The following is a 57,671-nucleotide window of genomic DNA, read 5'->3' as shown; positions in this document are numbered from 1 at the left end:
TTGAGGGGCTGACGACGACGATGTTCGGACAGCCAGGTCAGCAGGTGCAGCCAGAGCCGCTCGTGCTTGCGCGCCAGGGGATCCAGCTCGGGTTCGGACTGGGACAAGAGCTCGCCGGCGGGATCCAGCATCACCGCCTGCTCCCCCAGCCAGCAGTCCACCAGCTGATCCTGCGCCACGTCACGCAGATCGGTGTCTAGCCTGGGATTGAGCTTGTTGGCCGGGTTGGCGCGGTGAATGAGGCTGCTCTTGCCGCTGCCGGGCAGCCCCAGCACCAGGTACCAGGGCATGGCGTAGAGCGCCCCCTTGCCCAGATGGGAATTCAACGCCTGCAGCCAGCGATCCAGGAACAGCGCCTGCCGGTCGAGCAGCCCCTTGACCGGATCCTGCTCCAGCACCACCTCGTGCTGGCGCTCGGCCTTGAGCTGCTGCATCTTGCGCCACACCCGCCAGGAGAGAACCCCCAGCAGCAGCCAGAGCCAGAGCAGGGTGAACACCACCCGCCCCCACAGCGGCGCCAACGGCTTGGCGTCACGGATCTCGAGGCGAGGGCCCAGCCACCACACCAGGATCAGGGCAAGCCCCCAGAGCACCACACCGAGCAGAGGCCAGGAGGGTTTCAATTTCGGCAGCTGTTGCCGCAGAAAGGTAAAGATGGTTTTGAACATAAAATGTGATCCAACTCCGACTCAATGACTCATTTCGGCACTTATTTCGACAACGGGGTCGCCTGGCTCTCCAGGCGGCTGACCAACCCGGGCTCCCAGTGCGACAGCCCGAGGCGACTCGCCTCTTGCCACAAGTGTTGATAGTGCTGGCGCGCAAGCGCCTCCATGCCTTCCTGTGCCAACAGCTCCGCCTGCACCAGCTGGGCGTGAAAGCGATCTCTTGGCTCCTTCATCTGCGCCATGCGTTCATCGAGCAGGGCCAGGGCCGCGGCCACCCCCTGCTCCCCATGGCGCTGGGCTATCTCTTCGGCCAGGCAAGACTCCCCCTCGCCTCCTCCACCGCCCCTGACGGGTTGCAGCCAGCGGCCGCATTCGGGGGAGAGAAAGGGGCTGCCGTCACTGAAGGCGAGGTCCCGCAAGGCCGGCAGACGCTGCAAGAAACCATCGAGCTCCTCTGCGATGGCCCGGGCCACGGCGGCAAATCCCAGCCTCTGCGCCACCTCGGCCGAGAGGCGATGCCCCTCGAACCAGTAGGGAGCCAGGGTCAGGCTCTGCTCGATGCGCTGCCAGAGCCCCTGGTCGGGGCTGCTCATGGCGGCGCGGTACTCGTCCACCATGTCCGCCGACATGGGGGCCAGCTGGGTTTTGTTATCCCGGGCCACCATGGGTGGGGTCGTGATACCGGCCCAGATGGCGTGACGGCGCAGGCGATAGCCCACCGCCGCCTCCGGCTGACGCTCGATGAGCAGATCCGCCACCTTGAGCTGGGTCTGGCGCCAGGCCCTGTCATTGGAGCTGTCAATCTCGACGCCGGACCCCTTGGTGCTGCCACTGAGCACCATGGAGCCCGCCATGCCGGTGGCGGCGGCCGTCGCCACGACGGCGCTGCTCCCGGGTTGCACACTGGCATCTGCCTGGGCCTGGGCCACCTGCTGGCGCTGGGCCCGCTTCAGCCCCATCAGCAGGGGATCGAGCAATTCGCCCTTGTCCGGGCACCGGGCCAGCCAGACCCGCTCCAGCTGCTCGGCCTGGGCCAGCAACTGGGCCAGCTCGGCCGCCGAGGCGCTCTCGCTCACTCGCGGCAGAGCCCCCTCGAAGCGCTTGACGATTTGCACCATCAGCCGCTGTTTCTGGCTGGCATTGCCGGGCCAGGCCAGCAACCAATAAGCCTGGATCCAGGCTTCCAGCAGGCTGAGCGCGGCCCCCATGGGGGTCGCCTTGGCCGGATGCTGCAAGCAGCGCAGCAACTGGGCCAGTACCCGCATGTCCTTGGTGCGGCTCTCCAGCAACCCGAGACAGGCCTCGGCCACCGCATTGAGATCCACCTGGCCATGGGCCAGGGATCCCAGCTTGACCAGCTCTGTCTCCACATAATCCCAGCGCGGCTCGTCCGCCAGCACGGCGCCGCTGACTTGTCCATCCGGCAAGGGGGCGAGCAGGCGGGCACACCAGGGGTGTTGATAGCTCATGACGCCCCCTACCAGCGACACTGCTGGCGCAGGGGAAGCAGCGCCTCTTTCAGGCCGCTCAAATCGACCCGCAGCAAAGTGCCGTTGGCCGCCTTGACCTGCAGCTCGCGATGGCCAATCCAGCGCTTGAGCTCCTCGATGGCGGGCAGGCCGCGGCCATACTCCAGCAGCATTCCCTTGTCCCGGATAAACCAGCCCTGGGCGCTGTTGCCGGGCGAGCCGTCGAGCGCTATCTGCACCTCCTCGCCGACCCAGGGCGCATCGAGCCGCAGGCGGATATGGGTGATGCTGTCGACGCACCCGATGGCCAGGGTCGCCCCGCGCAAGGCGGGACGGGTGAGGGTTTCACTGCCACTGCCGGCATCGCTTTGCAGCAGGAAGGGGGGGCTGTCAGGGGTGCGGCTCTGCTCCTGATCCCGGATGGCTTGCCAGGCAGCGGACATGGCCGCGGCGCCGGACTCGGTGTCGGGGCCACTGCCAAGGGCGTCATAGCAGGCGAGCCGCACCAGCGGAGAGGGTTCGCGGCGGCACTGCTGCCAGCCGAGCATATCCAGCTGCGGCGCCGCGCTGCCGGCGGCCAGCAGCAATAGGCCGAGGACGCTCATCAATTCACCTCCAGTTTCTGGCACTTGTGATCCAGGGTGCGCTTGGGAATGTTGAGGCTCTCGGCCACCAGCATGCGGTTGCCCTGGAAGTGGCGCAGACGCGCCTCGATGACGGAGGCTTCGTACTGCTGCATGGCCCGGCGCAGATCCCGGATGTGGTTGTAGTCGTCCATCGAGGACGGCAGCTCCACACAGACCCGCTCCCGCAGCTCAGGCGGCAGCGCCTCCAGCACCACCTCTTCCCCGTGACGGGTGTGGGCGCAGGCGACCTCCAGCAGATTGCGCAGCTCGCGCACGTTGCCGGGGAAGTCATAACTTTGCAGCTGCTTCAAGAACTTGCGCTGCAGCCCCGCCAGGGTCTTGCCATCCTGGACGGCAAACTGGGCCATGAAGTGCTGGCACAAGAGCGGCACGTCGTCCATGTGCTCCCGCAGGGGGGCAATCAGCAGCAGGCACTGGCAGAGCCTGTGGTAGAGGTCGGCCCGAAACTGCCCCTCCTCCACGTGACGGCTGAGGGGCTGATGGGTGGCGGCGATGAGGCGAAAATCGGAGTGGTACTCCTGCTCGGCCCCAAGCGGCCGGTAGCTGCGGGTTTCCAGCACCCGCAGCAGCTTGGCCTGCATGGCGGCGGGCATGTCCCCCACCTCGTCCAGGAACAGGGTGCCGCCATTGGCCTGGGCCACCAGCCCCGCCTTGTTGGTCAGTGCCCCGGAGAAGGCCCCCTTCTGGTAACCGAACAGCTCGCTCTCGATGAGGTTCTCCGGGATGGCGGCGCAGTTGATGGCGACGAACGGCTTGGCCGCCCGATCGGAGCACTGGTGCACCAGGCGGGCCACCACCTCCTTGCCGCTGCCGGTCTCCCCCTGAATGAGCACGGTCAGCTTGTGCTGGCCCGCCAGGCTTATCTGCTCGCGCAGCCCGCGGATCACCGCCGACTGGCCGACCAGCTGATCGCCGAGCAGCTTTTCATGCTGGCGCAGCCGCTCTCCCTCCCCCTTCATCTGGCGCAGGGAGTCCCGCAGCACGCTCTGATCCCGGCGGCTGCGCCCCAGATCGCGAATAAGGGTGAGCTGGTTGCAAAAGACCTGCGACAGCTGTGCCAGCTCGGGACTCTCCGCCCACCCCTGCAACACAGCCCCCTGATCCATCATGGCCAGCACGGCGAACGGCTTGCCGTTGCCGTCCAGCAGCGGGAAGGCATGCAGGCCGCACTGCTGGCCCAGGTTGGAGAGCAGGAGGCGAAACTCCTTGTGCTCGATGCGGGCACCGCCATGGAGGGAGTCCCAGGTGCGGGACTGGGCCTTGTGCAGCACATAGGCGAGCGGGTGGGAAAAATCGTCCACCGCCAGGGCCAGGCTCACCGCCTGTCCCTTGACCCAGCCGGTGCATTCGAGCTGGCGACCGCTTACATCCAGCATGCCGAGCAGTATCCCCTTGGGCTGGAAGCTGGCGTCCAGGGTCGAGCTCCACCAGTGGCACAGGTGCTGCTCGTCGCGCTGTTGCGTCAAGGCGAGGGCAAAGGCGAGGGCTTGTTCCATGATCAGCCCTCCACCTCGGCCACGAACTGGTGATCGGCCACCGAGAAGCGGACGCACTTGATGGGTTCACCGGCCGAGAGGCGCTGCAACAGCTGCAGGGAGACCGGCGGCAGCAGGGCGCCGTCGATGACGGATTCCAGCATGCGGGCACCGTTCTCGCTGCGATTGGCGCGCAGCAGGATCTCCTCGGCCACCTCGCTCTCCAGCACCACCTCGGCGCCGAAGCGCTCCTTGAGCAGCTTGACCAACCGGTTGAGCTTGCCGCCGACAATCTGCACCAGGGTGTCGTGACCCAGCGGCAGATAGGGGATCACCTCCATGCGTGCCAGCAGGGCCGGCTTGAAGAAGGCTGCGAGCTCGGGATAGAGCGCATCCAGCAGATCATCGGGCTGCTCGGCGTGATCGACTATGGTCTGGAAGCCGAGGTTGGAGGTGAGGAAGAAGACCACGTTCTTGCAGTCGATGATGCGTCCTTCCCCGTCCGCCAACTCGCCCTTGTCGAACGCCTGATAGAAGAGGTTGAGCACATCCGGATGGGCCTTCTCCACCTCGTCCAGCAGCACCACGGAATAAGGCTTCTGACGAATGGCCTCGGTCAGCACGCCACCCTCGCCGAAACCGACGTAGCCGGGCGGCGAACCGATAAGACGGGAGACGGTGTGCTTCTCCTGATACTCGGACATGTTGATGGTGGTCAGGTACTGGCGGCCACCGAACATCAGCTCGGCAATCTGCAGCACGGTTTCGGTCTTGCCGACCCCGCTCGGCCCCACCAGCAGGAAAGCGCCGAGCGGTCGGCCGGGACGACGCAGGTCGGCGCGGGCGGTGAGCAGGTGCTTGTGCAGGTGGGCTACCGCCACATCCTGCCCCTTGATAAGCTCGCCGAGGTACTCCGGCAGCCGGGTCACCACGTCCAGCTCCCCTTGGGAGATGCGATTGAGGGGCACCCCGGTCCACTCGGCGATGACGGCGGCAATCTGGGTCTTGTCGACATGGGCGGAGACCAACACTTCTCCCTGCTGCAGGGCGGCCAGCTCGCGCTCGAGGCTGGCAAGCGTCTCGGCGGCGGCTTGGGGATCCAGCGGCGCATCGGCGAGATCCAGCGCCTCCCTGGCCAGCATCTCATCCTGCTGATCGGCGAGCAGGGCGGCGCGCAGCTCGACTATCTGGTGCACCAGCCCCTGCTGCTGCTGCCACCGGGCCTCCTGCTCGGCCAACTCCTCGCGGCAAGCCTGCTGGGCGGCCTGCAACTCGGCCAGACGCTCGGCGTTGTCGCCAAGGCCTATCAGACTCTGGCGCTCCAGCTGGCGGATCTCCAGCTCGCGCTGGCGCAGCGCGTTTTGCAGGTGGCTGACCGCGCGCGGCGGCGTGGTGAGGTTGATGGCCACCCGGGCACAGGCGGTGTCGAGCACGTCGATCGCCTTGTCCGGCAACTGGCGGCCGGAGATGTAGCGGGCGGAGAGCTGGGCGGCCGCCTGCAGCGCCTCCTCGTCGATGAGCACCCCGTGGGCCTTCTCGTAGATGCTGCGCAGGCCGCGCAGGATCACGGTAGCCTCGTCGGCATTGGGCTCACCCACCTTCACCAGCTGGAAGCGGCGCGACAGGGCGGCGTCTTTTTCCACGTACTTCTTGTATTCGCCCCAGGTGGTGGCGGCTATGGTGCGCAGCTCGCCCCGGGCCAGGGCCGGTTTGATGAGATTGGAGACATCCAGGCCGCCGGCCTGGTTGCCAGCCCCGATCAGGGTGTGGGCCTCGTCGATGAAGAGGATGACGGGACGCACCGAATCCTTGACCTCCTGCATCACCCCCTTGAAGCGCTTCTCGAACTCCCCCTTGACCGAGGCACCGGCCTGCATGGCGCCGAGATCCAGGGTCATCAGCTCGACGCCGTGCAGCTTCTCGGGCACCTGGCCCGCCACCATGCGCAGGGCCAGCCCCTCGATGAGGGCGCTTTTACCGACCCCCGCCTCCCCCACGACGATGGGGTTGTTTTTGCGGCGGCGGGAGAGGATGTCGATCATCAGGTCGATTTCATGATCCCGGCAGAGCACGGGATCCAGCGTCCCCTGGCGGGCCTGCTCGGTGACGTTGACGGTGAAGCGGGCCAGCAGGCTGGCATCGGCCGGCAGGGCGGCCTGGGTCGCAGCGCCGCTGGCAGAGACTGTCACCTGGGTCTCGGCAGAATCCTTGACCCACTCGTCGAACTGCTGGCGCAGCAGCTCCCGATTGACGTTGGCAAGCAAACGGGTCACCGACCCCGGCAAATAGCGCTGGGGAGTCATCAAGAGCACCAGCAGCATGACGCCGCTGCGCAGCTGGGCGTGTTGCAGCTCGGCGGAGGCGAGCAGCCAGCTGTCTTGCAGCCACTCCACCAGGAGCGGCGAGAAGGAGGGATATCCCTGACCATAACCGCTGTCGGCGTTCGAGGGTTGCAGCAGGGTCTTGAGTTCCTCTACCTCCACCCCGGCCACTTTCAGGATCTGGCGCACGTCGCTCAGCGGGGTCTCCAGCATTTTCAGCAGCAGATGCTCGATGCGGATCTCGGCCCCTTGATGGTTGACGCAGAGGGCCGCGGCCTCCTCCAGCATGTGACGGCAGATGGGGTTGAGTCTTTCCACCAGTACGGGTAGCTCTATACGGATCAAGGCGTGCTCTCCTTAGTATTTTATTTTAATAATTCGCCCAGTTGACGCAGCACGTCCTGGGTCTGGTTATTGAGTTGGTGGTGATAGAGGCCAAAGATGATGGCCAGGATCAGGGCGCCGCCCATGAACAGGCTGCGCAGGGAAACCTGCTTGCGCAGCTGGTAGCGGGAGGCCTGGCGACCGAGGTCGAGGTGAAAGACGCTGGGGGCCTCACCACCGACCTCGGGGGCGAGCTGCTTGTGCAGCTGCCTGACGATGCGCTCGAATTCGTCCCGTCCCTGGCTCATCACCTTGTAGCGCCCCTCGAAACCGAGGCAGAGGCACAGATAGATGAACTCCAGGATGTCGCGATAGCGCACCGGATCTTCCTGCAGGCGGGCCAGCAGCACGAACACCTTCTCGCCGCCCCAGGTCTCGTTGTGAAAACGGGTCAGCAAGGAGTGCTCGGACCATTCGCTCTGGCTGCCCCAGTCGCGGCCCATCACGGCCTCGTCGATGAAGGTGCAGAGGATATAGCGAAACGACAGCACCACCCCGTTCTCGTAGCCCTGGGCCATCAGCTCCTGTTCAATGGCCTGGATCTCTGTCACCACCCGCTGATAGAGCTCGGGCACCCGGTCGTGGCGCGACAGCAGGCGCACCCGCTGCACCAGCCCCAGCAAGGGGGTCACCGCATCTATCATGGGGTTGATGCTCTGGCCACGCAGGCGGAACCAGTGGTCCGAATCCATGTCCAGCTGCTCGGCATGATCGAACAGCAGGTCGCTCAGTTGCTCGTTCTTGATAATGTCCGTGGTCATCTTTGCTTGTTTCCTTGGTGCTATCACTGGCTACGGATGGCCCAGAGCTGCATGTCGAGCTCCGGGAAATCGCCGGCGATGTGGAAGGCGAGGGTGTTGCCCACCGCCAGCATCTGCCAGGCCGGACTCTGCCGGTCGAGCTGGAAATAGCTGTAACCGGCGTGATAGGGCAGCTGACGGGGCGCCACCGGCAACGGCAGCAGCGGAATGCCGGGCAGTTGCAGGCTGATGAGCTCGCGGATCTTGTCGCTGGAGGCCACCTTGGTCTGTTGCAGCAACTGCTTGCGCAGCTGCTCCTGGGGCATGCGGGCGCGCACCGCCAGCACGAAGTCGGCGCTTTGCATCAGCTCGCTCTCCCCCACCACGGCCACCATGACGCCGTACTGGTGCTTGCGCAGCTGGATGGAGACGGCGCGGGGCGAGAGCACTGTGCTCAGCGCCTGACGCAGGGCCAGCATCACCGGCTCGAAGCTCACCTGCTGATCGTCGTGGCGATAGGCGGGGAACTCGGGGGGAAGGCGGGACTCGTCGGTGAAGGTCATCAGCTCGCCGCACAGCTGCACCAGCGCCTCGTGCAGCCGCTCCGGGTGCAGGGTGCCAAGACGCGCGAGGTGCGACAGCTGGGGCTGGGCCCGGTTGAGCAGTTGCAGCATCATGAACTCGGCCACATCGGCGACCCCCTGCTGCCCCGGCGCCGCGATGCGCTGGGAGAGGCTGCGGGCCCGCTCTGCCACGAGGCCGGCCGACTCGCCGAGGAAGCGCTTGAGGGTCGGGATGGCGGAGACGCTGATGCTGCAGGGCATGAAGTTGGGATCCAGCACCAGGCCGCCGTCCGGGCGCTTGTCCAGGATCCGGGCGATGGCGAGCGAGGCATAGGCGCTGCGATCGTCCCGCTCCAGCATCAGCCGCAGACTGACCCTTCCCACCTCGAGGGAGACCACGTCCCCCCCTTCGCTGTGCAGATCCCGCACGTCGTGGCGATGGGCCTGCAACCGGCTGGAGACCAGCCCCCCCTGCCCCACCTCGTTGACGCCGCTCACCGAAAGCGGCAGCGCCAGATAGACCTTCTGGTTTGCCACCGAGGCGTCGGTAACCTCCAGGGGCGATGGCAGCACATCGTCATTGGGAATATTGAAAACGGTGCCGTCCGGCAGTATGCCGGTGGCCCCCACCAGGGCGATGCGACCAAAGCCGAGGTAATCCTCGTTGATGGCGAGCGACTGCAAGCCGTAGAAATAGTCGGAGAGCGCGCTCAGGCGAGCGTGCAGCGCGTAGTCCGAATGCCTTTGTTGTTGCTGGAAGTGCTGGGGCTTGATGAAGAGCCCCTCACGCCAGATAACCCGATTTCGACTCGACATGGTTATTCTTCTTCTTGTTGCAGTTCCACTTCATCCAGACGCAGATGAACCAGGATTTGATAGGCCGTGCCCTTGCTCTTGACCTTGATGACCTTGCGCCACTCGGCGCTGTCCGGATCGGCGTAGCGTGCGATCACCCCGATGTAGCGAGTCTTCTCGTCAAGCTTGATGGGAGGCAGATACTTGAACTGGCCCGGCAGCAAGGTGTAGTCCTGATGATCCAGGTAGTTCTTGCCGAGGGCCTTCTCCACGTCCTCGGTCACCTGGTCGTAGTCGGTGGCGAGCAGCTTGGAATCTTCCGCCAGCAGCAGCACCTGAAACTCGATCGGCGCCGCCTCCCCGCTCTCGTTGGGGTTGACGTCGGGCTCGGCCACCAGGCTCAGCCCCAGGGTGGAGGGCTGGCTGTCATTGCTGCCCACCTGGATGTCCGGGTTCATGGCCACGTCGGCCATCTTGCCCATGGTGGTACAAGCTGCCAGGGTCAGCACACAGGCCCCCAGCATCAACGCACGTATCATCAAATCAGTCCCTGTTGCTGACGCACTGCCTGGTCATAGGCCTGGGCATACACCTGGTGGAACAGCTTGTCGAACCCTTGCTGCCGGGCCGAGGTGAGCTCGCGGTAGTAGTGCTGATACATGTTCCAGGCCCAGCCCTCGTCGGCCATGCCGGGAGTGCCGGTGCGGCGGTAGTGCTCGAAGCGACCGAGCAGCGCCTCGGGCGAGAAGGCTTGAAGGATGCTGTCCAGCGCCGCGCCTATGGCCTGCTGGTTCGCCACGTGGTGAATGCGCACATTGCGCAGACTCTCGGCCACCGCCGCCGGGGCGGTCAGGTGCACCGGGCTCTTCTGCTCGGCAAACATCACCGCCAGGGTCTCGTCATAGTCGAGCCCGAGCCGCAGCGGGTTGTCCTCGATGGGACGCAGGTGCTTGTCCGCCAGGGCGGCCTGATCGCTTTGCAGTTGCAGCAGCCCCTCCACCATGGCCCGCACCGTCTTGCCCATCTCTTCGAGCATGTCGTGGGCCTGCTGGGTATCCTGCAGCTGCAGCGGCTGACCCAGGCCGCGCATCAGCGGGGTCAGGGCCACGTGATCGACCCCCTCCAGCGGATGGGCATAATCGGGATGGTTCTCTATGGTGGGCATATCCAGAAATTCTTGGTTCATGGTGTTCTCGGCGGCAGAAAAGGGGGAAAGGGACGGATGTTCCATATCCGGTTGTAAAGAGAAGTCGGCCTGGCGACGAGGATCCACCAGGGGAGTCAGCGAGGAGCGCTCATGCTGCAGCGCCAGCAGGGGGTCGACGGCCAGGGCGCGCGACGCCTCCATGGGCTGGCTGATCCGCTCATCGCCGCTCAGCCACTCGTCAAGCTGTTCGGCCGGGCGTGTGCCCAGCACCTGCTGCAGGCTCTGCTCGGCCGAGATGGCCCCCAGATAGGCGCGCAGCCGGAACGGGCCGACGACGAGCTCGTCCCCCTGCTCCAGATACACCTTGCGGGCCCGCCCTATGGGCGAGGTCGCGCCGTTGATGTAAGTCTGGCCGCTCAGATCGCACAGGCAGAAGCGGCCATCCTGGCGCTCGACCCGGGCGTGGGCCGGCATCACGGCCCCCAACCTGTCTCGCAGTTGCCAGTCATCCTGCTCGGAGGCCCCCAGGGTCCCCCCCATCTCGTCGAAGCGGTATTGCCCCTGCTGGTTGCCGTCGAGCTGCTCGCTGTTGAGCACCACCAGGGAAAGTTGCTGGTTAAAGTCGTCCACATTCACTCCTGCACACAAATGGTCACGAAGGGATCACTCGGCGGCTGGCCAAGAAAGGTACTCCACCCGAGGCGCGCACTCTGCTCCTCCCCCAGCCGCAGCCCCCTGGCCTGCTCCTGGCCGAAACCAAGTCGCAGATCCCAGGCCAATTGGTCGCGCAGGATGAAGGAGACAAAGGTCACCAGGGCGGGGAAGTGCTCCCCGTTCGGCAGAAACCCGAGAAACTGCCCAAAACTCAGGTTATTGATCTTCAATAGAAACTTGCCCGCACAGTCGTTCACCTTGTCGCCGATGACAAAATCGTCCCCCAGGGTGGCGCAGGCGCTGCCCAGCCGGTTTTGCTGATCCTGATGAATGGGCACCCTGCGCCATTGCCAGGCACTCACCTCCACCTGCGCCAGATCGAAACAGTGCGCCACCAGACCGGCCACCACCTCGGGGGAGCGGCTGGGGCTGGCCAGCAGTCCCGCATAGGAGAGCATCTTGGCGCGGTTGACCGGCAGGCTCTGGCAGACTGCCTCGTTGCCCAGCCCCACCAGGGCGAACATCAGGCGGGAGAAACCATCCTCGCCGTTGTCCTGGAAGCGCACGTGATAGCGATACTTGCGCCAGATCCGGTGCAGCAGGGTCAGCAGACGGTGATGGAAGAAGTCCAGAAACAGACCCAGCTTCTGCTCCCCCTGGGCGTACTCCCACGCCAGGGAGTCCAGGTAGTACCCGGGCATGGGGGACTGGCTGCCATGCAGGCCGAGGAACGCCACCTCCAGCTCGTGGCGACCCTTGCCATCGCGGCCGATCTGCAGCACATCGCTGGTAGGAAACCCTAAGGAGGCGGTCGCCTTGAAGCGGATCCCCTCATCCCCGGGCAGGTGATCGAGCCTGCGTTCCTGATCGGTGCCGTCCAGCCGGTTGAGCAGCTCAACCAGCTGGAAGAAACTGAAGCGGGGCGCGTCCTTCGCGGACGTCACATCAGGGAGTGCTGACCGATCTGGACTGGCCACAGGTAACGCTCCTTGTTGTCGAGATTGACCACCTCAAGGAGGTGGAAGGCATTGACGCTGGCATACAGCGAGAAGAAGTGGGCAAGCACAGTGCTGAACAGGTAGAGCTCCCCTTCGCTGCCAAAGGCGGACTGGCGGATGGAGAGCACCGACTTGAGCCCGCGCACCGGCATGCCCCGCACCAGCCTGTCTACCGGGCTGGTTTCGATCTGCTCTATCCCCGCCAGCCGCTTGCGCGACGCCTGCTCCGCCTGCTTGTCGTGCAGTGCCGGAAAATCGTAGGTGCGCAGCACCTGTACCAGGGCATCCCGGCGCAGCAGGGAGACATAGTTGAGGGACAGGTTGGAGATGAGGGTCCAGTGCAGGCTGCCATCGAGGGCCGGTCGCAATGGCCGGGTCGGCCGGATCAGGTTGCGGAAGGTGGCAAACGAGGGGGAGCTGCCGGTGGGCACGCAGATGCTGCCCACCTTGAGGCGGGCGGCACGGGAGCGGTTGGTGCAGGTCAGGGTGACTGAGATGGACTCATCCAGATTGACTGTGGTGGTTTCATCTCCCCGCACGAAGGAGAGGCTGTGCTCGAAACCGTCGCCGCTCACCGACTCTCTGACCCGCACCCGGTAATAGAGCGCCAGCCGCTGCTTGGCCCGCTCTATCTGGTGCTGGAAACTCTCGAATGGCTGATAGATGCGCGGCGTACCGCGGGAGCGGCCGAGGTTGCCCTCGACCCAGCCCTCGACCTCATCGACCGAGAAGATCTCGAAGCTGTCCGCATGGCGATAGCTCGCCTTGAGGGGGTACTCCGTCTGGCGGCCGTTGAGATTGACCGGCTCGCTATCGTGCTGGAACAGGTTGATGGCCGGCACGCAGTTGAGCATGAAGGAGTCGGGCCGGATCTTGAGCTCAGCCGGCAGGGGCCGGTCGAAACAGAAGTGGATCTTGAATTCGCTCACCGGCAGCGGCTGTTTTGGCCAGTCGCCACCGCTGAGTTCGAAGAAGAGGAAGCTCTCCGGGAAGCAGAAATACTCCTGCAGGATCCGGTAGCCGGAATAGACGTTGTTCGGATAGGGCAGGAGCGCATCGTCGCGCTCGAAGCCGACGGGCTTGAGCGCCTTGGCCTCCTGGCGAAAGCGCTTGCCGTCTATCTCCAGCTCGATATGGGAGAGTTGGTTGGAGAGCCAGAAGTAGAGCTCATAGGCGGTATAACTGTCGCCACCGAGGAAGAAACGCAGCTTGTCCAGCTGCAGTTCGCTCAATGGCAAAGGGGCATGCAGGGCGATATCCAGCGAGATGGTGGAGAGATCGTTGCCGCTTTGGGCCGCGATGTGGCGGATATCGGCCGGATAGACCCAGGCATCGTGACTGGTCTGGAAGTGACAGGTCACCTCGTCCATGGGCAGGCTGTCGAGCTGGCAGCCTTGCTTGACCAACGCCGGCTGGGTGATGGCTCCCGGAATGACCGAGAACTGCATGATGGTCATGCTGGGCACGGGGCGCAGATAGTTCGGCCAGAGCATATTGAGCAGACCGTGGGTCAGCTCGGGGAACTCATCCTCTATCTTGGCGCGTAGATTGCCGGTGAGAAACGCGAAGCCTTCCAGCAGGCGTTCCACGTCCGGATCGGTATTTTGCTCCGACAGGAAACGGGTGAGTTCGGGATGCGCATCGGCAAATTCGCGCCCTTGCAGGCGCAAAAATGCCAATTCATCCCTGAAGTAATGTTCCAGCGACATTGAGATCAGACCATGCGGTAGTGACGGTGGCTGTCCATATGGACGTTGAACGAGGTAACCTGCTCGATATGCTCCAGTCTCACGTGGGCCGTCACCTGAAACGACATCTCGAGCGGACTCGACTGATGATCGGGTGAACGCACATCCACATGCACGATCCGCGGCTCATAGCGGCGGATGCATTGCCGGATCGCCTCACGGATCCGCCCACGGATGTCGGCGCTGCCCTGGGTGGCATCATTGAGATCGATGACACCGAGCTCGGGCGCGCTGCGACAATTGCCGGGGCGAGTGTTGAGGATCTGATCGAGCTGGCGTTTGACCGAGTCGATCAGCTCCTCAACGTCCGATTGGGGGGAGGAGACAAGCCCCTCCCCCCGGATCCGGTCAAACAGACTGGCCGCATTTCCTCTATCCCAGGAAGAGAGATACGGCATCGGGCATTATTCCTTGTCCAGACGACCCACCAGGGACAGCTCGAAGCTGGCACCCATGTATTTGAAGTGCGGGCGCACGGCCATGGCGACCTGATACCAGCCCGGCTCCCCTTCCACGTCCAGCACCTTGATCTGAGCGGCACGCAGCGGGCGACGGCTGCGCACGTCTGCCGGCGGGTTCTCCTGATCGGCCACGTACTGCTTGATCCAGCCGTTCAGTTCACGCTCCAGATCCTGACGCTCCTTCCAGGAGCCGATCTGCTCGCGCTGCAGCACCTTGATGTAGTGTGCCAGGCGATTGATGATGAACATGTAGGGCAGCTGGGTACCGAGCTTGTAGTTGGTCTCGGCTTCCTTCCCTTCCTTGGTGTTCGGGAACACCTTGGGTTTTTGCACCGAGTTGGCGGAGAAGAAGGCCGCGTTGTCGCTGTCCTTGCGCATGGTCAGGGTGATGAAGCCCTCTTCCGACAGCTCGTATTCACGGCGATCCGTGATCAGCACCTCGGTCGGGATCTTCGCCTGCAGCTGACCCATGGCCTCGTAGACATGCACCGGCAAATCATGGATGGCACCGCCGCTCTGGGGACCGATGATGTTCGGGCACCAGCGATACTTGGCGAAACTGTCGGTCAGGGAGGTGCCCATCAGATAGGCGGTGTTGCCCCACAGGTAGTGATCGTGATCCGAGCTGATGTCTTCCTGATAGTTAAAGCCCTTGATGGGGTTTTCAGTCGGATCATAGGGCAGACGAGCCAGGAAACGCGGTGCGGTCAGCCCCAGATAGCGGGCATCTTCCGATTCACGCAGCAAGCGCCACTTGGTGTAAGCCGGGCCTTCGAAGACCGACTTGAGATCCTTGATGGAGGGCAGATCGGTGAAGCTGTCCACGCCAAAGAAGGCCGGTGCGACGGAGGAGATGAAAGGCGCGTGGGCCATGGCTCCCACCGCACTGACATATTGCATCAGCTTGATGTCGGGTGCGCTATGGGTGAAGGCATAGTCGCCGATCACGGCACCGACAGGCTGACCACCAAACTGGCCGTAACCGGTCGAATAGACATGCTTGTAGAGGCCGGACTGGGTGATCTCGGGCGAGAACTCGAAATCTTCCAGCAGCTCTTCCTTGGTCGCATGAAGCACCTGGATCTTGATGTTTTCACGAAAATCGGTGCGATCCACCAAGAGCTTGAGGGAACGCCAGGAGGACTCCAGTTCCTGCACCTCTTTGGCGTGCAGGATGACGTCCATCTGCTTGCTCAGCTTCTTGTCGAGCTCGACAATCATGCTGTCCACCAGAGCCTTGTTGACCGGCTCCGAGGTGGTACCACTGTCCAGAATGTTGGCGATCAGGGCGGCAACCCCCTGCTTGGCGACACTGTATCCCTCATCCACCGGGGTGATGCGGGCCTGCGCCATGATTTCGTCCAGCAAGGACGAGGAGGCCGCACTCGCCCCCGCTTGAACCTGTTCTTCGACCAGAGACATATTTTTTCCTTATCAGTCAGTCAATTAATCTGCGGATCACTGCGCAGGCTTAATCAGATCCAGCTCCTTGAGCAGTTGCTCGCGAGCTTCGTCACTGGACAGCAGATCCTGCAAACGATTGCGGAAGGACGGGATATTTCCGAGCGGTCCTTTCAGGGCAACCAGGGCCTCACGCAGTTCCAAGAGCTTGCGCAGCTCGGGAACCTGCTGGGCCACGCTGTCGGGGGTGAAGTCTTCCAGAGACTGGATCTTGATCGACACTGGCAACTCGTCCTGGCTGTTTTCTTCCAGGCGGTTGGGAACGGAGAACTTCAGCTCCAATGCAGATTCTTTCATGACAGAGGAAAAATTATTCTTGTCGATGGAGACGGTTTGACGCTCCTCAATGGGGGTCTCTTCCGTGCGTCCTTTCATATTGCCCACCACCATCATGGTCAACGGAAGTTCTATTTCCGCCTGTTGACCACCGGTTGCCGGCACATATTTGATATTGATACGCTCTTTGGGCGCAACAGTGGCGCCATCAATTCCTTTTCCCATGCTCTAAATACCAAGTTAAGGATCCATGAAGACCCCAAAGCTTATAGCCAATGCATCTGTCAGCAACTGTAAAAAATGACAGTTGACGGGATCGGCAGGGATCCTGACAAAAAAACATCAGCCGACGGCGCATTCTCGATATATACCAAGGCGAAGCTTGGCAACCGAAAACACAGTATGCATCTTGTTACTTAATACAACCAGATAACGTCTCTACTCTTTGTTAGAGATCATATTGGTTAGAGAGCTATTTGCGATAAATGGTATATTTTAAAATATCAACGAGTCAACAATAAACTATTTAAAATGGATTTATAAAACAACGAATAACAAAATACATCAATTAAAACAAGAGATTACATTCAACTCACAAGTCTTTCAGTGCAAGGTCATAAACAAGGATAAATCAGAAACAACCATTATTGACGTAGGATTAATCTGATATTCAGCCAAGATGTAGAGTGAACTTCACTCTATGAATACAGGTCAATCAACAACCTATTTCAAGACTAATTATGTAACAATAAGTGTCTGTTGACATATAGTAAATCCGCCATGATGGTGTTTCATGACGACTTCATGACTGATTAATGACAAGAAAACAGGAGGCATAGGGGAAACAAGATATCATTCATTCGCTTTGAATATGTGACATCGACACGGCATTCATGGTGCTAAATGTCGTTGTGTGGCTGCACCAGCTGACTGTTTTTTTCCAGTGTCACAAACCAGTGCTGCGCCAGCTTCTGTCCAGCTCCCTTCTCTTGTTCTGTCATGCCTTTTTCCAGCTCACGGCTAGCGGCAGTCGCATCAGTATTGCCATCCGTGGCCGCCAGCAAATACCATGCATAGGCATGCAATCTGTTGCGAGGCGCCCCCCAGCCCTGTTCACGCATGGTACCCATACGATATTGGGCTTGACGGTGGTTGGCATTTGCCGCAAGTCGGTACTGTTTCAATGCCAGGCTGTAGTCCGCCTCACCGCCGAGTCCCAGCCGCAACATCTCACCATAGGCATAGCGGGCATCCACATTGCCTTCACCAGCGGCAAGGGAAAGGCTCTGGCGAGCCGCCTTCAGCTCTCCCCTCTCCTGCTGCAAGACTGCCAGCTCAAGCTGAGCCTGGCTCACCCCACCCACGGCGGCCAGGGTCAGCCAATATTCACGGGCAACCGCATCGGTCTGCTGCAGGCTCAACTGGTATTCGGCCTCATGGAAGCCCTGGCCTGCGGCCAGCTCCAGCCAGTACCGGCCCAGCGCCAGATCCTGGGGCACCTGTTCACCCGCCAGATAGGCCTGCCCCAGCCACAGCTGAGCTGATGGCGAACCCGCATTGGCGGCACGCTGATAAAGGGGAAACGCTTCTGCCGTGTTTGCCTGGCGAGCCAGGGTCAACAAGGCATCCGGCTGTTGCTGGGCGGCGGCCTTTTCGTACCAACGCTGGGCAAGATCGGGGCGCTTGGTCACCCCCTTGCCCTGCTCATAGCGCAGGCCGAGCCGATATTGGGCGTCACGATTCCCCTGCTCGGCGGCCTTTTCCAGCCACTGAACCGCATCGGCATCGGCGCCGGGCTGGCTGGCGTACCACTCACCCAGAACCAACTGAGCACCGGCATGATCCCGTTTGGTAGCCTGCTCGAACCAGTCGAGACACGCGCTCACCAGCTTATCCTGGTGCTGACGCTGGCACTCCTTGCCAAGTTGATAGCTGGCGTCCCGATTGCCCAGCTTGGCCGAACGCTGCCACCAGTCATGGGCCAGCCTGGGGTTCTTGGGCTCACCCAAACCAGCCTGATACCAGCTCCCCACCTGCAACGCCGCCTTACCGCGCATATCGGCGTCCGCCGCCATGGGGCCCGTCTGCTCGACCGCCAGTTTCATCCAGCGCATGGCCTCGGGATAATCCGGCTTGGCCGCCAGACGATTGGCCAGCTCATATTGCGCCTTGCCCTGGCCCTGCCGGGCGGCTTGAGAGAGTTCGGACTCGGTGAGTGGTGTAGTTGTGGTACAAGCGGTTAACCAGCTGCTCGCCAGTGCCAACCATAATGTGCGGTATGTCATTATCTATATCTGCGAATAATTAAGATGGGAGGGGTGGCTGCGTGCGTAGCACTTTTTGACCACCTGATGTATTTGCTATTTCTCTTCAGCTCTCTTTAAAATTGACCGTGTTCTAGAGACCCTCATGCCGATACAAAGCACTATTGCTCATTCACATGGTCCAGCTTGACCAGGTCCAGACCCAGCTTGCGCCCCTCGTTTAACAGCTTATCGAGAATATCAGCGCGACAAATAAAACCCATATATTGATCAGCCTCGATATCCCAAAGCACAACTTCATATCCTCGCGCTTGCAGCCATAAGTCATAAAGCACCAACATGCTCCAAACTGATGCATCCTCATCCGGCTCAGAGCAAATGAAGTGCTCCTTCAAACCATGCACATCCGCCAATGCGTTGCCCTGTAACTCAACTTCCTCGACGTCTCGCCAGTCGATATTGAGACATCCCCAATGCTCATCAGAATTCAGCGCAACAAGTGTTGACACTATACCGTCCTGTAGCGCATCGGCATTCGTATTCATCAGAGAGTTCAACCTGCCGACCCTGATCTCTTCAGGCAGAGGGGATAGTAAAATTGATAGAACCCATTTCTTTCTTCGTCTTTCGACATAAACCATGGGAATCAACAGAGGAGACAAGATGATGACAGAGAGGAGCAGGAATACTTTTTTTATCACCTTCACTTGTTTTCCTCGATTTCTTTTCATACAGAACCACGGGACCAAGCAATGTCACAATAGCAGCAAAATGTCACTTGGTTCGAGATATATCGATCATGTAGGCTATGCATGATCGATAAACGCGGACTACTCCTGTACCCAGAACAACATGTCATCCTTGTTGATATGGGTCTGCGAAGGCAGCCTCTGCCCTTTGCGCAGTTGCCACTGCTCATCGGTCAGGTTGCACCGCCAGTTGCCATCTTGCTCCACCACTGAGCCCGGCATGGCAATGTGATGTTGAGCCACTCGCAGTGCCTGCCATTTTTCTGCAATACCATTGTCTCTGGCATAATCGACCAGGTCCTTGGGGTAATAGCGCATATCCCGGTAGCTGCTGTCATCCAACTCATAGAGCAGGGTGACAAGCGCCGTTTCAAAAGCCCAATAGCCAAAATAGATGGCATGCTTTGCCTTGTGCCAGTCATACCAGAAACACTCTTTACATCCTTTGTACCATCCCTTGAGATACTGCTTGATACTCGCCTCTCGCTCGGTTTTAGTTGGGGTCACCCCATCCCCCTTGATGGCATCAAATAGAGTGCGATAAACCTCGGGAATATAGGATTCGGGACCACGGGGAAAACCAGGATAGCCGAGACGGGCCAGCAGCACGCTCCAGAGCGGGTCGTCGTCCCCTTCCGGATTTTTACTGATATAGCGCACCATATCTGGCAGCACCTCATCCTGCCCATAGAGGATATTCAGTGAAAACATCCAGAGCAGATATTGATATGCATCATGTTCCCAGTAATAAAACAGGTCATCTGGAAACTCTTCTTTATGGCGCAAAAACTCTTTATTGGCAACTTGTAATTGAGCAATAACCTCTTTATGAGACAGCCCCCCGGAATATATAAGAATGGTATGTTTGAAATTGTCCCGAAACATCCCTTCACTGGCACCAGAGCGAGTAGGCAACCCTGCTGGGTCACTCCAGCGCTCATGTTGAGGATCATTTATCCAGCTCCACCACTCTTGGTCAAAATAGAGCGATTCTTTGTAGTCTTCTAGCTGTACCAAGAAGAAATCCTCAGATAGCAGTGGATCTCGGCGCTGCTCAATAAACGAACTCATTCTCTGCTCCTACTGGACCGGAATAGTACCGATAGCATCGGCATTCTTATTCAACTTGGTTATCTGAATCACTTTACCAGATTCATCGACGATCATTAGCCAAGATTCATACCTTTGCTTTCTGATGTCTGCGAGTACCTTTTTATCGGCTATCTCGGATGGCAAACGATCTTCAATCCACTTGTTACTCATCTGCTTGCCTGACCCCTTGGTCATCGACAACAACTGGGTACTCTTGGTGCCATCCCCGTCGATATACTCGCCCCCCGCCGTCCGAAACTTGGTCTCGGTCACCACATAGGGAGGCGGAGGATTGGTGTTCTTGTAGATACCATCGATGCCACGCCCTCTGGGCTTGTCGTTCAGGCTACGTACCCGGCGATGCTCTGGCAGCAGGTTCTCGAACTTGTGATTTGCCATCCAGTTATCGCTGATGATCTCGCCATAAATCCCTTTCTTGGTACGGCTCAGAATCTTGAGATCCACTTTGGCGACATCATCCGGCAGCGGGTGGATAACGGTACCACCAGGCACGGCCTTGTAACCAGGGGCGTGCTTGACCGCCTCTTTCTCCAATCCAGCGGCAATCTCGTCGAGGGATTTGAGTACGGACCCCATGGCCGCAGGCAACATCCGATCGGCCTGTGACTGCATCTGCAGCACCATACGCTGGGATTGCTCAAGCCAGATCCTGACCGACGCGGGTGCCAACCCTTTTATCTTGCCGATCAGGCTGGTCAGTGACCCGACGGCATCATCCAGATAACCCAGCAGCACGCTGACTGCAACCTGCCCTCGCAGCCCCCTGATCTGGCTGGCAAATCCTTTCAGCACCTTGTCAAGGCGCGAGATACCCAGCACTTTTTTGACCTTGGGATCGCTGAGAAACGTCAGCACGGGTGCCATTGCGGGTCTGATCGCCTTGGTGGCATCCCCGCCCGCCTTGCGGACAAACAGGAAGATGATCTTCAACACCCCCTTGAGGGCTGAGCCCAACGACGGGATCAGACCTATCAGGGTGAAGCTGAGGAAAACCCATTTCTCCGGCTGCTTGGGGTTACGGGAAATATCTCGGGCATTGGCAATCAGGTCGCGACAATCCAGCACCTGATCGACCACGGGAATAAGACCCAGCACCGCATTGGCGGCAATCTGCCCAGCGCTCTGGTTGGGGTTGAAATCCCCCTGAAGGGCTTCCCAGATCCATTGAAGACTGGAGGCAACCCCCTTCTTTACAGCTTCGGCGCTTTGCCTGACATAAGCAGCCCCGCCGGAAACGGCCTTATCCAGGTGGTCATAAAGCCGCTCAAACAGATCGTTACCGAACATATCAGCCCTCGTCGCTCAGACTGTCGAGATGGCCGGCGAGGGCCGAGATGGGTTCACGGGGCAGGTCGACAAAGTTGTCCTCCAGGTCATAGGTCACAGATGCCGTACCGGCAGGCACCTCTTCGAGCAGCGCCATGCCTTCACCATCCAGGGTTCCTTCCCGCACCGAACCATCGCTCAATACGGCCTTGTAGGGGGTGCCCGCCAGCGGCATCAACTCGGAGTCGAGGTGATAAAACTTCATCCAGCGTTTATGAGGGACATCCAGCATTTCCGTTAAACTCTTGGGAATTTGGCCCGCCCAACCAGAGCCCGAGCCTGGGCTGCCACCTGAGTTCATCTTGATGGTGGGGCCCACCAGGGTGACGCCGCCGCCATCGACCTTGATAAAGCAGCCGCCGACCTTGACGGTAATTTCAGATCCCGCTTCCAGCACCACCTTGGCACCGGCTTTGACATGCACTTCCTGCCCGGCCTGGGTGAGCCAGCTCTGACCGAGTTTCTGGTGCATTGACGCATCCACGCTGAGCGAATAGTCGCCCTTGATCTGGTCCCGCTTCTCCCCCTCCACCGTCAGGTGGTCATTGGTCTTGATGCGGGTCACCCGCTCATTGTCGATGTCCCGGTGCTCGTCGTGCTTGATATGCCAGGCCGCATCATTCTCGATGAGCAGGTTCAGGTCTTTCTGACCGTGGATATAGATCTCTTCCTGGCCCGCCTGGTCTTCGAAGCGCAGCTCGTTGAACCCCTCCCCCTGATGGGTTTCGGTGCGCAGCACGGTACGGGTCTTGTTGGCTGGCAACTCGTAGGGGGGCCTGTTGGTGGCGTGGAAGGTGCGACCGGTAACGATGGGCTGGTCCGGGTCCCCTTCGAGGAAACTCACGATAACCTCGTGGCCGATGCGCGGGATGGCCATCATGCCGTACTGACCGCCGGCCCAGCCCTGACTGACTCGCACCCAGCAGGAGCTCTGGTCGTTGGAACTGCCATAGCGGTCCCAGGGGAATTGCAACTTCACCCGGCCGTGCTCGTCGCAGTAAATCTCCTCCCCCTCTGGGCCCACCACCATGGCGATTTGCGGACCGTCCACCATGGGCCTGGCCGGCATCAGCGCTCGCCAGGTAGTGCTCGCTTTCACCACCCCGAATTCGTTGTGATAGACGGTCGGGCCGCTGCCCCCCTCCTCTTCCAGCGCCTGGGGCTGCGAGCCGGTGTGGCTGATGCGCACCACTTGCCAGTCGGCATTGAGCGCCCCGTTCGGGTGCTCGGTGAGGGCGAAGGTCTGCCCCGGCAGCAGGGCCGCGCAGTTGGACTTGCCGCTGCCGGTCACCGCATCGTTGCGCAGCGCATCCAGCCGATGCTGGGCAAAGGCCTTGCCGCTCGGGTCCAGCTTGTAGCGGCCCGGGTAGTCGAAGTGCTGGTAGGTATCGCGCTGGTGCGCAAGCTCCGCCCCCACCTTCTGGTGGGAGAGACCATAGGCCGGGGTCTTGAAGCTGTAGTCTTTCAGCTCTACGTCAGAAGGCCGCACCGCCTCCCGGTAGTGGAACTGACGCACATAGGGGCCTTGTTCCAGCGAGCGGTTGCCCAGATTGAAGAAAAGCTCGGGGCCGGCGGTCAGGGCGGCCGCGTCGTCGGCAAACACAATACGATGCTTGCTCTGCTCGAACTCGTGGAAGTAGAACAGCCCCTCTTCGGCGGCAAGCCGATTGACGAAGTCGAGGTCGGTTTCGCGATACTGGACACAGTATTCCCGCTTGGCGTGCTCGTTCTTGAGCGCAAAGGCGTAGTCTGTGATGCCGTGCTCTTGCAAGAGGATGGAGAGGATTTCGTCGGGCTTCTGGGCCTGGAAGATGCGGGAGTTCTGACGAAGCCCCAGCCGCCACAGGGCCGGTTGCACCAGCAGCTGATAACGGGTGCGGCGAAAGCCGCTGTCCCCTTGAGCAAAGTCACTCACCACCCCGCACACCCGGCGCTGCAGCTCGCCGTTGTACCACACCAAGAGCTCGCAGGGCTGGTCCAGCACGGCGCCGAAATCCACGTCGGGCTCGGGGCTTGCCAGCTCGAGGCGCAGACGAAATGGCTGGTTGAGCCCCTCTTCCAGCGCAAACTCGGCCACCACGAAGGTGCTCTCGGGCAGGGCCCCCACCTTGACGGTAAATTGTAATCCAGTGCTGTCTGCCATCGGCGCGCCTCTGCTGTGAACCCGGCCCTGCAATACTGCCGGGTGACGTCAAGGGGAGTGAGAGATCCACCCTGGCCGCCACTTTTTCGCCGCCATGGCTACCGCACGCCCAAAGGCGCGCGGTTGGAACTTCAGTCGTGATTTTTCTTGTGCTCGCTCACAGCTGCAAACGAGCAGAAGAAAAACCGACGGGGCGTTATTGAGTGGGAGTCACAAGCAGGCCGGCATTCCGGCCTTCGAGATCACGCCAGATTGGTCTGGATGTATTGCGCCATCTGGAGGCTGCGGGCATCACCGCGTCTTTGCAGCTCGGCAATCACCTCCTGCAGGGTGCCGCGATACACCAAAGAGCCCCGCACCAGGGTTCTATGGCTGTGGCCAATGTCGGTGAAGGTGGCGCCCCCTCTGTGCAGGTGGATGTGCGGTTCATTGGTATCGGGATAGAACGACTCTCTTGGCATGATGCCTCCTTGTCTGATTCAGAAAGGGGAGCACCCGAACGAGTGCTCCCTCATGGCATCAAGCCTCGATGGGGGCACGCCAGTCGTCGGCACCCGAGGTACCGGCCACTGTGTGTTCCCAGTCGATCTTGCGGTAGGCCAGGGAGACCTGGATCAGCTGGGTGAAGTCGGCGTTGGCCGGATCCTGGCAGTGAGGCATCTGGCAGTCGATGTCGACTATGGTGGCGTCGGTCAGCACGGTGGAGAAGAAGTGCTCCTGCTTGCCCTCAACAGAGGTGCGGTACCACTTCAGGGTCACTTTCGGCAGCATCTCGCCGGAGGCCAGGGAGTTGTACATCAGCGGCACGGCCTTGTTCAGGGCCACGGTGAACTTGAACGGCTTGTGAACACGCTGGCCTGCAGGCTGACCGGATTGCGGATCGGTCGGGACTGTGACGACGTGCTGGAACTCTTGCACCAGCATCTCGTCTTCATGACCCTGCACGAAGATGTTGCCGACGGAGTCGGAGGTGAAGGCACCGGCGGTGATGTTGCCCTGGGTTTTACCTTCGATGCTGATATAACATGGAGTTGGCATGAGTTTGCTCCTGATTGGTTGAACGGTAATGACACTCAACCGAAACCGTTAGCAGTGACCATGCCAATCTATTTTTTTGTTATAAAACAAATGGTTGAAATTATTTTTCATCCAAGCTTCCATCGACGCGCCGCAATGCCTTGCGCACCCAGTGTCTATCGCTGGCATTTATTGCAATAACAGCACTTAATCCCACCATTACGGCAAGATATTGCCCGTAACAGCATGTGATACTGCCACCAGCGGTGAACACACGGCTCTTTATACCGTTATCGCAGCACATCCCTTTCTCTGACACGGCACGGCCCTGAGGCAAGGACCATCACGGGAAAGCGGGCGCACTCCAAGGGTTAAATTGTCGTGGGCCGATCACATCACCCGTCCTTGGCAAAGGCTATACCTATAGCCATGGGGCTTGGCTCAAAGGCATTGCGATGGAACCCGCCGCCACGGCAGTCATTTTCCTCTGCAAATCCTGTTACATATGGGGTTTTCAGCCAATACAGAGGCTGAGCTCAGAGGATCCGTCATGGTGCACTCATGACACCAAGCCCGGATCCCGGCCCGCAGCTCCCTCCCCCTCCACCCTGGTGGCAAGGGGAGCCTGTGGCGGCCGGATGGCACATTTGTCGCACAGCAAGGTGGTCCCATCATGTCGCATCACAGGCCTGTCACCCCGCCCGATCCCCTCAGCCCTCCCCTGTCCGATCCGGGCAACTTCTCCCTGATCCTGGGGGGCCCCCTCTATCAGCTCTGGAGTCGGGCGCATCTTGGTGACATAGAGGCGCACATCAGGCGACGGATCCTCATCCTGAGCGGGATCTGCTGGCTGCCCCTGTTGCTGTTGTGCGGGTGGGAAGGCAGCCTGCTGCAAGGGGTGGAGGTGCCTTTTCTGCTGGACATAGAGACCCATGTCCGTTTTCTCATCTGCGTCTCCTTGCTGGTGTTCGCCGAACTCGTCGTCCACCAGCGCATCCGGGGGATCGTCAGCCAGTTCATCGAACGGGAGCTGATCTCGCCGCTCTCCCTGCCACGCTTTCATGACGCCATTCGTAGCGCCATGATCTGGCGAAATTCGATCCCCGGGGAGGTCGGGCTCATCCTGCTGGTCTTCTCGATGGGGTACTTCATCCGGACCCACACCTTCATCCTGGAGTCCTCGACCTGGTACGCCACCATGGAAGGGGGTAACCCAACCCTGACCCTGCCCGGTTTCTGGTTCTTCTGGGTGAGCAACCCCATCATCCAGTTCCTGCTCCTGCGCTGGCTCTACCGGCTACTGATCTGGACCCGCTTCCTCTGGCAGGTCTCCCGGATCCCCCTCTCCCTCATGCCGACCCATCCCGATCGCAACTGCGGCCTCGGCTTTCTCGGGGGGTCGGCCTACGCCTACTCGCCGTTGCTGACTGCTCTGGGGGCCCAGCTGGCCGGCTTTATCGCCAACCGGATCTTCTTTGACGCCGCCGTGCTCACCGCCTACAAGCCGGAGATCATCCTGCTCGCCGGCTTCGGCCTGCTGCTGGTGCTGGCGCCCCTGACGGTCTTTGCCCCCCATATTCTGGCGGCCAAGCGTCTGGGGTTGCGGGAATACGGCGCCCTCGCCGCCGAATACAGCCGCAGCTTCGAACACCGCTGGCTGCGCACGGCGGACAGAGACGGGGAATCCCTGCTCGGCGCCTCGGATATCCAGTCCCTCGCAGATTTCGGCAATGCCTATGCCGTCATCAAGGAGATAAGGCCCATGCCATTTAGTCGGGACATGTTCCTGCAGCTGGTGCTCGCGACTGTGGTGCCCTTCCTGCCCCTGCTCCTCACCCTCTTCTCCTTCGAGACTCTGCTCGACAGGCTGGTGGGGGTGATCTTCTGATGCGGGTGGGGAAGAAAAAAGCGGCATGAGCTGGACGAATTACCGTCTCCGACAAGGAGACACAACCATCCTGTGCTGAAGCCGAGGAGATGACGGCCCCAACAACAAAAAAGCCCAATCATGAGATCGGGCTTTGCATGAGGCGGTGGTCGGGATTGACTCGCACCATCCCTGGCGCTCGCCCTGCGGGCAGCCTGCGGCTATCCAGGCGGGCTGTCCTGCCCCCTTGTCGAACCAGGGCTCGAACCGAGCCGCCCCTCGCTGGGCATCAGGGAATGTGATAACCCGAAATGCAAAAAGCCCGACCATAAGGTCGGGCTTTCAATTTGGCGGTGAGGGAGGGATTCGAACCCTCGATACGTTGCCGTATACACACTTTCCAGGCGTGCTCCTTCAGCCACTCGGACACCTCACCAAATTTTTACTTCTTGAAGTGGCTTTCGGAGCACGCTGCGCGCGCATCTTGCCGACTTCGTCGGTGGGCAGCCTCTCGGACACCGCACCAAAGTTCTGTCTGCTGTTTAACGTGTTCAGCCAACACGGTTCGTTGCGCTGCTGCGCTGGAACGGGGCGTAATGTAAGGGATAGGAGCATGCCGGTCAATCTCATTTTTCATCTTTTGCCATCGTTTGCTCAATTTGCGAACCAACTGACCAAAAAGATGCCGTTTCCTATCCCTTTACATCAATTTTCAACCGCTTCGTGCAAGTGTTCCCCTCTGATGGCTTCCTCCAGCGAGCCGTAGAACTCCAGCTCACCCGGGACAGGACGCACCTTGGCGCGCGCCAGGGTCTTGAGGGGCTGGAACTGCAGCTCGGCCACTTTCAGCTGGACGCCCGACTTGGCCATGCGCCTGGCAAATTGCTGGAAGGCTGAGAGCCCGCCGGCATCCAGGATGGAGACGGCCTCCATCTGCAGGATCAGCGCCTTGTGTTCCCCCACCTGGGCCAGCAACTCGTCGAAGACCCGCTCCGCCGCCGCAAAGAACAGGGGACCGTTGATCTTGTAGAGCAGGGTCTGCGCCGGCACCTCGCTGGCATAGCGCCCATGCTCCGCCAGATTGTGCAGCTTGGTCATCTTGGCAATCTCGCGCATGAACAGCAGGGACGCCAGGATCACCCCGAAGGTGATGGCGATGACCATGTCGAAGATGACGGTCAGCGACAGGCAGACCAGCAGCACCAGCACGTCGGAGCGGGGCGCCCGGCGCACCAGATCCATCACCTTGTGGGCCTCGCTCATGTTCCAGGCCACCAGCAGCAGCAGGGCGGCCATGGCGGAGAGCGGCAGCCAGGAGAGCCAGGGGGCCAGCACCAGAATGGCCGCCAGCACCACCAGCGCATGGACTATGCCTGAGATGGGCGAGGTGGCCCCCGCCCGCACGTTGGCGGCGGAGCGGGCGATGGCGGCCGTCGCCGTGATGCCGCCGAAGAAGGGGGCGAGTATGTTGCCAAGCCCCTGCCCCACCAGCTCGCCGTTGGAGCTGTGCTTGCGCCCCGTCATGCCATCCAGCACCACGGCGCAGAGCAGGGATTCGATGGCTCCCAGCATGGCCATGGAGAAGGCGGCGGGCAGCAAGCGCTCGATGGCGGCGAGGTTCCACTCCACCGGCGCCCCGTCCGGCCCGGGCAGGGCCCAGGGCATCACCAGGGTCGGGGCTATGGGAGGTATCCCCATGCCCTGAGTGCCATCGGCCAGGGTATAGCTGAACTTGCTGCCTATGGTGGCCACGTCCACCCCGAACTGGTGCAGACCGAAAGCCAGACCGACACCCACCAGCACGGCCGGCAGATGACCCGGCACCGGCAGCCGCAATCTGGGCCAGAGCAACAGCACAGCCAGGGTGGCCACCCCCACCAGGGTATCACCCCACTGCCAGCTGGGCAGGGCATGGGCCAGCGCCTGCACCTTGCCGACATAGGTTTCCGGCATCTCGGGGACGTGCAGGCCGAAGAAGTCCTTGATCTGCAAGGTAGCGATCACGATGGCGATACCGCCCGTAAAGCCAAGCGTCACCGAGGGCGGAATGTATTCGATGAGGCGGCCGAGGCGCGCCATCCCCATGGCCACCAGGAAGAAGCCGGAGATGAGGGTCGCCATCAAGAGGCCCCCCACCCCGAATTGCTGGGCCACCGGATAGAGGATCACCACGAAGGCGGCAGTGGGGCCAGAAATCGAGAAGCGCGAGCCCCCCGTCACGGCGATGACGATGCCGGCGATGATGGCGGTGTAGAGGCCGTGCTGGGGCGGCACCCCGCTGGCGATGGCCAGCGCCATGGCGAGCGGAATGGCGATGATGCCGACCGTGATGCCGGCGATGAGGTCGCGGCCGAAGCGCGCCACGCTATAGGGTTCATCGATGCAGGATTGGCGCAATGCGATAGCCAGCTTCACGCCTTGTAAGGAAGCTTGATTGTGCATGTCTAGGGTAATACCAGAAGAGGGAGACAAAGGCCGGAGTGAACCGGCACCCGATCATCATCAAGGGCCGGCAGAGCTGTCGACGCGGCGATGGTATCCAGAGCAACCATACCCGAGCCGGCCCGATAATTCGATGGGCAGGATCAAGAAATGGCCATTACCCCGCATTATTGTCATCGATAGCTCGCATATCGCCGATTTTCCCAGCCATCCCTTCCGCTCTCTGCTCATCGCGAGCCTGCCTCTTCCCCGCCTCCCCCCCATCACCTCAGAGGCAAGCCCATCGACAAGGGGCTTATCGCCGATAGGCATCACCCCCCTCCATGATCGGTTTATCCATTGCCGCGCCCCATCCAGACCGGGGGGCGCCTTCACGGCCAGCTCCACCGTGGCCGCAGGCAGGGCATCTCAAGCTGCTGATTGTGCTGAAAATAGTCCACAGCGCCCAAGTTTTGGGCAAACGGGCCGAAAAGCCCTTTTTCCGTGGCATGGCGGGTTGACACCCGTCCGGGGGATCATTAATATCCGCTCCGTCTCGACGAGACAGGCAATTCCTCCTTAGTTCAGTCGGTAGAACGGCGGACTGTTAATCCGTATGTCACTGGTTCAAGTCCAGTAGGAGGAGCCAATTCCCTCGTAGTTCAGTCGGTAGAACGGCGGACTGTTAATCCGTATGTCACAGGTTCAAGTCCTGTCGAGGGAGCCATCTTCTAAAGCCCAGCCTTTTGGCTGGGCTTTTTCGTTTCTACTGCCCCAGCACGGGGCAAGACGAAGCAGCGTGGCCTCCCTTCCCTGCCCGTTTCCTCTCATTGCGCCTGGGGGCACTGCCACAAGATGGCGCAGGCATACCCTCTCTGGGGTACCAGTCTGGTGCAGCGTCCTTTCTCCCTTGATGACAATGCACTCATCCATTTGATTTATCAGTATAAAATTACTGGCATCGGCCTTCGTAGCGACTCAGTTGACTGGCACAGCCCTTGCAATTCCTGACCTCAGGGACGTCACAAGGAGTTGCCTATGCTACCCATCAAGCCGCCCGGACCCGGTTGCTACGACGAGATGTTGTTCGCCGACAACCAGTTTCGCGATCACTACCACGCCTACCTGGCGTGGCTGCACCAGACCGACGAGAAGAGCATAGAACGCAAGCGTGAGGAGGCCGATCTGCTGTTTCACCGGGTCGGCATCACCTTCAACGTCTATGGGGACGGGGACGGCGCCGAGCGTCTCATCCCGTTCGACAGCATTCCCCGCATCATCCCCGCCCGGGAGTGGCAGCATCTGGACAAGGGGATCCGCCAGCGCGTCACCGCCCTCAACGCCTTCCTGCACGACATCTATCACGATCAGCGCATCCTGAAGGCGGGGGTGATCCCGGCCGCCCAGATCCTCACCAACGCCCAGTACCAGCCCTGTATGCAGGGGGTTGACCTGCACCGCAATACCTATGTCCACATCACAGGGGTCGACATCATCCGCAACAGCGACGGCGACTACTACGTGCTGGAGGACAACCTGCGCACCCCCTCCGGGGTCTCCTACATGCTGGAGAACCGCAAGATGATGATGCGCCTCTTCCCTGAGCTGTTTCACAACCAGCCCATCGCGCCGGTGGAGCGCTACCCGGCGCTCTTGCTGCAGACCCTGCGCGAGAGCAGCCCGGTGGACAACCCCTGCGTGGTGGTGATGACCCCGGGCCGCTTCAACAGCGCCTACTTCGAGCACAGCTTCCTCGCCCAGCAGATGGGGGTGGAGCTGGTGGAGAGCGCGGATCTGGTGGTCAAGGATGGTCAGGTGCTGATGCGCACCACTACTGGGCTGAAAAGGGTGGATGTCATCTATCGCCGTATCGACGACGACTACCTGGATCCCCTGGCCTTCAACCCGGACTCCCTCATCGGTGTGCCCGGCCTGCTCTCTGTCTATCGCGCTGGCGGCGTGGTGCTGGCCAATGCCATCGGCACCGGGGTGGCCGATGACAAGTCCATCTATCCCTATGTGCCGGAGATGATCCGCTTCTACCTGGGAGAGGAGCCCATCCTCAACAACGTCCCCACCTGGCAGTGCCGGGAACCCGAGGCCCTGGCCTATGTGCTGGCGCACCTGGAGGAGCTGGTGGTCAAGGAGGTCCATGGCGCCGGCGGCTACGGCATGCTGATCGGCCCCTGCGCCAGCCGCGAGGAGCTGGCCCGTTTTCGCGAGCTGCTCAAGGCTCGGCCGGACAACTACATCGCCCAGCCGACGCTCTCCCTCTCCACCTGCCCCACCTTCGTCGAGGCGGGCATCGCCCCCCGTCACATCGACCTGCGCCCCTTCGTCCTCACCGGACAGGAGCTGCGCCTGGTGCCGGGCGGCCTGACCCGGGTCGCCCTCACCGAAGGCTCCCTGGTGGTCAACTCCTCCCAGGGCGGCGGCACCAAGGACACCTGGGTCATGGAGGGCAACCCATGCTGAGCCGCACCGCAAGCGAACTCTACTGGATGTCCCGCCACCTGGAACGGGCGGAGAACACGGCCCGCATGCTGGACGTCACCCAGACCATGTCGCTGATGCCCTCCATCGACGCCGATCACAGCGAGCTGGTGGCGCCCCTCACCATCAGCGGCACCCACGAGCCCTTCCTGGCCCGCTACGGCCAGGTGAACATGGAGAACCTGCTGCAATTTTTCTGCTTCGACGAGGAGAACCCGAGCAGCATCTTCAGCTGCCTGCGCATGGCCAGGGACAACGCCCACGGGGTGCGCGGCAAGATCCCGGGAGAGGTGTGGGAGAGCATCAACGCCGCCTGGATAGAGATCCGCAGGCGCCGCAAGGCGGGGCTCTCCAGCGGCCAGGCCCAGGAGTTCTTCGACTGGATCAAGGAGCGATCCCACCAGTTCCGCGGCGCCACCTATGGCACCATGATGCGCGGAGACGTGCTCTGGTTCCTACGCCTTGGCACCTTCATCGAGCGGGCCGACAACACGGCGCGCATCCTGACCGTGAAGTATCAGGTGATCCGGGAGGACGAGGACAGCGTGCGCGAGTTCTACCGCTGGAACGCCCTGCTGCGCTCGGTGGGGGCCTACGAGGCGCACCAGACCCTCTACAAGACCCTCTCCCACGCCTCCATCGCCGAGCTGCTGATCCTGCGCAACGAAGTGCCGCGCTCCCTGCGCGCCTGCCTCGACGAGATGGAGCACATCCTGGCCCAGATCGAGGGGAACGCCGGCCAGGCGCCCCGGCGCCTCACCACCATACTCAACGCCCATCTGACCTATGGCGCCATCGAGGATGTGTTCGCCCTCGGCATGCAGGCGTACCTGAGGGACTTTCTCAGCGACATCGGCGCCATCGGCCAGAGCATCCACGCCGCCTACCTGGAGGTATTATGAGACTCATCATCGATCACCAGACCCGCTACCACTATGCCGACATGGTGCGCCGCAGCACCCAGTACCTGCGCCTAACTCCCCACAGCACGGCCCGCCAGCAGATCCTCTCCTGGCTGCTGGAGTTGCCCGGGGAGGCCACCTGCACCACGGACGGTTACGGCAACATATTGCACGTGCTGAGCCTGGAGTCCCCCCACGAGGGGATCCTCATCCGCGCCCGTGGCGAGGTGGAGATCTGCGACGACGCTCAGGACGATGAGGAGCACTCCCTCATCTCCCCCCTGAGCTACCTGAGGCCCACCGCCCTCACCAGTCCGACCCCGGCCCTGCGGGATCTCGCGAAGGCCTGTCTGCCAGAGGAGCCCACCCTGGCCGATCTGCAGGGGCTGATGGCACGCATCCTGGTGCTGATGCCCTATCAGCCCGGCAGCACGGACGCCACCTTCAGCGCCGACGAGGCCCTCGCCTCGGGCAGTGGCGTCTGTCAGGACCACACCCATGTGTTCCTGGCCTGCTGTCGCCATGCTGGTCTGCCGGCCAGGTACGTGAGCGGTTACCTCTACAGCCAGGACAGCAGCCACGTGGCGATGCACGCCTGGGCCGAGGTGTGGATCGAGGCGCGCTGGCACACCTTCGATGTCACCAACCTCACCTGCTCCGCCAGCGAGCACCTCAAGCTCGCGGTCGGCATGGATTATCTGGATGCCTGCCCGGTGCGCGGGGTGCGCTACGGCGGCGGCTGCGAGCAGTTACAGAGCCAGGCGCGAGTCACCCGCCTGGATGGGCAGCAGCAATGAGGGCCCGAAAAGCGCTGGCGGGAGGGCGGCCATGACCTATTGCGTCGCCATGTGCCTGCAAGATGGCATCGTCTTCGCCTCAGACTCTCGCACCAATGCGGGGGTGGACCACATCGCCACCTTCCGCAAGCTGCACCTCTTCACCCAGGAGGACAGGGTGATAGTGCTGCAAAGCGCCGGCAATCTGGCCACCACCCAGAGTGTCATCAGCCTGCTGACGGAGGGGGCGGGTCTGCTCAGCCTCCCAAGCCTCTACGAGGTCGCGGCCCTCATCGGCCAGACCATACGCACCGTCATCAGCCGGGATGGGGGCCAGCAGCAGGGGCATGTCAACTTCGGCTGCAACATACTGCTGGGGGGGCAGATCCGGGGGGAGCGCCACCGCCTGTTCCACATCTATCCGGAGGGCAACTTCATCGAGGCGAGCGCCGACACCCCCTACTTCCAGATAGGGGAGAGCAAGTACGGCAAGCCCATCATAGATCGCATCATCCAGTACGAGACGCCGCTTCAGACCGCCCTGCAGTGCGCCCTCATCTCCATCGACTCGACCCTGCGCAGCAATCTCTCGGTGGGTTTGCCCCTGGACGCCCTGGTCTATCCCGAGGGGAGCTTCTCGGCGCAGAACCTGCACCGCATCACAGAGCAGAACCCCCACTTCCTGGCCCTGCGCAAGGCCTGGGGCGAGGGGTTGCAGCGGCTGTTTCGAGATCTCCCCCCCTTCCCCCTCTGAACGGGCGGGGAAGCGCCATGGCGCTTTCCCGCCCCCCTCTTTCCAGATATTCTGGCTGCCATTCGCTTCCCTCTCGATGGAGTCCCCATGCGCCGCTTCAACGTCATGCTCAACGGCAGCCGGTTGATGATGTTCCCCTTCTATGTCTGCATCCTTATCTGCGTTGCCCTCTTGATGGTGAAGTTCGCCATGCAGCTCTATGTGCTGTGCCGCGACATCATCGAGATCGACTATCTGGATCTCATCACAGGGGTGCTCACCCTGGTGGACTTCGTGCTGGTGGCCCAGATGCTGATCCTGGTGGCCATCTGCGGTTATGTGCAGTTCATCAAGACCCCGGAGCAGCGGGCGGCCCTGGGGGACAACTGGCTCAGCAAGATCAACTTCGCCTCCCTCAAACTCATCGTCATCAACTCCCTGGTCACCATAGCCGGGATCGAGGTGCTCAAGGCCTTCCTGGAAGATGGCACCGGCAACGAGACAGAGATGAAGTGGTCTGTCATCGTCTTCCTGGCCTTCTCCACCGCCGCCCTCATCTACGCCATCACGGAGCGGCTGGCGGATCACAAGTGACCCGGCCCTGATTTCATTCAGGATCTATTCATCAGCGGCCGAATTGATAACTCTTTTCATTACCCTTACCCCATTGTAAACTTGCTCGCCCCGGGCTGAACTGCCCGGGTGCTGGAGCACCTATGACAAGCCTTTCCCTCTCACCGCGACACCTCTGGCAATGGCTGGCCTATCACCATCAGGCCGCCGAGGGCTCCCTCTACCTGATGTTCTTCTCCGGCCTGCTGTTGTGGGAGCCCCTGACCCCGGTCTGGTCTCTGGCGCGCTGGAACCTGTTTCTCCATGTGATGCTCTCGCTCTCCCTGTTTCCCCTGCTGTTTGGCGCCTTCTGGCTCTCCCATCGCAGCCTGCTGAACAAGAGCCGCAGACCTTTCTTGCGCACCACGGGTCGCATCATCGAAGCCTTGCTGCTGGTCTGTCTGGCAAGCGGATTACTGCTGATACTGCACGGCACCCCGGGGGATAGCCTCGGCAACCTTGCCAGCTGGGCCCACTGGCTGAGCGCACTCGCGTTGACACCCCTGGTGCTGCGCCACGCCTGGCGCTGGACCATCTTGAAATGGCGTGCCTGATCTTATGTTGAAGTGGTTGTTATCCCTGATGCTCGCCGCCCTGCTGCTGGGGACCGCCTCGGCCCAGGAGATGGGCGCGGCCATGATCCCCTATGACGAGGGCGACACTCCTCGCCTGCTGGTGGCCAACCAGGGCGCTGGCTCCGTCACCCTGCTTGAACGCCAGAGCGGAAAGCGACTGAAAGAGGTGCAGCTGGGGGGGGATCTGCGCCAGCTGGCCCGGGCAGACGACGGCACCCTGCTGGTGACCGACTACAGCGGCGATCGCCTGTTGCTGCTGGATGATGATCTCACTTTGGAAAAGGCGATCCCCACCGGCCATAGACCCTACGGGGTCATCTTCGATCCCAAGCGGCAGTGGTTCTGGGTCACGCTGTTCGAATCAGCTCGCCTGCAGGCCTATGACACGGCGGGCAAGCTGCAGCTGGATGTGGCCACTGCCGAGACCCCGCGCGGACTGGCCTTGACCGATGACGATCGCCTGCTGCTCACCCACGCCATGACCGGCCAGCTCGCCATCTATGATCTCGCCAAGCTTGAGAAGGACGCGAAGAGTGCTACCTTGCCCAAGCTCATCACCCTGGCCGAGACCCACAGCGATACCCCAAGCGACTCGCAAGGCTTGCCGCGCCTGCTGGACGGCATAACCCTCTCCCCCGATGGCAGCGAAGCCTGGCTGCCCCACGTGCTGTGGAGCTTCGACCACCCCTTCCAGTTTCAGAGCACCGTCTTCCCGGCGGTCTCCATCATAGATCTCGATGAAGAGAAAGAGCGGGTAGATGAAAGAAAGCAGCTCTTTTTGCAGATCAACCTGCCAAGCATCGGCAACCGCAGCCAGATCGTCTCCAACCCGTTCGCGGCGCGCTTCGCCGCCGACGGCAAGCGGGTCTACCTGACTCTGGCGGGTTCCGAGGACTTGCTGGTATTTGACCTGTCGCGCAGCGGCAAATCCAACAGCAACCGTCACCGCCGCAAGAAGTTTCAGGGGGGGGCCAAGGCGACCCAGCTGCTGCGCCACCTGCCGGGCCAGAATCCGCGCGATCTGCTGATCGATGGCGACCATATCCTGGTGCACAACGTCATGGGGCAGGATCTCACCCGCCTCAGCTCAGGGGGCAATGGCCCCTTTGCCCGGGTGACAGTGGATGTGCCCCACTTCGCCAAACTGGTGGAGACGGATCCCCGCCCCGAAGCGCTCAAGCGCGGCGAGCGGTTGTTCAACCTGAGTAATACCGCCGCCAACAGCCGCTTCCCCATGGCCGGGGACAACTGGATGAGCTGCAACTCCTGCCATCTGGACGGGTTCAACTTCACCAACCGCCATCTGATGGCGGCCCATCGCCAGAAGAGCGGCGACAACGCCATCAACGGCCACGCCAACCTCGCCAACATGGTGGCGGGGGACTTCGTCGGCGAGTACCTGCGCATGACCCAGCAGACCCAGGGCGGCATGGGCCACGACACCCGGGATGGGGCCGAGCCGGTGGATCCCGAGAGGCCTCAGCCGGAAGTGAAGGCCATGATGGAGGATCTGCACGCCTTCGTCACCGCCGATGGCAACCTCCCCTATCTGGCCAACTGGCTCAGGCTCGATGCCCCGCGCAGGGATCCCGCCAAGGCGCCGACCACCCACCCGAAAGAGTGGCTCAACTCCGCCTCCTGCCAAAACTGCCACCAGGAGGCATTCAAGGACTGGAGCGAGAGCAACCACCGGCTGATGGGCAACTCCCACCCCTATTACAAGGTGGTGCAGGCCCTGGCCCGCGAGACAGAAGGCGAGGCATTCGGCCAGTGGTGTCAGGGCTGCCACATGCCCCAGCAGGTGCTGAACGGCCAGATGGAACTGCCCAAGGGCTCCCACATGTTCGAGCAGGGCGGCGCCTCGCTGATTGCCGCCCACCAGGCTGGTGAACCCGTGGTTGAAGAGGGCACCAGCTGCGTGCTCTGCCATCGCATCACCAAAGTGGAAGACGCGGGCGGCAACAGCGCCTTTACGGTGAATTTGAAAGACCGCGAGAGCTATGTGTTCGAGGATGCCCCGGGGGGCAGCCTCAAGCACTGGCTGGCGGAGCGGCAGATCAATGCCCGCCCCGCCATGCACAAGGCCTCCTACCAGAAGGATTTCTACCAGGATGCGGCCCTGTGCAAGTCCTGCCACAACGAGTTTGCCCCGGGCACAGGCGCCAACATCGTCAACACCTGGGACGAGTGGGAGAAATCCAGCTTCGCCAAGGCCGAGGATCCTGCCAAACGGCGCACCTGCATCGACTGCCATATGAACCCGGAGCCGGGCAATGGCGGCGCACCGGTGGCGGGCCAGTCCACCGAGAACGGCACCATGAAGGCACGGCTCTATCGCCACAACTTCACCGGCGCCCAGCACCAGCTGGTGGGGCTGCGCAATCCCGCGCTCGAGCAGGAGAGCCTGGCGCTCTTGCGCTCAAGCGCCACCCTCTCGGCCCGTATCGAACAGGGGGCAGACAGCCCGCAACTGGTGGTGCGGGTCGCCAATACCGGCGCCGGCCACGCCCTGCCCACCGGGGTCGCCGATTTCCGTGAACTCTGGCTGGAGCTGACCGTCACCGACGCCAGCGGCAAGGTGGTGCTCAGAAGCGGCCAGCCGGTGGATGGCGCCGTGCCCGACGATGCGCGGCTATTTAGAAAAGTGTTCGGCGATGCCGAGGGCAAGCCGGCGGGGCTCAAGTTCTGGCGCTACGCCAAGCTCCTGGAAGATACCCGCATTCCGGCCGATGGCTGGCGCGATGAAGCTTGGCCGCTGCCAGCGGATGCCAAAGGCCCCTTCAAGGCCGATATCAGACTCAATTTCCGCACCTACCCCAAGTGGGTCAATGATGCGGTGCGCGCCGCCGAGCCAAGCTTGCCGGCGCCACCCATAGTGCAACTCAATCGGCTGCAACTGACCCTGCAGCCCCTCCCCGTTACGCCCGATACGGAGCCTCAAACCTGATGTTTGCAAGTTTTCTCATTACCCTGCGCGAGGGGCTGGAAGCCTTCCTGCTGGTGGGCATCTGCCTCTCCTACCTCGCCAAGCTGGGGGCGAGCCGCTACAACAAGCTCATCTATCTGGGGGTGGGGCTGGGCCTCGTCGCCTCCCTCGTGGTCGCCTTCCTGTTCCAGGTGGTAGTGAGCCAGTTCGAGAGCGAGCGCTACAACCACCTGCTGATGGCGGGGATCCTCATCTTCGCCACCCTGGTGCTCACCTACATGGCTGTCTGGATGCAGAAGCAGGCCAAATCCCAGGTGGGGGCCATGACGGCGCGCATCGATGCCGCCATCGACGGGGGCAACCTGTTTGGCCTGGTGCTGCTCGCCTTCCTGGCTGTGATGCGCGAAGGCTTTGAAACCGTGCTCTTCTTCTCCGCCCTGGTCTACTCAGGGCAAGGGGTGGATCTGCACCAGGGGCTGATGGGGGCGCTGGCAGGGCTGCTGGTCTCTGTGGTGCTGGTGTGGGGGCTGCTGCGCTCCACCCGCAAGGTGGCGCTGGCCCCCTTCTTCCGCTGGACCGGGCTGCTCATCATCATCATAGCCGCGGGGCTGCTGTCGTCCGCCGTCAACATGTTGCAGGCGGCAGACGTCATCACCTTCTGGACAACACCGGTGTTCAACATCAGCCACATCCTCGACGATCAGGGGGTCTTCGGCACCTTCCTGCGCGCCCTGTTTGGCTACAATGCCTCGCCGGCCGGCTTGCAGTTGCTGACCTGGGCCGCCTATCTGGCCATCTTCGTCACCCTCTGGCATCGCAGCTATCGCCCTCGGGCGTAGGGATAAACCCGCGGTTGCAACCCCATTCGGGAGCCGCGCCCTGGCGCGGCGCCCTTATCTATCAAGCAGTGTCGGAACACTCATGAGCGACAACAACAAGAAGAAGATTGCGGTACTGGGTGCCGGTCCCGCCGGTCTGATGGCCGCCTGGCGCCTCTGCCAGGCCGGTTTTGTGGTCACCCTGTTCGAGCAGGAGCCGGTCGTCGGCGGCATGTGCGCCACCCAGACCTTCAAGGGACGCGATGGAGAGTATCGCTTCGACTACGGCGGTCACCGCTTCATCACCAAGAACCCCGAGCTGCTCGCCTTTATCGACGAGCTGATGGGGGACGATCTGCTCCACGCCGAGCGCAAGAGCGTGATCCGCTTCGGCGGGCGCACCTATGACTACCCCTTGAACCTGCCGAACCTGTTGAAAACCGCCCCCCTGCCGCTGATGGCCGGGGCGGTGAAGGATCTGCTGCTGTTGCCCTTTAGCAAGAAGCCGGATGATTTCGCCAAGGCGAGCTTTGCCGAGTGGATCCAGAGCCACTTCGGTCGCACCCTCTATCGCCAGTTCTTCGAGGGCTACACCGGCAAGCTGTGGGGCATCAACCCTGACCGTCTCTCCGCCGACTGGGCCGGCCAGCGCATCAGTCTCATCGATTTGAAAGACGTGGCGCGCCGCCTGCTGCCAAGGCGCAAGGGCAACCTCTCGGTGCGCACCTATGCCCGCAAGTATCGTTATCCAAAGTACGGCTTCGGCCAGATCTTCACCACCCTGGGGGAGCGGCTGGTGGCAGAGGGAGTCGAACTCAAGACCGGCGCCACCATCACCCGCCTCGAGCAGGCTGATGACCGCATCGAGCGGGTCTATTGGTCACAAGATAACGTTGAGCAGAGCGAGCACTTCGATCAGGTGATCTCCACCCTGCCGCTACCGCTCACCTGCCAGCATCTGGGCTTGCCCTGCGATCTGCACTACCGATCCCTGCGCTTCGTCAATATGCCCCTCAAACAGGAGAATTTGTCGGACAACACCTGGCAGTACCTCTCAGACCCCCATATTCTGGCCACCCGTCTGCAGGAGCCGCGCCGCCGCAGCCCCTTTATGGCGCCAGAAGGCCAGAGCTCGGTGATGCTGGAGATCCCCTGCAACCCGGGGGATGCCACCTGGCAGGCGCCGCTCGCCGATCTGCGCGGTCGGGTGACAGAGGATCTCGCGAGCCTCGGGGTCGATACCGCCAAACTTGGTGACGAGACCTTCGAGGCGCGCAGCGAGTACGCCTATCCGCTGATGGATCTCGGCTATCAGGCGCGCCGCAACGACGCCATCCAGGCGCTGATGCCGATAGCCAACCTCATCATGACCGGCCGTCAGGGGACATTCCGCTACATCTTCACCGACACAGCCATGGAGATGGGGATGATGGCCGCGGACATGGTGATCGACGGGGTGGACAGACGGCACGCCATCTATAACCATCGCAACGAAAATACCGTCATCGAGACCCAGAGCGTGGCGTAGCAACAGGAACACCCCCCTCCCGGCCCCCCCCCTTCGAAAGGGGCAGGGTCGGGGTGGGGTCCAACTCATCAGGACTGGCGCCATGCCGTCAGGACAAATCAACAAGGAGAACAGGATGACCATACGCCCGGGTTTGCTTGCCCTCACCCTGCTGCTGGCCCTGAGCGGTCAGGCGCAGGCTTACTCCTACGCCGCCGCCGGCAAGGAGCCGCTGATCGACGCCCGCGAGGCGCTGCTGGGCGCCGCCACTGATGGCAAGGATGCCAGCGCCACCTTGAGCGAGATTGCGGACGAGCTGACCTATCTGGAAGAGCACCACAAGGTTACACTGCAAGCGCCCCTGGCCGCCGCCATCAAGGGGAAAGACGCCGCCGCGACCAAAGCCCTGCTCAACCGCGCCTACAAGGCGGAGATCGAGCGCCGCCTCGAAGGGGCGGCTCAGAACCTTGGCGACTACCAAACCGCCAAGGTGCTTGTGGTCAAAAGCAAGCGCTTCCTCGACTTGATCCTCCCCTCCCTCAATGAAGGGGATCGCAAGGCGGCCGAACAGGCGCTGGCCAGGGTGCTGGACGCCATCGGCAACCCGGGTGTATTCGGGGTGGGCGCCAAACCCGCCGATGCCGCCGCCTTTAGCGATGCCGAAAAAGCGCTGATGGCCGTGCTGGCACCGCTCTGATGGCCACCAGCCACTCATTGCGCCACCTCGCTGTGACAAATGGTGGGTTTCGCTGCGCTCTACCCACCCTACGCACTTTGATGACCTCTCATCGATGATGACAGCCCCCCTCATCCCCGACCCTTCTCCCACAAGGGGAGAAGGGGGGCGTCTCCACGGCCGATTACGCTTCACTAATCGACCCTGCTTGCTGATCCTGCTGCAAGGGGTGTGGCTTTGTTGGCTGCTGGCCTTCCCGGTGGCGCTCGATTCCGACGACGCCCTCAATTTCGCCCATGGGGTGACGCGCTTTAGCGTGCTGGAGTTCTCCCCCCACTTTCCGGGCTACCCCGCCTTTATCTGGCTGGCGCGGCTTATCAACCTCGCGGTAGACGACCCGGCCCGCGCGGTGCAGTGGGCCAGCCTGCTCTGCACAGCGCTGATAGCGCCCCTCGCCGCCTTGCTGGCGGTGAAACTATGGCAACGGACAAGCCTGCTGGCGCCGGTCTGGCTGCTGGTGCTGGCTCTGCCGCTCACCCCGACCCTCGCGCTCTCCGGCCTCTCGGATGGGCCGGCGCTGGCCGCCTGGCTCGGGGCGCTGCTGGCCTTGCAGCATCGCAAACCGGCGCTGGCGGGTCTGCTGCTTGGATTGCTGCTGGCGCTGCGCCCCTCCTACTTTGTGCTGGCCCTGCTGCCCCTTTGGCTCGGGATGGCGCAGAAGGGAACGCGCTTAAGGTTTGTGCTCCCCATCACCCTGGTGGGGCTTATCAGCCTGCTCTTTGTCTGGCAGGCCGATGGCTGGGCCTATTTTGCCGAGGGGCGGCGCTTTACCGACGGCCACTTCACCCTCTGGGGCAACACGGCGGCGGCCCACGGGGATCGGCTACTGAGCTGGGCGCGCACCTTCAACGATCAGCTCACCCCGCTCTGGCCCTTGCCGATAGGGGCCTTGCTCCTGCTGCCAGTCTGGCAGCGGTCAAAAGGCCAGACTACCGCCCTCTCCCCGCTCTGGCCGCTCTACTGGCTCGCCCTGCTGCTCTGGACCCTGTTTGGCCAGAACCCGGACAATCCCCGCCATCTGGCGCCCATCACCCTGCTCGGCATAGTGCTGCTGGCGGGCAGACTGCCCCGATGGGGCGATCGCCCTGCCATGCTGGGAGCCCTGTTGCTGCTCTGCACCACACTCACAGCGCCAGCGCCACCCGCCATGGTGCAGGCCGCCCGACTGGCCGAGCAGGCGTGTCCGGCCCTGGTGACCCAGTGGGGGGTGAGGCTGCTTAGGGAAACCACGACCCTGCCGGTGACGGACGGCTGGTATCAGGGGGATGCCGCCCTTGCGCTCACCCAGGGGGCCTGCCGCCTCAGCCGCCGCCCCATAGCGCAGAGCGAGATGCCCCTCCCCCACCAGGGGCACTGGTTTGCCCCCCGCTTTGGCGCCGAACCCGGCCTCTGGCTCGCCATACCGCGCTGACATCTGGCCCAAACGCGTCGCTGCGTCAGCTGACTCGTCTACACTCACTGCGCATGGGCGTGGCAGGGAGAGGATGCATGAAGAGAGGCAAGGAGTGGGCACTGGTGCCCCTGGTTCTGGCGTTGGCCAGTGCGCTCCTGGTGCTGCCTGTCTGGCTGCAGGGGGGCACTCAGGGGCACGATCTGTTCCACCACCTGCTCTCCGGCCACTACTTTGCCCGCCAGCTGTGGCAGGGGGAGCTCTATCCCCGCTGGCTGATGGCCATGAATGGCGGCTTTGGCAGCCCCACCTTCTTCTTCTATCCCCCGCTCCCCTACTATGTCAGCGCCCTCTTTGCCGGCCCCGGTGCCCCCGCCCAGCAGGCCATCTACCCCCTGCTCGGGAGCGCCACCCTGGCGCTGCTGCTCTCTGGCACGTTCGCCTATCTGTGGCTGCGCGCCACCACGCCCTCGGGCCGGGCCCTGGCAGTCAGCCTGCTCTACCTGATCCTGCCCTATCACCTGGCCATGGATCTCTATGCCCGCTTCGCCCTGGCGGAGTTCTGGGCCTTCGCCTGGGCGCCGCTGATCCTGCTTGGCCAAGATCTCGCCCATCGCGGCCTGCGCCAGGGCCTGCCCCTGCTGATCCTGGGGCTGGCGCTGCTGGCCTTCTCCCACCTGCCCAGCCTGCTGCTGATGATGGGGCTGGTCAGCGTGCGTGCCCTCTGGTTCGCCTGGCGATCCCGCACCCTGGCGCCCTGCTGGATAGCCCTGGGGGCCCAGGGGCTGGGGCTCTGCATGGCGGCGGCCCTGCTGCTGCCCGCCCTGGCGGATCAGGGGGCCATTTCCATGGAGCTGATGCGCGGCGGCATGTTCGACTTTAGGCGCAACTTCCTCGATCGTTTGCCCTCGGGCTGGGGGGACTGGCGCTTTCGCGGCCACCTGGCGTGGCAGAGCCTGCTGACCCTGGCCCTGCTGCTCACCGCCTGGGCCGCCGCCCGCGAGCCGCGCCACCCCGAGCTGCTGTGCTGGGGGGCGATCGGCGTCGCCGCCTTCCTGATGATGCTGCCCGTGAGCCAGCCCCTCTGGAGCCTGCTGCCCCCCTTGCAACGGGTACAGTTTCCCTGGCGGCTCAATCTCATCCTCACCCTGGCCACCATCGCCGTGGTGGCGCTCGGCACCCCCACTCACCGTCCCTGGCAGTGGCTCTGGTGGGGCATGCTGCTGCTGACCCTCCTCTCCACCCTGGCCTATGTGCGCCACGCCCCCCTCACCCAGGCCCCCACCCGGGAGGCCATGGCCCTCGAGTTCGACAGCAAGCGCAGCGCCCGGGAGTACAGGCCAAGACAGGTGCCGGGGGGCATGTTCGCCCCCACCCTGCTCGCCTGGAAGGAGGAGTTCCAGCCCCCGGTGAGCGCCGAACCCCCGGGCGCCAGCTGGACAGTGCACCGCTGGCAGCCCAGGGCCCTGACCCTGGCGGTGACGGCGGCCGTGCCGACCCGGCTGGTCCTGCACCAGTATGATTACCCCGGCTGGCAGGCCTGGCTCGACGAGCGCCTGATGCTGACGGTGGGTGCCAACCCCCAGGGCCTGATGCAGCTCTGGGTGCCGGCGGGCAGCCACAGCCTCACCCTCAGGCTGACGGCGCGCTGGCCCGAGCGGGCAGGCAATGCCCTCTCCCTGCTCGGGTGGCTCGGCTGGCTGCTGCTTCTGTGCCACCACAGGGCAAGGCGTCCGGTGCGCTGAGTCCGTCGCAGATCTGACCTCTGGGCCCGGGACAGGATAGACCTGCCCAAGCCTGCCAAAGCTGATAGACTCAGCACTTGCCCCTTTTCCCGGCCCTGCCACGACTCGGATACCCTATGCCTCAAGCCACGACCCTCTCTCCCCGCTTCCTGTTCATCCTGCTCGGCGCCCTGGCGGGCCTGACCCCGCTCGCGGTGGACATGTACCTGCCCGCCATTCCGGCCATCGCCCGGGATCTGGCCACCAGCATAGACGGGGCCCAGCTCACCATCAGCGCCTTCCTCGGCGGCTTCGCCATCGGCCAGCTGTTCTACGGGCCGCTCGCCGACAGCTTCGGCCGCAAGCCGGTGATCCTGGCGGGCCTCTCCATGTTCGCCGTGGCCTCGGTGGGCTGCGCCCTGGCGGACTCCCTGCCGGAGCTGCTGGCCTGGCGCATGCTGCAGGCCGCCGGCGGGGCGGCGGGATCCGTGGTGGTCAATGCCCTGCTGCGGGATCTGTTCGAGAAGGATGCGTTTTCGCGGGCCATGTCCTTCGTCATCCTGGTGATGACGCTGGCCCCCCTGGTGGCCCCCGTGGTGGGCGGCTACATCAGCGCCCATGCCGACTGGCGGGTGATCTTCTGGCTGCTGGTGGGGATCAGCCTGCTCATCTGCGTGGTGATGCAGTGGAAGATAGAGGAGACCCTCAAACCCGAACACAAACAGCCCCTCAAGCTCGGCCAGGTGCTGCGCAACTACTGGGGCGTGCTCTCCCACCGCGGCGCCATGGGCTATGTGCTGTGCGGCGCCCTGTCGAGCTCGGGCATGTTCGCCTTCCTGAGTGCCTCCCCTTATGTCTATATCGAGTATTTCAAGGTACCGACCGAGCACTACGGCTGGCTCTTTGGCCTCAACATCCTGCTGATGATGGTGGTCACCTTCGTCAACAGCCGTCTGGTGAAGGGGGTGGGCGCCGAGCGCATGCTGCAGTACGGCCTGACGGTGCTGCCGCTGGCCGGGGCCCTGCTCATCTACAACGCCTGGAGCCAGACCGGGGGCCTGTGGGGCATCGTCATCCCAGTGGTGCTCTTCGTCGGCCACATCAGCCTGGTGGGGGCCAACGCCATGACGGGCCTGATGGGCCACTTCCCCCAGTCGGCGGGCACCGCCTCGGCGCTCGCGGGCACACTGCGCTTTGGCATAGGCGCCGTGGTGGGCATACTGGTCAACCTCAATCCCCCCGAGTCTCCGCTGCCCATGGCCATCGCCATCGCCGCCTGTGGCCTGAGTTCGGCGCTCTGCTACTGGCTGCTCACCGGCAAGCGTGCCAGGGCGGCCTGACGATCCCTTCGGCTCACCGTTATGCCGACACGAAAAAGCCCTGTCCACCGGACAGGGCTTTTTGCATCAGGGGCGCGGCCCTCAGGCATCGGCCTCCAAGCCGCTGCGAGCCAGGATCTCGCTCTCCACGCCATCCAGGCTCAGCTGGTTCTTCTTGCGCCAGTAGGCCTCTATGCCCTCCTTGCCCTGGCGCGCCGACCAGTTGGCGAGCTCCTCCCTGTCCCCCTGATAGTCAAACAGGGGCACCGACATGCCGCAGGAGGTCTGGACCCGTTCAATGTCGAGCAGGAAGATCTGGCGGGCCGCCATGCTGGCCGGGAAGCGCGCCAGCGCCGTCTCCCAGTCCGGGTCGCCCCGGTGCAGCACCCGCGCCTGACCATAGGCCCGCACTATCATGGGCGCCCCCTCGAAGGCGCAGAACATCACCGTCATGCGCGGGTTCTGCAACACATGGGCCGCCGACTCGTTGCCGCTGCCGGTCAGGTTGAGCCAGGCCAGGGTATGGGCATCGAGAATGCGCAACGAATCCCCGCCCTTGGGAGAGAGGTTGACCGTGCCTTCCGCCGCCGCCGTGCCGACAAAATAGATCTTCTGCGCCTCGATAAAGGCCACATGGCGCGGCGAGAGCGCCTCGAACAGTTGTCCCATAGTCCCTTTCCCCTGCTGTGTCGATTGTGCTCAGAACAGGGCGCGGTTGAGCCACAGATGCGCCCCTATGCTGACCATATAGCCAAGCAAAATGGCAGGCAACCACTTGAGGTGACCGAGGAAGGTGTACATGCCCCTGGCCTGCCCCATCAGGGCCACCCCGGCGGCGGAGCCGATGGAGAGCAGGCTGCCCCCCACCCCAGTGGTCAGGGTCACCAGCAGCCACTGCCCGGTCGACATCTGCGGCTCCATCGACAGCACGGCGAACATCACGGGAATGTTGTCGATGACGGAGGAGAGCAGGCCGATGAGCACATTGGCCTGGGTCGGATCCCCCTGATAGAGGAGCTGGGACGCCAGCGCCAGATACCCCATGAAGCCGAGTCCGCCGACGCACATCACCACCCCGTAGAAGAAGAGCAGGGTGTCCCACTCGGCCTTGGCAATCTTGTTGAACACGTCGAACGGCACTATGGAGCCGAGGCGCAGCAGTCGCGCCTCGTCACCGGTGCGCTCATAGAGGGCGCGCTCCCGCGCCAGGGCACCTGGCTGGGTCTTGCGCAGGTAGAAGCCGAAAAACTGCAGATAGCCGAGCCCCGTCATCATGCCGAGCACCGGGGGCAGGTGCAGGAAGTGATGGCAGGCGACGGCGGTCCCTATGGTGAGGAGGAAGAGCAACACTATGGCGACGGCCCCGCGCCTGAGGGTCACCTCCTCGTCCAGCACCCTGGGGGCATGGCGTGGCACCATCAGGCTCATCAGGAGGGCCGGGATCAGGAAGTTGAGCAGGGCGGGGATAAAGAGCGCGAAGAACTGGCCGAAGGGCACCTTGCCCGCCTGCCACACCATCAGGGTGGTGATGTCGCCAAAGGGGCTGAAGGCGCCGCCAGCATTGGCCGCCACGACGATGTTGATGCAGGCCAGGTTGATGAAGCGGCGATCCTCGTTCGCCACATTGAGCACCACTGTGCACATCAGGAGCGCCGTGGTGAGGTTGTCCACCACGGGGGAGATGAAGAAGGCCAGCAACCCGGTGAGCCAGAACAGGGTGCGCAGGCTGAGCCCGGCCCGCACCAGGCGGGCGCGCAGGGCGGCAAACAGCAGCCTGTCCTCCATGGCGTTGATGTAGGTCATGGCCACCAGCAGGAACAGCATCAGCTCGGCATATTCCAGCAGGTTCTGCCGAAACCCCTCGTGGGCCAAAGGGCTCTGCCCCGCGTCCGCATAGACGACGCCAATGGCTATCCAGATGATGCCGGCGGCGATCAGCACCGGCTTGGATTTTCGCAGCTTCAGGTACTCTTCGGCCATCACCAGGAGGTAGGCGAGCACGAAGATGGCGAGGGCGAATACACCGACGCCACTGTGGGTCAGGGCGAGGGGGCCCTCGGCCAGGGCGGGGCCGCAGAACAGGCAGAGCCCGGACAAGGGGGCAAGGCGTGAGGATCCAGACATGGGTGCGCGTCTCTTGAGTACCGTCTGGCATTGAGGCTAGCAGCGGACAGGGAAGTCACCCTCATCCCTGTCCGCAGGTCGAGCCGCCCGCCTCGACCGGGCAGCGTGGCTCAGGGGATACCAGGGGGATTTTTTGCCAAAACCGGACTGCTTGAGGGTGTAGCCGGCGCTGTTTTACCAGGCATCCAGCCCGCTTCTGTTGTTGCCCGCCGCCCGCCTCGACCGGGCAGGCGGCGTGGCTCAGGGGGCATCAGGGGGATTTTTTGCCAAAACCGGACTGCTTGAGGGTGTAGCCTGCACTGTTTTGCCAGGCATCCAGCCCGCTTCTGTTGTTGCCCGCCACCAGGCTGGCGGCCAGGCTCGGGCTGTTGAACAGCTGATCGGCACCGAACACGAAGCCCCCCTCGGCCCGGGGGATGAGCACCCCCTTGGCCAGCAGCTCCTGGCGCAGCTCGATCACCGCCTCGCGCAGGGAGGCGGCATCCTCCCCGTTGGCGGTGGAGCCCGCCTGCACCATGAAGCCGGGGTTCTGCCGCTTGCCCACCGGATAACCATGGGCCTCGGCACCCTTGCCGTTGAAGTGATAGAGCTCGCGCTCGCCGGGCTTGTTGTCGGAGAGCGCCTTTTGCAGGGTCATCAGCTCGTTGTAGATATCGATGGGGACTACGGCAGCCTGCTTGGCCCCCTTGCTGTCGACGATAAAACTGACTTGCTTGTGTAACATCCTTGCTCATCCTGTGACCCATGGAAGCCCCTATTCTAACCACCTCTGGCAAGCGGGATCCAGCAAGGATCCTCATCCCTTTTGCAGGCGCGATCACTAACTGGCATAGTGGCTGACATCGTGAAAGCCATTGGCCATCAACCGGTTATCCCATGCTGAACCTGCGCAACCTCAGTAAACGCTTCGCCAGCGGCGGCGAGACGCTCCCCCTGTTTGAGGGGCTGGATCTCAAGCTCGCCCCGGGGGAAACCTGTCTGCTGCTGGGGCAGAGCGGCTGTGGCAAGTCCACCCTGCTGAACCTCATCGCCGGTCTCATCGCCCCGGACGAGGGGGAGATCTGGCTGGGAGAGACCCGGCTCGACACCCAGTCCCCGGACGAGCGGGCCCGCTTGCGGGGCCGGCATTTTGGCATCGTCTATCAGGACTTCAACCTGCTGCCGACCCTCACCGTGCTGGAAAACCTCTGCCTGCCCCTGGAGATAAACCACCTGCCCCGGGACATGGCGCGCCTCGATGCCCTGCTGGAGCGCCTTGGGATGAGCCACAAGCGCCACGCCTGGCCGGAGCAGCTCTCCGGCGGCCAGCGCCAGCGGGTGGCCCTGGCTCGGGCCCTGGTTCACCAGCCAACCTGGCTGCTGGCAGACGAGCCCACCGGGAGTCTCGACGAGCACAACGCCGAGCAGGTGATGGGGCTGATGATGGCGGCGGTGCGCGATACCGGCGCCGGCCTCTTGCTGGTGAGCCACAACCCGGGCTATGGCGCCCTGGCGGATCGGGTGCTGCGCCTGGAAGGGGGGCAGCTGCTCGAGGGCAGACCCCATGGGTGACGCAAGCCGCAAGGATGATCCATGCTGCCGCTGAAGGCGCTGCTGCGCCTCTATCGCGCCCACCCCTGGCTGCTGCTGATGAGCCTGGCGGGGCTGATGCTGGGGGTCACCCTGGTGGTGGCCATCGAGCTCTTGAACCACAGCGCCCGCACCAACTTCGTCGCCGCCCGCAGCCAGCTTGCGGGGGAAGCGAACTACCGCCTGGCCCCCCAGGGCGGGCTGGATGAGCAGCTCTATGTGACGCTGGTGCGAAGCCAGCCGGAGCTTGACGCCATGCCAGAGCTGCACGCCTGGCTCAAGGACGAGCAGGGGCGCAGCTTCCAGCTGCTGGGGATGGATCTCTTCAACCCAGGCCCCCTACGCCGACTCTTTGGTGAGCAGCCGGGGCGCGAGCCCGACTTCACCCTGAGCCGCGCCGACAGCGTCTGGCTCTCGGCCCCCGAGGCAAGGCGCCTTGACTGGCAACCGGGGCAGTCGCGGGCCTTTATGCTGGGCGATGAGGGGCAGCGCCCCCTGACCCTCACCCTCGCAGGCACCTTCGAGCCAGGCGCCGTCCCCATGGAGCGGCTGCTGGTGACCGACATCGGTCTCGCTCAATCGCTGCTTGGCAAGGCCAGAAGGCTGGATCGCATCGTCTTCAAGCTGAGCGATGCAGAGGCCAATACCTTGCAAAGAGCCTTGCAGGCCGCGCAGGGAGCCGAGTTCCCCGCTCAGCCCTTATGGCTCGAGCCCATCAGCCCGGCCCTTGATGCCAGCCAGCTCGGGGATGCCCTGGCCCTCAACCTCAGCGCCCTCTCCCTGCTCGCCATGGCGGTAGGGCTGTTTCTGGTGTTCAACGCCCAGCGCTTCGTGCAGAGCGTGCGCCGCCCCCAGCTCGCCCAGCTCATCATCCTCGGCATGCCGCCAAGCCGGGTACTCCGTTGGCTGGCCCTGGAGCTCTCCATCCTCGCCACCCTAGGCACCCTGCTCGGGCTGCTGCTCGGCAGCCTCTTGGCGCTGGCCCTCATGGGCCAGCTCACCCAGGCGCTGGCCGACCTCTATGGCCCCAATCCCATCGACCTGCTGCGCCTCTCCCCCGCAAGCCTCATCAAGGCGCTGCTGATAGGCCTGGCTGGCACCCTTGCCGCCAACCTCCCCGGCTGGTGGCAGTTGCTGCGCCAATCCCCTCTTGAGCTTCGGGAAGGCAACAGCCGCCCGCCGGTTTATCCCTGGCGCAGACGCCTGCTCGCCATCGCCATACTGCTGCTCTGCGTCCTCTGCCTCCTGTTGCCGCAGACCGGTCTGGGGGGCGCCCTCTTCGTGGCAGGGGGCTGGCTGCTCGCCATGGCCCTCGCCCTGCCCGATGCCCTGCGCGCCCTGCTGGGGCGGCTGCGCGGGCACGGCCCCCTCAGCGTCCGGCTCGGGGTGGCCGAGACCCAATATCATCTGGATCGCACCGCCATCGCCGTGATGGCGCTGCAACTGGCCATCGCCGCGGCCATCGGCATCGGGGTCATGGTGTCGAGCTTTCGCTCGAGCGTGGAGATCTGGCTCGGCCAGCGTCTGGCCGCCGATCTCTATGTCAGCACCCCCAAGGGGGTGGCAGGCAGCAGAGGCCAGCTGAGCGAGCAGACCCTGACCGCCATACTCGCCGAGCCGCAGCTGAGCGCCGCCTCGCGCCGCGCCGTGCTCCCCGCCCGCTGGCAGGGACACCCCATCGAGTGGGCGCAGATGGACTTTATCCCCGAGCTCAAGGCCGCCTACCCCTTGCTCGCCGGACGCTGGCCCGCAACGCCCGACGAGGTGCTGGCGAGCGAACCGCTCACGGTGCGCCTCGGGGTCAAAGTGGGCCAGACACTGGATGTAACGAGCGAAGGGGGGCCAAGGGCTCTCACCGTCACCGGGGTCTATCAGGATTACGGCAGCGACAAGGGGCAGATACTGCACGCCTTCGAAGGGGGGGCGGTGCAATCCCTCGCCCTCTTCAGCCCGGATCCCGAGCGCCTCGGCGATCGGCTGCGCTCGCGCCTTGGCGAGCGGGTGAATCTGTTGCCCGCCCCCGCCATCCACGCCGCGGCGCTCAAGGTGTTCGATCAGACCTTTGTGGTGACCGAGCTATTGAAACTGCTGATCCTCGGCATCGCTTTCGTCGGCATAGGCTCTGCCTTTATGGTGCTGGGGCTGGCCAGGCGCGGGGAGTTGCTGACCTTGCAGAGCCTAGGGATAGGCCCCCGCCACTGCCGCCGCCTGCTGGTGTGGCAGGGGGCGGGACTGGGGCTGCTCACGGCGCTGCTGGCCCTGCCGGTGGGCTATGGCCTCGCCTGGGTGCTGATTGAGGTGGTCAACCCCCGCGCCTTTGGCTGGCGCCTCGCCTTCGAGGCCGCCCCCTTGCACGCCGTCACGGCGCTCTTGCTGGCGCCGGTGTGCGGGGCGCTCGCCTCCTGGTATGCCGCGAGGAGAGTGGTATGAAATATCGGTTACCGCACTGGCTCGGCCATGGCTTGACGCTCCCATTGACCACATCCCTGTCACCGCTCTTGATTCAGCGCAGAGAAGCGCATAGAGCTGCCGCTAACCATCCCCTCTCCCTTCGGGAGAGGGCCAGGGTGAGGGGGATCTTGTTCTCTTCACGGACCCTGTGGCTCGCAGCCCTCTTGATCCCGCTTATTGCCATGAGCGGCAACGCGCAGGCCAGCGATCTGGGGAGCATCCTTGGCGGCGGCAGCGATCAATTCAAAAAGGCCCTGCCGGGCCAACCCATCCGGCTGCCCGCCGATCACGGCGCCCACCCCGACTACCGATCCGAGTGGTGGTATCTCACCGGCAACCTCAAGGATGAGCAGGGGCGCGACTACGGCTTGCAGTGGACCCTGTTTCGCCAGGGTATCGAGCAGCAGATACAATCGGACAACCCCTGGCTCAGCCCCCAGCTCTGGCTGGCCCAGTTCGCCATCACGGATGTGAGCAAAGGCAGCCACCAGCAGGATGAGCGCACCAGCCGCCAGGGGCCGGGGCTCGCCGGCGCCAGCGGCGGCCAGTATTGGCTGAAAGAGTGGGTACTCGCCTCTGAAGGGAAATCGCTCTTTCCCGCCACCCTCAAGGTGCAGAGCAAGATGGGTGAGCTGAACCTCAGGGTGAGCGCCGCCAAGCCGGTGGTGCTGCAAGGCAACGAGGGGTACAGCGAGAAGAGCCCGGGCAACGCCTCCTTCTACTACTCCTACCCGCGCCTGACGCTTAGCGGCACCTTGACCCTGGAGGGAGAGACCCGCAATGTCACAGGCCAGGGGTGGTTTGATCACGAGTGGAGCAGCTCGGTATTGGCCGAGTGGCAATCGGGCTGGGACTGGTTCTCCCTGCAACTCATTGATGGCCGCGAGCTGATGCTGTTTCGCCTGCGCACCAAGGCCGGACACACTGAGCCGGAGAACCGCTACGGCACCCTGATCGAGCGGGATGGCAGCAGCCGATTGCTCGCCCCCGAATCCATCGTCCTCACCCCCGGTAAAACCTGGCGCGGCCCCAAGGGCCAGCCCTACCCCATCGAGTGGCAGCTTAAGGCCGGGGATCTGAATCTAACCATCCGTGCACGCCAGTCCAATCAGGCCATGACGGGCCGCTTTGACTACTGGGAGGGGGCTGTGACTGTGGAGGGCGATGCGCAAGGACTCGGCTATCTGGAGATGACGGGATATTGAGCCCGGGCCCGCCCCGTTTCTTCGCTGCGTCTATTTTTTTGTATTGCGGGGCGAAGTCTGCTCCCCATTACCATCTCTACGGTTTGGTTCTGAGGCAGCCTATCCATAACAGCCAGCACCAAATTGCCTGCCCTCTCCAATTTCTGATCCCCATCAAAAATACTCTCCAAACCACACCTAAAGTAAAACGTTTCGCTCAACAAGTGCTGCTACACTTGGTACCCTACTCATGCGACCCTCATAGCCCCAAAGGCAGCAAGGGAGCGACTATGGTTCGTACCTCTTCAATTCGGTTAACCTCAGCACAACGGAGGCTATATTCCGTGCGGTAGCCGTGTGATTTAGTGAGTAATGGAATAAGACTGGATACCAGTGAACACCATTGTTTCATAGTTAGGTAGGGTTTCATATATCCACAGCATCAATATTGAGTGTGGTATACGATATAATAATCTCAGTGAGAGCTTCCACTATATAGAAAGCATCTAGAGATACACGATTCAAGAAATTACTTTCTTTGTAAATCCTTCGACCATTAACACAGTCAATTCAACATTCGATACCCATAGGAAGAAAATGAAAGGTAAAATTACTCAATGGAATGATGACAAGGGCTTTGGGTTTATCACACCAGAAGATGGATCAGACAATATCTTCGTCCATATCTCTGCTGTAAACCCCAAAGAAAGAAGGCCACAGATTAATGACGAGGTATTGTTTGAGACTGCAATCGATAGTCAGCGACGAGTGAGAGCTACAGAAGTTTACTATGAAGGTTGGACTCTTCGCCCTATCAAACAGCCTTCCAAACAAAGCTCTCATTCTAAGGGAGGGTCAAGTGATAAAAAGATCGCCCTTGAACCAGTCAGAAAAACACCTCTAGATTATATTTTTTTAATCATGGCTATAGTTTTGATAACTTTAGCTGGCTTTAACTATTTTAAAGAAGAAGATCTTACGATATCACTTCCAATTGCATTGCTTGCAATAATATTACTTGCTCTCTTTAGTCGCCCCAAAAAACCTTCAAACAAATTATTTACCTGTTCTCGCTGTCGCTGCAATGTTCCGTTTGACAATCGCACCATTCGCGCTTGGAATACGGGCACGCTAAAACTCTATTGCTCAAATTGCCATGCTGAATGGTTAAGCAATCAAAATGCTACAAATAATAATTCCTACTCATCAAGCAGAGGTCGTGGTTGCCTTGGTGTTCTAGCAATGATGATCATCATTCCAGTAGGGTTAGTGTCTATTGCATCTTGGCTGAGTTGAACATTACTTAATGAGAACTTGGCGTGAAGCAGCTAACGGCCATAGGCGTTAAAAATAAACACCCGACTCTTGCACCTATTTTCCAACAAAGAAACCCCCGACAAAATCTATTCTGTCGGGGGTTTTATTTATCTCGCCGCCTGATCCACCAGATAGAGGATGCTGTGATAGGGGATGCCAGCGTGCTGGCTGAGCCCCATTTCGCAGGTACGGCTGTTGCTGAATCCCTGACGGCAATCCCTGGGCACCTGGGCAGGCAGGCTGGCAAGCGCCGCGGCGTTGAGCTCCGGGGTCATCAACCCCTTGTCGCCGGCAAAGCCGCAGCACTGGATATGCTCAGGGATTATCACCTCGCGGGCGCAGGCGCGGGCCACCGCCAGCATGGTCTCCCCCAGCCCCATGCGCCGGCTGCTGCAGGTGATATGGAGCATCACTGTCTCATCGATGGGGGTCAGCTCAAGGTGGGGCAGCAGGTGTTCCAGCACAAAGGCGGAGGGCTCGAACACCCGCAGGTCCTTGCCAAGCGCCCCCGAGAGCAGCCGCTGCACGCAGGGGCTGGTGTCGAGCAGCACGGGCCAGCGCCCCTGCTCGCTTGCCTGCCACAGGGCCTCGGCCAGATCAGTACGCTTGGCTTCCGCGACCTCACTCATCCCCTTGCTGTCATAGGGCATGCCGCAGCAGAGCCCCTCAATGCCTTGCGGCACTATGACCCGGCAACCCGCTTTCTTGAGTAGGGATTGCACAACCTGTGGCAGTGACGGGGCTTCCTCCTGCTGGCCGAACACCCGGCTGGCGCAGGACGGCAGATAGACCACAGCGCGATCCCTTGTTTCGCCATGGCTCCCCTCCCCTTGCGACCACTGGTAACGGCTCGGCCCCGGCAGGGTCGGCAGCCAGGCGGGTGTGCGCTGGCCGCTGAGCTTGCGCACGCCTCCCACCAAGCCTGCCAGTGCCTTGTCTCCCAACAGCTTGCCGGCAATGCCTTTGAGGCCGAGGGCCCCACGGGCCGTGCGGGTGACGCCGGCGAAGTGATCGGCGCTCCAGCGGGCGATGGGCACGAAGCGCTGGTACTTTTCGCTGCGCAGCTTCTTGATAAGGCTGCCGGTGTTGATGCCAACCGGGCAGCGGTCGGCGCAGAGCCCGGTCGCGGCGCAGGTGTCGATGCCCTGATAGTCAAACAGCCGGGCAAGATCCCCTGCCGCTTCACCGCTGCGACCACGGCGTGACAACTCCCGATAGAGCACGATGCGCTGGCGCGGCGAGAGCGACAGGGTGCGCGAGGGGCAAACCGCCTCGCAAAAGCCGCACTCGATGCACGGATCCACGATGGCATCGCTCGCCGGCATGGGCTTGAGGTGGGCAAGGTGGGCCTTGGGGTCGTCGTTGATGATGACGCCGGGATTGAGCAGGCCAGCTGGGTCGAGCAGCGCCTTGATGCGCCGCATCAGCGCCATCCCCTCCGACCCCCATTCGAGCTCCACATAGGGGGCCATGTTGCGGCCGGTGCCGTGCTCGGCCTTGAGGGACCCGCCAAAGCGCACCGCGACGAGTTCGGCCACCGCATCCATAAAGGCGCCGTAGCGGGCCACCTGCGCCGGATCATCGAACCCCTGGGTAAAGACGAAGTGCAGGTTCCCCTCCAGCGCGTGGCCGAAGATGATGGCTTCACCGTATTCGAAGCGATCGAACAGTTGCTGCAGCCCCGCCACCCCTTCGGCCAGACGCTCGATGGGAAAGGCGACATCCTCGATGATGACGGTGGTGCCCGTGGTGCGCACCGCCCCCACCGCCGGGAAGAGCCCCTTGCGAATGGCCCAGAGGCCGGCGCTCTCCTTGGTAAAGGGTACAGAGGCGACCTGAGCGAACTCGGCCGCCATGACCGTCACCTGCTCGCAGCGATCCACCAGCTCCTGCTTCGATTCCCCATGCACCTCGATCAGCAAGGCGCAGGCGGCCAGGTCCAGCGTCTTGATAAAATCCGGCAGACCGGGCTTGCCCGCGACCGAGCGAAGGGAGCGCCCATCCATCAGCTCCACCGCCGCCACCGGCGCACTTTTAAGGCGCGAGGTGGCCAGACAGGCCTGCTCGGCATCCCGAAACACCAGCAGGGCCGAGGCCTTGTGGGGGTATTCGGGCACGGTGTCGAGCACTACCTCGGCGATAAAGCCGAGGGTGCCCTCCGAGCCGATCATCAGGTGGGTGAGAATATCGATGGGGTCTTCATGGTCGAGCAGGGCATTGATGGCGTAGCCGGTGGTGTTCTTGAGCCGGTACTTGTGGCGAATGTTGGCGGCAAGCTCGGCGTTCGCCAGCACCTCGGCGCGCAGGGCGGCGAGCCCCGTGAGCAGCTCCGGGCGCCTGGCCGCAAAAGCGGTGCGGCTGTGGGGATCGCCACTGTCCAGCAAGGTGCCATCGGCCAGCAGCAGGGTCATGGCGTGCAGGGTGTGATAGCTGTTGTGAGCGGTGCCGCAGCACATGCCGCTCGCGTTGTTGGCGGCGATGCCGCCGAGCTTGCAGGCGTTGATGGAGGCGGGATCCGGCCCAATCTTGCGCCCCAGAGGCGCCAGATAGCGATTGGCATCGGCGCCGATCACCCCGGGTTGCAGGGCGATGCGCGCCCCCTCGTCCAGAATGCGGTGGCCGCGCCAGCTGTCGGTCAGGGTGATGAGCACCGAATCGCTCAGGGCCTGGCCCGAGAGACTGGTGCCGGCGGCGCGAAAGGTGCACGGCAGGTTCAACTCGCGGCACACCGCCAGCACAAAGCGCACTTCATTGAGGGAGTCGAGGCGCACGATGCGCTCGGGCACCAGCCGGTAGAAGCTGGCGTCCGTGCCGTGGGCCAGCCGAAGATCAGGGTCGCTCACCAGCCGCTCCGGCGGAATGCGCGAGAGCACGGCGGCGTCAAACTGGTTCCAAAGCATCAGCAATCCTCCACCAGCACCACCAGCAGGCGGCTCGGGCCGTGGGCACCGTAGGCCAGGGTCTGCTGGATATCGGCGGTCTTGGAGGGGCCGGAGACCAGCAGCAGATTGGTGGGCATGGCCTGCTGCCAGCGCCCGGCCTCCACCAGCCCCGCCAGGTTGTCGGCGATGGTGGAGGCCGCCAGCAGCGCAATATGACAGGGGGGCACCAGGGATAGGGTGCGCGGCTCACCGCCATCCGGCAGCAACACCAGGGTGCCGGTATCGGCGATGGCACCCGCGCAGTGGGTTATCCCCGCCTGACAGACGTCGAACAGCTCGTCCTTCCAGCTCGCGAACTCCCCCGCCGGGGTCAACACAGAGTGCCCGGCGCAGGCGGCCGCAACCGCCGCCTGCCAGCGGCCGCCCTGGCCACAGGCCAGATGCGTTATTGCTTCCCCATCCAGCCAGGCGGCCAGATCCCGGGCAAGGGTTGCCTCCTTGACGGTGAGGATCTCGGCGTGGCTGACGCTGATCATGCCAAGGAAGCGCTCGCGCCGTGCGTTGTCATCTACCCCGCGCCAGGGCTGCCAGGCGTGCGGTGCGTGGGCAATGGGGGTGGCGGCGCCGCGCAGGCGGCTTAATATGGCCTCTTTGCTCGACATCTCAGGACTCCTTCTTCTTCTGGCGCAGCAGGGCGTGCAGGCTCTGGGGGGCGGGTTGGGGGGCCTCGCGGCACTGGGTCCATGGCCCAAGGTGTTTAGGCATCAAGCCTCGCAGGCGGCTGGCCACACCGGTCGCGGCGTGATAGAGGCGCGGGTGGGTGGCGGCAAAGGCAAAGCCCTGCATGGCAAGCGTCTCGAGCCGGCTCTTGGCCGCCCCCTGCCCCGCCAGCGGTTCGTGGCCAGGCATAGCGTCGTGCTTGGCCT

The 57,671-nt window shown here is 62.6% G+C and carries 46 protein-coding genes and 3 tRNA genes (2 of these 49 running past the window's edge); 20 read left to right on the top strand and 29 right to left on the bottom strand.

The window, feature by feature from the left end; all coding sequences use genetic code 11:
* From tssM to hcp1, 21 genes are all read right to left on the bottom strand, one after another.
* On the bottom strand, window positions 1–668 hold the 5' portion of the coding sequence (gene tssM / locus AAHB08_RS02875; RefSeq protein WP_342058042.1) for a type VI secretion system membrane subunit TssM. The gene continues 2,824 nt to the left of window position 1, outside the view; only the first 668 of its 3,492 coding nucleotides appear in the window; the start codon lies at window positions 666–668; its stop codon lies off the left edge, out of view.
* A 41-nt stretch (window positions 669–709) separates the two neighbouring features.
* Complete coding sequence (tssA, locus tag AAHB08_RS02870; RefSeq protein WP_342058041.1) at window positions 710–2,137, bottom strand: type VI secretion system protein TssA; 1,428 nt, start codon at window positions 2,135–2,137, stop codon at window positions 710–712.
* 8 nt (window positions 2,138–2,145) lie between these two features.
* Window positions 2,146–2,742, bottom strand: coding sequence for a type VI secretion system-associated protein VasI (vasI, locus tag AAHB08_RS02865; protein WP_342058040.1), 597 nt, complete (start codon window positions 2,740–2,742; stop codon window positions 2,146–2,148).
* Window positions 2,742–4,280 (bottom strand): sigma-54 interaction domain-containing protein, encoded by a 1,539-nt coding sequence (locus AAHB08_RS02860; RefSeq protein WP_342058039.1) that lies wholly within the window; start codon window positions 4,278–4,280, stop codon window positions 2,742–2,744. The genes vasI and AAHB08_RS02860 overlap by 1 nt, the downstream gene beginning before the upstream one ends.
* Window positions 4,281–4,282: 2 nt before the next feature.
* Window positions 4,283–6,925 (bottom strand): type VI secretion system ATPase TssH, encoded by a 2,643-nt coding sequence (gene tssH / locus AAHB08_RS02855; protein ID WP_342058038.1) that lies wholly within the window; start codon window positions 6,923–6,925, stop codon window positions 4,283–4,285.
* A gap of 20 nt (window positions 6,926–6,945) precedes the next feature.
* Window positions 6,946–7,725, bottom strand: a complete 780-nt coding sequence (gene icmH / locus AAHB08_RS02850) for a type IVB secretion system protein IcmH/DotU (protein WP_162519181.1) — start codon at window positions 7,723–7,725, stop codon at window positions 6,946–6,948.
* Between the two features lie 23 nt (window positions 7,726–7,748).
* A complete protein-coding gene (gene tssK / locus AAHB08_RS02845; protein ID WP_139744852.1) occupies window positions 7,749–9,083 on the bottom strand; it encodes a type VI secretion system baseplate subunit TssK in 1,335 nt (444 codons plus the stop codon).
* Window positions 9,084–9,085: 2 nt separating this feature from the next.
* The gene (gene tssJ / locus AAHB08_RS02840; RefSeq protein WP_139436165.1) at window positions 9,086–9,601 is read right to left on the bottom strand and encodes a type VI secretion system lipoprotein TssJ; all 516 of its coding nucleotides are present in this window, start codon (window positions 9,599–9,601) and stop codon (window positions 9,086–9,088) included.
* Window positions 9,601–10,839 carry a type VI secretion system-associated FHA domain protein TagH gene (tagH, locus tag AAHB08_RS02835; protein ID WP_342058037.1) on the bottom strand — a complete coding sequence of 413 codons (1,239 nt, stop codon included), beginning with the start codon at window positions 10,837–10,839 and terminating at the stop codon, window positions 9,601–9,603. The genes tssJ and tagH overlap by 1 nt, the downstream gene beginning before the upstream one ends.
* Window positions 10,840–10,841: 2 nt before the next feature.
* Window positions 10,842–11,840 (bottom strand): type VI secretion system baseplate subunit TssG, encoded by a 999-nt coding sequence (gene tssG / locus AAHB08_RS02830; RefSeq protein ID WP_139436161.1) that lies wholly within the window; start codon window positions 11,838–11,840, stop codon window positions 10,842–10,844.
* On the bottom strand, window positions 11,804–13,570 hold the full coding sequence (gene tssF, locus AAHB08_RS02825) for a type VI secretion system baseplate subunit TssF (protein ID WP_025326631.1): 1,767 nt from the start codon (window positions 13,568–13,570) through the stop codon (window positions 11,804–11,806). The genes tssG and tssF overlap by 37 nt, the downstream gene beginning before the upstream one ends.
* A gap of 5 nt (window positions 13,571–13,575) precedes the next feature.
* Window positions 13,576–14,007 (bottom strand): type VI secretion system baseplate subunit TssE, encoded by a 432-nt coding sequence (gene tssE, locus AAHB08_RS02820; RefSeq protein ID WP_139436159.1) that lies wholly within the window; start codon window positions 14,005–14,007, stop codon window positions 13,576–13,578.
* Window positions 14,008–14,013: 6 nt separating this feature from the next.
* Window positions 14,014–15,492, bottom strand: a complete 1,479-nt coding sequence (gene tssC, locus AAHB08_RS02815; RefSeq protein ID WP_342058036.1) for a type VI secretion system contractile sheath large subunit — start codon at window positions 15,490–15,492, stop codon at window positions 14,014–14,016.
* A gap of 36 nt (window positions 15,493–15,528) precedes the next feature.
* Window positions 15,529–16,032, bottom strand: a complete 504-nt coding sequence (gene tssB / locus AAHB08_RS02810) for a type VI secretion system contractile sheath small subunit (protein ID WP_139436157.1) — start codon at window positions 16,030–16,032, stop codon at window positions 15,529–15,531.
* Window positions 16,033–16,706: 674 nt separating this feature from the next.
* Entirely contained in the window at window positions 16,707–18,092 is a 1,386-nt protein-coding gene (locus AAHB08_RS02805; protein ID WP_342058035.1) for a tetratricopeptide repeat protein, read from the bottom strand.
* A 140-nt stretch (window positions 18,093–18,232) separates the two neighbouring features.
* Window positions 18,233–18,802, bottom strand: a complete 570-nt coding sequence (locus AAHB08_RS02800) for a DUF6630 family protein (RefSeq protein ID WP_342058034.1) — start codon at window positions 18,800–18,802, stop codon at window positions 18,233–18,235.
* A gap of 99 nt (window positions 18,803–18,901) precedes the next feature.
* Complete coding sequence (locus AAHB08_RS02795; RefSeq protein WP_342058033.1) at window positions 18,902–19,891, bottom strand: PoNi-like cognate immunity protein; 990 nt, start codon at window positions 19,889–19,891, stop codon at window positions 18,902–18,904.
* A 9-nt stretch (window positions 19,892–19,900) separates the two neighbouring features.
* Complete coding sequence (locus AAHB08_RS02790) at window positions 19,901–21,220, bottom strand: hypothetical protein (RefSeq protein ID WP_342058032.1); 1,320 nt, start codon at window positions 21,218–21,220, stop codon at window positions 19,901–19,903.
* A gap of 1 nt (window position 21,221) precedes the next feature.
* Window positions 21,222–23,402, bottom strand: coding sequence for a type VI secretion system Vgr family protein (tssI, locus tag AAHB08_RS02785; RefSeq protein ID WP_342058031.1), 2,181 nt, complete (start codon window positions 23,400–23,402; stop codon window positions 21,222–21,224).
* Window positions 23,403–23,644: 242 nt separating this feature from the next.
* The gene (locus AAHB08_RS02780; RefSeq protein ID WP_139436145.1) at window positions 23,645–23,863 is read right to left on the bottom strand and encodes a hypothetical protein; all 219 of its coding nucleotides are present in this window, start codon (window positions 23,861–23,863) and stop codon (window positions 23,645–23,647) included.
* A 58-nt stretch (window positions 23,864–23,921) separates the two neighbouring features.
* Window positions 23,922–24,440 (bottom strand): type VI secretion system effector Hcp1, encoded by a 519-nt coding sequence (hcp1, locus tag AAHB08_RS02775; RefSeq protein WP_025326621.1) that lies wholly within the window; start codon window positions 24,438–24,440, stop codon window positions 23,922–23,924.
* A gap of 652 nt (window positions 24,441–25,092) precedes the next feature.
* On the opposite strand from hcp1, the gene AAHB08_RS02770 reads away from it, so the two are divergent.
* Window positions 25,093–26,307, top strand: coding sequence for a hypothetical protein (locus AAHB08_RS02770; protein ID WP_342058030.1), 1,215 nt, complete (start codon window positions 25,093–25,095; stop codon window positions 26,305–26,307).
* 327 nt (window positions 26,308–26,634) lie between these two features.
* Here the strand turns inward: AAHB08_RS02770 and AAHB08_RS02765 are convergent.
* Both AAHB08_RS02765 and dauA read right to left on the bottom strand, forming a co-directional pair.
* Window positions 26,635–26,722, bottom strand: a tRNA-Ser gene (locus tag AAHB08_RS02765).
* A gap of 269 nt (window positions 26,723–26,991) precedes the next feature.
* Complete coding sequence (gene dauA / locus AAHB08_RS02760) at window positions 26,992–28,728, bottom strand: C4-dicarboxylic acid transporter DauA (protein WP_342058029.1); 1,737 nt, start codon at window positions 28,726–28,728, stop codon at window positions 26,992–26,994.
* Window positions 28,729–29,280: 552 nt separating this feature from the next.
* On the opposite strand from dauA, the gene AAHB08_RS02755 reads away from it, so the two are divergent.
* The 15 genes from AAHB08_RS02755 to AAHB08_RS02685 all read left to right on the top strand — a co-directional run bounded on the left by AAHB08_RS02755 (window position 29,281) and on the right by AAHB08_RS02685 (window position 45,239).
* A tRNA-Asn gene (locus AAHB08_RS02755) sits at window positions 29,281–29,356 on the top strand.
* A 2-nt stretch (window positions 29,357–29,358) separates the two neighbouring features.
* Window positions 29,359–29,434, top strand: a tRNA-Asn gene (locus tag AAHB08_RS02750).
* A 311-nt stretch (window positions 29,435–29,745) separates the two neighbouring features.
* Entirely contained in the window at window positions 29,746–31,182 is a 1,437-nt protein-coding gene (locus AAHB08_RS02745; RefSeq protein ID WP_342058028.1) for a circularly permuted type 2 ATP-grasp protein, read from the top strand.
* Window positions 31,176–32,102 (top strand): alpha-E domain-containing protein, encoded by a 927-nt coding sequence (locus tag AAHB08_RS02740; protein ID WP_247626688.1) that lies wholly within the window; start codon window positions 31,176–31,178, stop codon window positions 32,100–32,102. Before AAHB08_RS02745 ends, AAHB08_RS02740 begins: the two co-directional genes overlap by 7 nt.
* Complete coding sequence (locus AAHB08_RS02735) at window positions 32,099–32,899, top strand: transglutaminase family protein (protein ID WP_342058027.1); 801 nt, start codon at window positions 32,099–32,101, stop codon at window positions 32,897–32,899. The genes AAHB08_RS02740 and AAHB08_RS02735 overlap by 4 nt, the downstream gene beginning before the upstream one ends.
* Window positions 32,900–32,930: 31 nt before the next feature.
* A complete protein-coding gene (locus AAHB08_RS02730) occupies window positions 32,931–33,632 on the top strand; it encodes a peptidase (protein WP_342058026.1) in 702 nt (233 codons plus the stop codon).
* Between the two features lie 87 nt (window positions 33,633–33,719).
* Window positions 33,720–34,205, top strand: a complete 486-nt coding sequence (locus tag AAHB08_RS02725; RefSeq protein ID WP_139436110.1) for a YqhA family protein — start codon at window positions 33,720–33,722, stop codon at window positions 34,203–34,205.
* A gap of 122 nt (window positions 34,206–34,327) precedes the next feature.
* The gene (locus AAHB08_RS02720; protein ID WP_342058025.1) at window positions 34,328–34,777 is read left to right on the top strand and encodes a hypothetical protein; all 450 of its coding nucleotides are present in this window, start codon (window positions 34,328–34,330) and stop codon (window positions 34,775–34,777) included.
* A 4-nt stretch (window positions 34,778–34,781) separates the two neighbouring features.
* On the top strand, window positions 34,782–37,745 hold the full coding sequence (locus AAHB08_RS02715) for a YncE family protein (RefSeq protein ID WP_342058024.1): 2,964 nt from the start codon (window positions 34,782–34,784) through the stop codon (window positions 37,743–37,745).
* Window positions 37,745–38,563, top strand: a complete 819-nt coding sequence (locus AAHB08_RS02710) for an FTR1 family iron permease (RefSeq protein WP_342058023.1) — start codon at window positions 37,745–37,747, stop codon at window positions 38,561–38,563. Before AAHB08_RS02715 ends, AAHB08_RS02710 begins: the two co-directional genes overlap by 1 nt.
* A gap of 82 nt (window positions 38,564–38,645) precedes the next feature.
* A complete protein-coding gene (locus tag AAHB08_RS02705; RefSeq protein WP_342058022.1) occupies window positions 38,646–40,070 on the top strand; it encodes an NAD(P)/FAD-dependent oxidoreductase in 1,425 nt (474 codons plus the stop codon).
* A gap of 115 nt (window positions 40,071–40,185) precedes the next feature.
* Window positions 40,186–40,746, top strand: coding sequence for a hypothetical protein (locus tag AAHB08_RS02700; protein WP_342058057.1), 561 nt, complete (start codon window positions 40,186–40,188; stop codon window positions 40,744–40,746).
* A 187-nt stretch (window positions 40,747–40,933) separates the two neighbouring features.
* Window positions 40,934–42,196, top strand: a complete 1,263-nt coding sequence (locus AAHB08_RS02695; RefSeq protein WP_342058021.1) for a hypothetical protein — start codon at window positions 40,934–40,936, stop codon at window positions 42,194–42,196.
* Between the two features lie 77 nt (window positions 42,197–42,273).
* Window positions 42,274–43,920 (top strand): hypothetical protein, encoded by a 1,647-nt coding sequence (locus AAHB08_RS02690; RefSeq protein WP_342058020.1) that lies wholly within the window; start codon window positions 42,274–42,276, stop codon window positions 43,918–43,920.
* A gap of 116 nt (window positions 43,921–44,036) precedes the next feature.
* Window positions 44,037–45,239, top strand: a complete 1,203-nt coding sequence (locus tag AAHB08_RS02685) for a Bcr/CflA family multidrug efflux MFS transporter (protein WP_247626696.1) — start codon at window positions 44,037–44,039, stop codon at window positions 45,237–45,239.
* Between the two features lie 81 nt (window positions 45,240–45,320).
* On the opposite strand, the gene AAHB08_RS02680 is transcribed toward AAHB08_RS02685, so the two are convergent.
* The 3 genes from AAHB08_RS02680 to AAHB08_RS02670 all read right to left on the bottom strand — a co-directional run bounded on the left by AAHB08_RS02680 (window position 45,321) and on the right by AAHB08_RS02670 (window position 48,066).
* Entirely contained in the window at window positions 45,321–45,887 is a 567-nt protein-coding gene (locus AAHB08_RS02680; RefSeq protein WP_342058019.1) for a pyridoxamine 5'-phosphate oxidase family protein, read from the bottom strand.
* 30 nt (window positions 45,888–45,917) lie between these two features.
* The gene (gene nhaD, locus AAHB08_RS02675; protein ID WP_342058018.1) at window positions 45,918–47,342 is read right to left on the bottom strand and encodes a sodium:proton antiporter NhaD; all 1,425 of its coding nucleotides are present in this window, start codon (window positions 47,340–47,342) and stop codon (window positions 45,918–45,920) included.
* A gap of 250 nt (window positions 47,343–47,592) precedes the next feature.
* Window positions 47,593–48,066, bottom strand: a complete 474-nt coding sequence (locus AAHB08_RS02670) for a DUF4357 domain-containing protein (RefSeq protein WP_139436092.1) — start codon at window positions 48,064–48,066, stop codon at window positions 47,593–47,595.
* Between the two features lie 152 nt (window positions 48,067–48,218).
* Here AAHB08_RS02670 and AAHB08_RS02665 point away from each other — a divergent pair, with 152 nt between their 5' ends.
* From AAHB08_RS02665 to AAHB08_RS02650, 4 genes are all read left to right on the top strand, one after another.
* Window positions 48,219–48,893 (top strand): ABC transporter ATP-binding protein, encoded by a 675-nt coding sequence (locus AAHB08_RS02665; RefSeq protein WP_202045183.1) that lies wholly within the window; start codon window positions 48,219–48,221, stop codon window positions 48,891–48,893.
* A gap of 21 nt (window positions 48,894–48,914) precedes the next feature.
* Window positions 48,915–51,341 carry an ABC transporter permease gene (locus AAHB08_RS02660; protein WP_342058017.1) on the top strand — a complete coding sequence of 809 codons (2,427 nt, stop codon included), beginning with the start codon at window positions 48,915–48,917 and terminating at the stop codon, window positions 51,339–51,341.
* 185 nt (window positions 51,342–51,526) lie between these two features.
* On the top strand, window positions 51,527–52,567 hold the full coding sequence (locus AAHB08_RS02655; protein ID WP_342058056.1) for a lipocalin-like domain-containing protein: 1,041 nt from the start codon (window positions 51,527–51,529) through the stop codon (window positions 52,565–52,567).
* A 576-nt stretch (window positions 52,568–53,143) separates the two neighbouring features.
* Complete coding sequence (locus AAHB08_RS02650) at window positions 53,144–53,842, top strand: cold shock domain-containing protein (protein ID WP_342058016.1); 699 nt, start codon at window positions 53,144–53,146, stop codon at window positions 53,840–53,842.
* 128 nt (window positions 53,843–53,970) lie between these two features.
* Here the strand turns inward: AAHB08_RS02650 and AAHB08_RS02645 are convergent, their stop codons facing one another.
* The 3 genes in view from AAHB08_RS02645 to AAHB08_RS02635 are tightly spaced (at most 1 nt apart) and all read right to left on the bottom strand, a layout consistent with a single transcriptional unit that may run on beyond the window.
* Window positions 53,971–56,763 (bottom strand): FAD-binding and (Fe-S)-binding domain-containing protein, encoded by a 2,793-nt coding sequence (locus tag AAHB08_RS02645; protein ID WP_342058015.1) that lies wholly within the window; start codon window positions 56,761–56,763, stop codon window positions 53,971–53,973.
* Window positions 56,763–57,407 carry a LutC/YkgG family protein gene (locus AAHB08_RS02640; RefSeq protein ID WP_342058014.1) on the bottom strand — a complete coding sequence of 215 codons (645 nt, stop codon included), beginning with the start codon at window positions 57,405–57,407 and terminating at the stop codon, window positions 56,763–56,765. The genes AAHB08_RS02645 and AAHB08_RS02640 overlap by 1 nt, the downstream gene beginning before the upstream one ends.
* 1 nt (window position 57,408) lies before the next feature.
* Window positions 57,409–57,671, bottom strand: the end of a protein-coding gene (locus tag AAHB08_RS02635; protein ID WP_342058013.1) for a LutB/LldF family L-lactate oxidation iron-sulfur protein. It continues 1,174 nt past the right edge of the window; only the last 263 of its 1,437 coding nucleotides appear in the window; the start codon falls outside the window, past its right edge — the gene reads right to left on this strand; it ends in the stop codon at window positions 57,409–57,411.

The sequence above is a fragment of the Aeromonas sp. OTU364 genome, assembly GCF_038440395.1.
Lineage (GTDB): Bacteria > Pseudomonadota > Gammaproteobacteria > Enterobacterales > Aeromonadaceae > Aeromonas.
The sequence above is the reverse complement of the archived record's forward strand: the minus strand, read 5'-3'. Positions and strand labels throughout refer to the sequence as shown.

Coding starts and splice junctions, on each gene's coding strand:
- tssA (WP_342058041.1), bottom strand. CDS start 2,137: ATGAGCTATCAACACCCCTGGTGTGCCCGCCTGCTCGCCCCCTTGCCG.
- vasI (WP_342058040.1), bottom strand. CDS start 2,742: ATGAGCGTCCTCGGCCTATTGCTGCTGGCCGCCGGCAGCGCGGCGCCG.
- AAHB08_RS02860 (WP_342058039.1), bottom strand. CDS start 4,280: ATGGAACAAGCCCTCGCCTTTGCCCTCGCCTTGACGCAACAGCGCGAC.
- icmH (WP_162519181.1), bottom strand. CDS start 7,725: ATGACCACGGACATTATCAAGAACGAGCAACTGAGCGACCTGCTGTTC.
- tssK (WP_139744852.1), bottom strand. CDS start 9,083: ATGTCGAGTCGAAATCGGGTTATCTGGCGTGAGGGGCTCTTCATCAAG.
- tssJ (WP_139436165.1), bottom strand. CDS start 9,601: ATGATACGTGCGTTGATGCTGGGGGCCTGTGTGCTGACCCTGGCAGCT.
- tssF (WP_025326631.1), bottom strand. CDS start 13,570: ATGTCGCTGGAACATTACTTCAGGGATGAATTGGCATTTTTGCGCCTG.
- tssE (WP_139436159.1), bottom strand. CDS start 14,007: ATGCCGTATCTCTCTTCCTGGGATAGAGGAAATGCGGCCAGTCTGTTT.
- tssC (WP_342058036.1), bottom strand. CDS start 15,492: ATGTCTCTGGTCGAAGAACAGGTTCAAGCGGGGGCGAGTGCGGCCTCC.
- tssB (WP_139436157.1), bottom strand. CDS start 16,032: ATGGGAAAAGGAATTGATGGCGCCACTGTTGCGCCCAAAGAGCGTATC.
- AAHB08_RS02805 (WP_342058035.1), bottom strand. CDS start 18,092: ATGACATACCGCACATTATGGTTGGCACTGGCGAGCAGCTGGTTAACC.
- AAHB08_RS02800 (WP_342058034.1), bottom strand. CDS start 18,802: ATGAAAAGAAATCGAGGAAAACAAGTGAAGGTGATAAAAAAAGTATTC.
- AAHB08_RS02795 (WP_342058033.1), bottom strand. CDS start 19,891: ATGAGTTCGTTTATTGAGCAGCGCCGAGATCCACTGCTATCTGAGGAT.
- AAHB08_RS02790 (WP_342058032.1), bottom strand. CDS start 21,220: ATGTTCGGTAACGATCTGTTTGAGCGGCTTTATGACCACCTGGATAAG.
- tssI (WP_342058031.1), bottom strand. CDS start 23,402: ATGGCAGACAGCACTGGATTACAATTTACCGTCAAGGTGGGGGCCCTG.
- AAHB08_RS02780 (WP_139436145.1), bottom strand. CDS start 23,863: ATGCCAAGAGAGTCGTTCTATCCCGATACCAATGAACCGCACATCCAC.
- hcp1 (WP_025326621.1), bottom strand. CDS start 24,440: ATGCCAACTCCATGTTATATCAGCATCGAAGGTAAAACCCAGGGCAAC.
- AAHB08_RS02770 (WP_342058030.1), top strand. CDS start 25,093: ATGTCGCATCACAGGCCTGTCACCCCGCCCGATCCCCTCAGCCCTCCC.
- dauA (WP_342058029.1), bottom strand. CDS start 28,728: ATGCACAATCAAGCTTCCTTACAAGGCGTGAAGCTGGCTATCGCATTG.
- AAHB08_RS02745 (WP_342058028.1), top strand. CDS start 29,746: ATGCTACCCATCAAGCCGCCCGGACCCGGTTGCTACGACGAGATGTTG.
- AAHB08_RS02740 (WP_247626688.1), top strand. CDS start 31,176: ATGCTGAGCCGCACCGCAAGCGAACTCTACTGGATGTCCCGCCACCTG.
- AAHB08_RS02735 (WP_342058027.1), top strand. CDS start 32,099: ATGAGACTCATCATCGATCACCAGACCCGCTACCACTATGCCGACATG.
- AAHB08_RS02730 (WP_342058026.1), top strand. CDS start 32,931: ATGACCTATTGCGTCGCCATGTGCCTGCAAGATGGCATCGTCTTCGCC.
- AAHB08_RS02725 (WP_139436110.1), top strand. CDS start 33,720: ATGCGCCGCTTCAACGTCATGCTCAACGGCAGCCGGTTGATGATGTTC.
- AAHB08_RS02720 (WP_342058025.1), top strand. CDS start 34,328: ATGACAAGCCTTTCCCTCTCACCGCGACACCTCTGGCAATGGCTGGCC.
- AAHB08_RS02715 (WP_342058024.1), top strand. CDS start 34,782: ATGTTGAAGTGGTTGTTATCCCTGATGCTCGCCGCCCTGCTGCTGGGG.
- AAHB08_RS02710 (WP_342058023.1), top strand. CDS start 37,745: ATGTTTGCAAGTTTTCTCATTACCCTGCGCGAGGGGCTGGAAGCCTTC.
- AAHB08_RS02705 (WP_342058022.1), top strand. CDS start 38,646: ATGAGCGACAACAACAAGAAGAAGATTGCGGTACTGGGTGCCGGTCCC.
- AAHB08_RS02700 (WP_342058057.1), top strand. CDS start 40,186: ATGACCATACGCCCGGGTTTGCTTGCCCTCACCCTGCTGCTGGCCCTG.
- AAHB08_RS02690 (WP_342058020.1), top strand. CDS start 42,274: ATGAAGAGAGGCAAGGAGTGGGCACTGGTGCCCCTGGTTCTGGCGTTG.
- AAHB08_RS02685 (WP_247626696.1), top strand. CDS start 44,037: ATGCCTCAAGCCACGACCCTCTCTCCCCGCTTCCTGTTCATCCTGCTC.
- AAHB08_RS02680 (WP_342058019.1), bottom strand. CDS start 45,887: ATGGGACAACTGTTCGAGGCGCTCTCGCCGCGCCATGTGGCCTTTATC.
- nhaD (WP_342058018.1), bottom strand. CDS start 47,342: ATGTCTGGATCCTCACGCCTTGCCCCCTTGTCCGGGCTCTGCCTGTTC.
- AAHB08_RS02670 (WP_139436092.1), bottom strand. CDS start 48,066: ATGTTACACAAGCAAGTCAGTTTTATCGTCGACAGCAAGGGGGCCAAG.
- AAHB08_RS02665 (WP_202045183.1), top strand. CDS start 48,219: ATGCTGAACCTGCGCAACCTCAGTAAACGCTTCGCCAGCGGCGGCGAG.
- AAHB08_RS02660 (WP_342058017.1), top strand. CDS start 48,915: ATGCTGCCGCTGAAGGCGCTGCTGCGCCTCTATCGCGCCCACCCCTGG.
- AAHB08_RS02650 (WP_342058016.1), top strand. CDS start 53,144: ATGAAAGGTAAAATTACTCAATGGAATGATGACAAGGGCTTTGGGTTT.
- AAHB08_RS02645 (WP_342058015.1), bottom strand. CDS start 56,763: ATGCTTTGGAACCAGTTTGACGCCGCCGTGCTCTCGCGCATTCCGCCG.
- AAHB08_RS02640 (WP_342058014.1), bottom strand. CDS start 57,407: ATGTCGAGCAAAGAGGCCATATTAAGCCGCCTGCGCGGCGCCGCCACC.